General features: G+C 69.3%; 61 protein-coding genes and 1 pseudogene (2 of these 62 cut by a window edge). 34 read left to right on the top strand and 28 right to left on the bottom strand.

Annotated elements, in window-relative coordinates; genetic code table 11:
• Nucleotides 1-50, bottom strand: partial view of an MBL fold metallo-hydrolase gene (locus tag BM362_RS01715; RefSeq protein ID WP_067594890.1) — the start only. The gene continues 868 nt to the left of window position 1, outside the view; 50 of the gene's 918 nt are visible here — the first part of the coding sequence; the start codon lies at nucleotides 48-50; its stop codon lies off the left edge, out of view.
• A 283-nt stretch (nucleotides 51-333) separates the two neighbouring features.
• Here BM362_RS01715 and BM362_RS01710 point away from each other — a divergent pair, with 283 nt between their 5' ends.
• Nucleotides 334-1,188, top strand: a complete 855-nt coding sequence (locus BM362_RS01710) for a helix-turn-helix domain-containing protein (RefSeq protein WP_093571970.1) — start codon at nucleotides 334-336, stop codon at nucleotides 1,186-1,188.
• Here the strand turns inward: BM362_RS01710 and BM362_RS01705 are convergent.
• Nucleotides 1,148-2,302, bottom strand: coding sequence for a glycosyltransferase (locus tag BM362_RS01705; protein WP_167545179.1), 1,155 nt, complete (start codon nucleotides 2,300-2,302; stop codon nucleotides 1,148-1,150). The genes BM362_RS01710 and BM362_RS01705 overlap by 41 nt on opposite strands.
• 120 nt (nucleotides 2,303-2,422) lie before the next feature.
• Here BM362_RS01705 and BM362_RS01700 point away from each other — a divergent pair, with 120 nt between their 5' ends.
• Nucleotides 2,423-3,271 (top strand): SAM-dependent methyltransferase, encoded by an 849-nt coding sequence (locus BM362_RS01700; protein ID WP_067594885.1) that lies wholly within the window; start codon nucleotides 2,423-2,425, stop codon nucleotides 3,269-3,271.
• A 344-nt stretch (nucleotides 3,272-3,615) separates the two neighbouring features.
• Here BM362_RS01700 and BM362_RS01695 read toward each other — a convergent pair whose 3' ends face one another.
• Nucleotides 3,616-3,852, bottom strand: coding sequence for a hypothetical protein (locus tag BM362_RS01695; protein WP_067594882.1), 237 nt, complete (start codon nucleotides 3,850-3,852; stop codon nucleotides 3,616-3,618).
• 481 nt (nucleotides 3,853-4,333) lie between these two features.
• On the opposite strand from BM362_RS01695, the gene BM362_RS01690 reads away from it, so the two are divergent.
• Complete coding sequence (locus BM362_RS01690) at nucleotides 4,334-4,594, top strand: DUF397 domain-containing protein (RefSeq protein WP_037712143.1); 261 nt, start codon at nucleotides 4,334-4,336, stop codon at nucleotides 4,592-4,594.
• Between the two features lie 169 nt (nucleotides 4,595-4,763).
• Nucleotides 4,764-6,203 (top strand): amidase, encoded by a 1,440-nt coding sequence (locus BM362_RS01685; RefSeq protein ID WP_093571968.1) that lies wholly within the window; start codon nucleotides 4,764-4,766, stop codon nucleotides 6,201-6,203.
• Here the strand turns inward: BM362_RS01685 and BM362_RS01680 are convergent.
• Nucleotides 6,162-7,019 (bottom strand): alpha/beta fold hydrolase, encoded by an 858-nt coding sequence (locus tag BM362_RS01680; RefSeq protein WP_093571967.1) that lies wholly within the window; start codon nucleotides 7,017-7,019, stop codon nucleotides 6,162-6,164. The two genes, BM362_RS01685 and BM362_RS01680, sit on opposite strands and share 42 nt — an antisense overlap.
• A gap of 54 nt (nucleotides 7,020-7,073) precedes the next feature.
• On the opposite strand from BM362_RS01680, the gene BM362_RS01675 reads away from it, so the two are divergent.
• Nucleotides 7,074-7,610 carry a CGNR zinc finger domain-containing protein gene (locus BM362_RS01675; RefSeq protein ID WP_208865122.1) on the top strand — a complete coding sequence of 179 codons (537 nt, stop codon included), beginning with the start codon at nucleotides 7,074-7,076 and terminating at the stop codon, nucleotides 7,608-7,610.
• Here BM362_RS01675 and BM362_RS01670 read toward each other — a convergent pair.
• Genes BM362_RS01670 through BM362_RS01660 form a run of 3 tightly spaced genes read right to left on the bottom strand, consistent with a single transcriptional unit; the run spans nucleotide 7,586 to nucleotide 10,360 of the window.
• Nucleotides 7,586-8,455 (bottom strand): oxygenase MpaB family protein, encoded by an 870-nt coding sequence (locus tag BM362_RS01670; RefSeq protein ID WP_244287011.1) that lies wholly within the window; start codon nucleotides 8,453-8,455, stop codon nucleotides 7,586-7,588. The two genes, BM362_RS01675 and BM362_RS01670, sit on opposite strands and share 25 nt — an antisense overlap.
• Nucleotides 8,439-9,017 (bottom strand): TetR/AcrR family transcriptional regulator, encoded by a 579-nt coding sequence (locus tag BM362_RS01665; RefSeq protein WP_067594867.1) that lies wholly within the window; start codon nucleotides 9,015-9,017, stop codon nucleotides 8,439-8,441. The genes BM362_RS01670 and BM362_RS01665 overlap by 17 nt, the downstream gene beginning before the upstream one ends.
• Nucleotides 8,984-10,360: an amidase gene (locus BM362_RS01660; protein WP_093571965.1), complete on the bottom strand. Its 1,377-nt coding sequence runs from the start codon at nucleotides 10,358-10,360 to the stop codon at nucleotides 8,984-8,986. Before BM362_RS01660 ends, BM362_RS01665 begins: the two co-directional genes overlap by 34 nt.
• 78 nt (nucleotides 10,361-10,438) lie before the next feature.
• On the opposite strand from BM362_RS01660, the gene BM362_RS01655 reads away from it, so the two are divergent.
• Both BM362_RS01655 and BM362_RS01650 read left to right on the top strand, forming a co-directional pair.
• Nucleotides 10,439-11,044, top strand: coding sequence for a DinB family protein (locus tag BM362_RS01655; protein WP_167545177.1), 606 nt, complete (start codon nucleotides 10,439-10,441; stop codon nucleotides 11,042-11,044).
• A gap of 48 nt (nucleotides 11,045-11,092) precedes the next feature.
• On the top strand, nucleotides 11,093-12,121 hold the full coding sequence (locus tag BM362_RS01650) for a D-cysteine desulfhydrase family protein (RefSeq protein ID WP_067594861.1): 1,029 nt from the start codon (nucleotides 11,093-11,095) through the stop codon (nucleotides 12,119-12,121).
• Here BM362_RS01650 and BM362_RS01645 read toward each other — a convergent pair.
• Both BM362_RS01645 and BM362_RS01640 read right to left on the bottom strand, forming a co-directional pair.
• Entirely contained in the window at nucleotides 12,099-12,782 is a 684-nt protein-coding gene (locus BM362_RS01645; protein WP_067594858.1) for a DUF998 domain-containing protein, read from the bottom strand. The genes BM362_RS01650 and BM362_RS01645 overlap by 23 nt on opposite strands.
• Nucleotides 12,783-12,841: 59 nt before the next feature.
• A complete protein-coding gene (locus tag BM362_RS01640; protein ID WP_067594855.1) occupies nucleotides 12,842-13,606 on the bottom strand; it encodes a hypothetical protein in 765 nt (254 codons plus the stop codon).
• Nucleotides 13,607-14,016: 410 nt separating this feature from the next.
• Between BM362_RS01640 and BM362_RS01635 the strand changes: the two genes are divergently transcribed.
• Both BM362_RS01635 and BM362_RS01630 read left to right on the top strand, forming a co-directional pair.
• Complete coding sequence (locus BM362_RS01635) at nucleotides 14,017-14,226, top strand: hypothetical protein (protein WP_009071860.1); 210 nt, start codon at nucleotides 14,017-14,019, stop codon at nucleotides 14,224-14,226.
• Nucleotides 14,226-14,759 (top strand): Clp protease N-terminal domain-containing protein, encoded by a 534-nt coding sequence (locus BM362_RS01630; protein ID WP_067595433.1) that lies wholly within the window; start codon nucleotides 14,226-14,228, stop codon nucleotides 14,757-14,759. The genes BM362_RS01635 and BM362_RS01630 overlap by 1 nt, the downstream gene beginning before the upstream one ends.
• On the opposite strand, the gene yczE is transcribed toward BM362_RS01630, so the two are convergent.
• A complete protein-coding gene (gene yczE / locus BM362_RS01625; RefSeq protein ID WP_067595435.1) occupies nucleotides 14,756-15,397 on the bottom strand; it encodes a membrane protein YczE in 642 nt (213 codons plus the stop codon). The genes BM362_RS01630 and yczE overlap by 4 nt on opposite strands.
• 61 nt (nucleotides 15,398-15,458) lie before the next feature.
• Here yczE and yczR point away from each other — a divergent pair, with 61 nt between their 5' ends.
• Nucleotides 15,459-16,898, top strand: coding sequence for a MocR-like transcription factor YczR (gene yczR / locus BM362_RS01620; RefSeq protein ID WP_093571964.1), 1,440 nt, complete (start codon nucleotides 15,459-15,461; stop codon nucleotides 16,896-16,898).
• 449 nt (nucleotides 16,899-17,347) lie between these two features.
• On the opposite strand, the gene BM362_RS01615 is transcribed toward yczR, so the two are convergent.
• Nucleotides 17,348-18,853 (bottom strand): hypothetical protein, encoded by a 1,506-nt coding sequence (locus BM362_RS01615; protein WP_143132349.1) that lies wholly within the window; start codon nucleotides 18,851-18,853, stop codon nucleotides 17,348-17,350.
• A 315-nt stretch (nucleotides 18,854-19,168) separates the two neighbouring features.
• Nucleotides 19,169-20,335 carry a pyridoxal phosphate-dependent aminotransferase gene (locus BM362_RS01610; protein WP_093571962.1) on the bottom strand — a complete coding sequence of 389 codons (1,167 nt, stop codon included), beginning with the start codon at nucleotides 20,333-20,335 and terminating at the stop codon, nucleotides 19,169-19,171.
• 29 nt (nucleotides 20,336-20,364) lie between these two features.
• Between BM362_RS01610 and BM362_RS01605 the strand changes: the two genes are divergently transcribed.
• A complete protein-coding gene (locus BM362_RS01605) occupies nucleotides 20,365-21,663 on the top strand; it encodes a DUF445 domain-containing protein (RefSeq protein ID WP_067595442.1) in 1,299 nt (432 codons plus the stop codon).
• Between the two features lie 1,051 nt (nucleotides 21,664-22,714).
• Here the strand turns inward: BM362_RS01605 and BM362_RS01600 are convergent.
• Complete coding sequence (locus BM362_RS01600) at nucleotides 22,715-23,182, bottom strand: CGNR zinc finger domain-containing protein (RefSeq protein ID WP_093571961.1); 468 nt, start codon at nucleotides 23,180-23,182, stop codon at nucleotides 22,715-22,717.
• A gap of 94 nt (nucleotides 23,183-23,276) precedes the next feature.
• On the opposite strand from BM362_RS01600, the gene BM362_RS01595 reads away from it, so the two are divergent.
• From BM362_RS01595 to BM362_RS01585, 3 genes are read left to right on the top strand one after another with little or no spacing between them, the layout of a single operon-like run.
• Nucleotides 23,277-23,645, top strand: coding sequence for a VOC family protein (locus BM362_RS01595; protein ID WP_067595446.1), 369 nt, complete (start codon nucleotides 23,277-23,279; stop codon nucleotides 23,643-23,645).
• Between the two features lie 33 nt (nucleotides 23,646-23,678).
• Nucleotides 23,679-24,110, top strand: coding sequence for a TFIIB-type zinc ribbon-containing protein (locus BM362_RS01590; RefSeq protein ID WP_093571960.1), 432 nt, complete (start codon nucleotides 23,679-23,681; stop codon nucleotides 24,108-24,110).
• Nucleotide 24,111: 1 nt separating this feature from the next.
• Nucleotides 24,112-24,753 carry an AAA family ATPase gene (locus BM362_RS01585; protein ID WP_067595448.1) on the top strand — a complete coding sequence of 214 codons (642 nt, stop codon included), beginning with the start codon at nucleotides 24,112-24,114 and terminating at the stop codon, nucleotides 24,751-24,753.
• A gap of 34 nt (nucleotides 24,754-24,787) precedes the next feature.
• Here BM362_RS01585 and BM362_RS01580 read toward each other — a convergent pair whose 3' ends face one another.
• Entirely contained in the window at nucleotides 24,788-25,168 is a 381-nt protein-coding gene (locus tag BM362_RS01580; RefSeq protein WP_093571959.1) for a winged helix-turn-helix transcriptional regulator, read from the bottom strand.
• Between the two features lie 122 nt (nucleotides 25,169-25,290).
• Here BM362_RS01580 and BM362_RS01575 point away from each other — a divergent pair, with 122 nt between their 5' ends.
• A complete protein-coding gene (locus BM362_RS01575) occupies nucleotides 25,291-26,124 on the top strand; it encodes an enoyl-CoA hydratase/isomerase family protein (RefSeq protein ID WP_093571958.1) in 834 nt (277 codons plus the stop codon).
• Here BM362_RS01575 and BM362_RS01570 read toward each other — a convergent pair whose 3' ends face one another.
• Nucleotides 26,125-27,264 carry a methyltransferase domain-containing protein gene (locus BM362_RS01570; protein ID WP_093571957.1) on the bottom strand — a complete coding sequence of 380 codons (1,140 nt, stop codon included), beginning with the start codon at nucleotides 27,262-27,264 and terminating at the stop codon, nucleotides 26,125-26,127.
• Between the two features lie 140 nt (nucleotides 27,265-27,404).
• On the opposite strand from BM362_RS01570, the gene BM362_RS01565 reads away from it, so the two are divergent.
• The 5 genes from BM362_RS01565 (at nucleotide 27,405) to BM362_RS01545 (ending at nucleotide 31,650) form a co-directional block, all read left to right on the top strand.
• The gene (locus BM362_RS01565; protein WP_037807545.1) at nucleotides 27,405-27,800 is read left to right on the top strand and encodes a helix-turn-helix domain-containing protein; all 396 of its coding nucleotides are present in this window, start codon (nucleotides 27,405-27,407) and stop codon (nucleotides 27,798-27,800) included.
• Entirely contained in the window at nucleotides 27,797-28,480 is a 684-nt protein-coding gene (locus BM362_RS01560) for a hypothetical protein (protein WP_067595454.1), read from the top strand. The genes BM362_RS01565 and BM362_RS01560 overlap by 4 nt, the downstream gene beginning before the upstream one ends.
• Before the next feature lie 927 nt (nucleotides 28,481-29,407).
• A complete protein-coding gene (locus BM362_RS01555; protein WP_067595455.1) occupies nucleotides 29,408-29,701 on the top strand; it encodes a DUF2516 family protein in 294 nt (97 codons plus the stop codon).
• 31 nt (nucleotides 29,702-29,732) lie between these two features.
• The gene (locus tag BM362_RS01550) at nucleotides 29,733-30,278 is read left to right on the top strand and encodes a YbaK/EbsC family protein (RefSeq protein WP_067595457.1); all 546 of its coding nucleotides are present in this window, start codon (nucleotides 29,733-29,735) and stop codon (nucleotides 30,276-30,278) included.
• A gap of 10 nt (nucleotides 30,279-30,288) precedes the next feature.
• Nucleotides 30,289-31,650, top strand: a complete 1,362-nt coding sequence (locus BM362_RS01545; RefSeq protein ID WP_280142701.1) for an aromatic amino acid lyase — start codon at nucleotides 30,289-30,291, stop codon at nucleotides 31,648-31,650.
• Between the two features lie 16 nt (nucleotides 31,651-31,666).
• On the opposite strand, the gene BM362_RS01540 is transcribed toward BM362_RS01545, so the two are convergent.
• Nucleotides 31,667-32,380, bottom strand: a complete 714-nt coding sequence (locus BM362_RS01540; RefSeq protein ID WP_067595491.1) for an ABC transporter permease — start codon at nucleotides 32,378-32,380, stop codon at nucleotides 31,667-31,669.
• Nucleotides 32,377-33,069 carry an ABC transporter permease gene (locus tag BM362_RS01535; protein ID WP_093571956.1) on the bottom strand — a complete coding sequence of 231 codons (693 nt, stop codon included), beginning with the start codon at nucleotides 33,067-33,069 and terminating at the stop codon, nucleotides 32,377-32,379. The genes BM362_RS01540 and BM362_RS01535 overlap by 4 nt, the downstream gene beginning before the upstream one ends.
• Nucleotides 33,070-33,209: 140 nt before the next feature.
• On the opposite strand from BM362_RS01535, the gene BM362_RS01530 reads away from it, so the two are divergent.
• From BM362_RS01530 to BM362_RS01520, 3 genes are all read left to right on the top strand, one after another.
• Nucleotides 33,210-34,127, top strand: a complete 918-nt coding sequence (locus BM362_RS01530) for an ABC transporter substrate-binding protein (RefSeq protein ID WP_093571955.1) — start codon at nucleotides 33,210-33,212, stop codon at nucleotides 34,125-34,127.
• A gap of 96 nt (nucleotides 34,128-34,223) precedes the next feature.
• The gene (locus tag BM362_RS01525; RefSeq protein ID WP_067595465.1) at nucleotides 34,224-34,658 is read left to right on the top strand and encodes an SRPBCC family protein; all 435 of its coding nucleotides are present in this window, start codon (nucleotides 34,224-34,226) and stop codon (nucleotides 34,656-34,658) included.
• Between the two features lie 113 nt (nucleotides 34,659-34,771).
• Nucleotides 34,772-35,785, top strand: coding sequence for an NADP-dependent oxidoreductase (locus tag BM362_RS01520; RefSeq protein WP_093571954.1), 1,014 nt, complete (start codon nucleotides 34,772-34,774; stop codon nucleotides 35,783-35,785).
• On the opposite strand, the gene BM362_RS01515 is transcribed toward BM362_RS01520, so the two are convergent.
• The 3 genes from BM362_RS01515 to BM362_RS01505 are packed head-to-tail and all read right to left on the bottom strand — an operon-like array spanning nucleotide 35,775 to nucleotide 37,282.
• Nucleotides 35,775-36,434 carry a haloacid dehalogenase type II gene (locus BM362_RS01515; RefSeq protein WP_067595467.1) on the bottom strand — a complete coding sequence of 220 codons (660 nt, stop codon included), beginning with the start codon at nucleotides 36,432-36,434 and terminating at the stop codon, nucleotides 35,775-35,777. The genes BM362_RS01520 and BM362_RS01515 overlap by 11 nt on opposite strands.
• Before the next feature lie 54 nt (nucleotides 36,435-36,488).
• Entirely contained in the window at nucleotides 36,489-36,893 is a 405-nt protein-coding gene (locus BM362_RS01510; RefSeq protein ID WP_067595469.1) for an SRPBCC domain-containing protein, read from the bottom strand.
• Nucleotides 36,890-37,282 carry a RidA family protein gene (locus tag BM362_RS01505; protein ID WP_067595471.1) on the bottom strand — a complete coding sequence of 131 codons (393 nt, stop codon included), beginning with the start codon at nucleotides 37,280-37,282 and terminating at the stop codon, nucleotides 36,890-36,892. The genes BM362_RS01510 and BM362_RS01505 overlap by 4 nt, the downstream gene beginning before the upstream one ends.
• Nucleotides 37,283-37,344: 62 nt before the next feature.
• Here BM362_RS01505 and BM362_RS01500 point away from each other — a divergent pair, with 62 nt between their 5' ends.
• The gene (locus BM362_RS01500) at nucleotides 37,345-38,289 is read left to right on the top strand and encodes a helix-turn-helix transcriptional regulator (protein ID WP_093571953.1); all 945 of its coding nucleotides are present in this window, start codon (nucleotides 37,345-37,347) and stop codon (nucleotides 38,287-38,289) included.
• On the opposite strand, the gene BM362_RS01495 is transcribed toward BM362_RS01500, so the two are convergent.
• Complete coding sequence (locus tag BM362_RS01495) at nucleotides 38,270-38,887, bottom strand: TetR/AcrR family transcriptional regulator (protein ID WP_093571952.1); 618 nt, start codon at nucleotides 38,885-38,887, stop codon at nucleotides 38,270-38,272. The two genes, BM362_RS01500 and BM362_RS01495, sit on opposite strands and share 20 nt — an antisense overlap.
• A gap of 120 nt (nucleotides 38,888-39,007) precedes the next feature.
• On the opposite strand from BM362_RS01495, the gene BM362_RS01490 reads away from it, so the two are divergent.
• Nucleotides 39,008-40,057 carry an NAD(P)-dependent alcohol dehydrogenase gene (locus tag BM362_RS01490; protein ID WP_067595478.1) on the top strand — a complete coding sequence of 350 codons (1,050 nt, stop codon included), beginning with the start codon at nucleotides 39,008-39,010 and terminating at the stop codon, nucleotides 40,055-40,057.
• A gap of 51 nt (nucleotides 40,058-40,108) precedes the next feature.
• On the opposite strand, the gene purU is transcribed toward BM362_RS01490, so the two are convergent.
• The 5 genes and pseudogenes from purU to BM362_RS01465 all read right to left on the bottom strand — a co-directional run bounded on the left by purU (nucleotide 40,109) and on the right by BM362_RS01465 (nucleotide 43,660).
• A complete protein-coding gene (gene purU / locus BM362_RS01485; protein WP_067595480.1) occupies nucleotides 40,109-40,960 on the bottom strand; it encodes a formyltetrahydrofolate deformylase in 852 nt (283 codons plus the stop codon).
• Between the two features lie 45 nt (nucleotides 40,961-41,005).
• Nucleotides 41,006-41,617: pseudogene (locus BM362_RS01480) on the bottom strand (maleylpyruvate isomerase family mycothiol-dependent enzyme); the annotation flags it as partial.
• Nucleotides 41,514-42,311 (bottom strand): DedA family protein, encoded by a 798-nt coding sequence (locus tag BM362_RS01475; protein ID WP_244287009.1) that lies wholly within the window; start codon nucleotides 42,309-42,311, stop codon nucleotides 41,514-41,516. The gene BM362_RS01475 and the pseudogene BM362_RS01480, both read right to left, overlap by 104 nt.
• 69 nt (nucleotides 42,312-42,380) lie before the next feature.
• A complete protein-coding gene (locus tag BM362_RS01470; RefSeq protein WP_093571949.1) occupies nucleotides 42,381-43,181 on the bottom strand; it encodes an SAM-dependent methyltransferase in 801 nt (266 codons plus the stop codon).
• Complete coding sequence (locus BM362_RS01465; RefSeq protein WP_067595485.1) at nucleotides 43,160-43,660, bottom strand: DUF2505 domain-containing protein; 501 nt, start codon at nucleotides 43,658-43,660, stop codon at nucleotides 43,160-43,162. The genes BM362_RS01470 and BM362_RS01465 overlap by 22 nt, the downstream gene beginning before the upstream one ends.
• A gap of 655 nt (nucleotides 43,661-44,315) precedes the next feature.
• Between BM362_RS01465 and BM362_RS01460 the strand changes: the two genes are divergently transcribed.
• The 7 genes from BM362_RS01460 to BM362_RS01430 all read left to right on the top strand — a co-directional run bounded on the left by BM362_RS01460 (nucleotide 44,316) and on the right by BM362_RS01430 (nucleotide 51,467).
• Nucleotides 44,316-45,371: a UDP-N-acetylmuramate dehydrogenase gene (locus BM362_RS01460; protein ID WP_093571948.1), complete on the top strand. Its 1,056-nt coding sequence runs from the start codon at nucleotides 44,316-44,318 to the stop codon at nucleotides 45,369-45,371.
• Between the two features lie 175 nt (nucleotides 45,372-45,546).
• Nucleotides 45,547-46,734, top strand: a complete 1,188-nt coding sequence (locus BM362_RS01455; protein ID WP_067594849.1) for a L,D-transpeptidase — start codon at nucleotides 45,547-45,549, stop codon at nucleotides 46,732-46,734.
• A gap of 29 nt (nucleotides 46,735-46,763) precedes the next feature.
• Nucleotides 46,764-47,585 carry an alpha/beta fold hydrolase gene (locus BM362_RS01450; RefSeq protein WP_093571947.1) on the top strand — a complete coding sequence of 274 codons (822 nt, stop codon included), beginning with the start codon at nucleotides 46,764-46,766 and terminating at the stop codon, nucleotides 47,583-47,585.
• Between the two features lie 13 nt (nucleotides 47,586-47,598).
• A complete protein-coding gene (mshA, locus tag BM362_RS01445) occupies nucleotides 47,599-48,897 on the top strand; it encodes a D-inositol-3-phosphate glycosyltransferase (RefSeq protein ID WP_067594843.1) in 1,299 nt (432 codons plus the stop codon).
• Nucleotides 48,894-49,406, top strand: coding sequence for a type III secretion system chaperone family protein (locus BM362_RS01440; RefSeq protein WP_093571946.1), 513 nt, complete (start codon nucleotides 48,894-48,896; stop codon nucleotides 49,404-49,406). Before mshA ends, BM362_RS01440 begins: the two co-directional genes overlap by 4 nt.
• Before the next feature lie 66 nt (nucleotides 49,407-49,472).
• Nucleotides 49,473-50,297: a DUF4349 domain-containing protein gene (locus BM362_RS01435; protein WP_093571945.1), complete on the top strand. Its 825-nt coding sequence runs from the start codon at nucleotides 49,473-49,475 to the stop codon at nucleotides 50,295-50,297.
• A 420-nt stretch (nucleotides 50,298-50,717) separates the two neighbouring features.
• Complete coding sequence (locus BM362_RS01430; protein WP_067594834.1) at nucleotides 50,718-51,467, top strand: phosphoglyceromutase; 750 nt, start codon at nucleotides 50,718-50,720, stop codon at nucleotides 51,465-51,467.
• 268 nt (nucleotides 51,468-51,735) lie between these two features.
• On the opposite strand, the gene BM362_RS01425 is transcribed toward BM362_RS01430, so the two are convergent.
• Both BM362_RS01425 and BM362_RS01420 read right to left on the bottom strand, forming a co-directional pair.
• A complete protein-coding gene (locus tag BM362_RS01425; RefSeq protein WP_202505607.1) occupies nucleotides 51,736-52,641 on the bottom strand; it encodes a hypothetical protein in 906 nt (301 codons plus the stop codon).
• Nucleotides 52,638-53,264 carry a response regulator transcription factor gene (locus BM362_RS01420; RefSeq protein WP_093571944.1) on the bottom strand — a complete coding sequence of 209 codons (627 nt, stop codon included), beginning with the start codon at nucleotides 53,262-53,264 and terminating at the stop codon, nucleotides 52,638-52,640. The genes BM362_RS01425 and BM362_RS01420 overlap by 4 nt, the downstream gene beginning before the upstream one ends.
• 75 nt (nucleotides 53,265-53,339) lie before the next feature.
• On the opposite strand from BM362_RS01420, the gene BM362_RS01415 reads away from it, so the two are divergent.
• Nucleotides 53,340-54,218, top strand: coding sequence for an oxidoreductase (locus BM362_RS01415; RefSeq protein WP_093571943.1), 879 nt, complete (start codon nucleotides 53,340-53,342; stop codon nucleotides 54,216-54,218).
• A 150-nt stretch (nucleotides 54,219-54,368) separates the two neighbouring features.
• A protein-coding gene (locus tag BM362_RS01410) for a sensor histidine kinase (RefSeq protein WP_093571942.1) crosses the window boundary here: on the top strand, nucleotides 54,369-54,371 show its start. It continues 1,236 nt past the right edge of the window; the window shows 3 of its 1,239 coding nt (coding positions 1-3); its start codon is at nucleotides 54,369-54,371; its stop codon lies off the right edge, out of view.

The following is a 54,371-nucleotide window of genomic DNA, read 5'->3' as shown; positions in this document are numbered from 1 at the left end:
CCGTCTGCCAGCTGTTTGACGCTCGCCGCGCCGGGGGATCGATCGATCACGCCGACACTATGCCGCCAGGGCCGCCGATGTGGGGGACCTGCGGCTCAGCTGTGCCCGGAAGTCTCCGCTTGGTCCGAATGGAGTAGCCGAGATGTCCGGGGCGCCCGGAATCCACTGCTCCGGCAGGGTGACATGCCGGGTGACTGGCGTTCTCGCGCATTTCCTGAAACGCTGCCGGGTGTCATCATCGAACTCCGTTGGGTCGCAGTGGCCTGGGTGGTTCGTAGTTCGCGGTCCGGCGGAGAGCCCGTCGGCAGGAGTGGTCCAGGAGAGCAAGGGGAGATGGCGAGCACCGTCACCTCGCGCCGCAAGCAGCTCGGCAATGAGCTCAGGCATGCTCGAAACGCCGCGAAGATGACGCAGCAGCAAGTCGCCGAGGTACTCGGCTGCACCCAGGGCAAGGTCAACAAGATCGAGTCCGGTGCGGTGGGGGTCAAGCTCGGAGATGTGCGGACCATGCTGAACGCGTTCGGGATCAACGGCGAAGAAGCCGACACTCTGATGAACCTGGCCCGGGCCGCGGCCGGGCAGCGCGGCCATTGGTCGGGCTACCGGTCGGTGGTGCCGCACTGGTTCCGCACCTTCACCGACCTTGAGCCGGCCGCCGCGGAGATCCTTACCTGGCACGGCGAGCGCGTGCCGGGGCCGTTGCAGTCCGAGCACTACATGCTCAAGCAGTTCACCGAGGCGGGAGCCACCGACGTCACCTCGCTGGTGCGCAACCGGCTCGACCGCAAGGCGGTGTTCGACCAGCAGCAGCCGCCGTACTACCGGTTCATCATCAGCGAGGGCGCACTGCGCCGCGCACCCGGCGGGTTCGCGCCCGCGGTGATGCTGGACCAGGTGGAGCACCTGCTCGCGCTCGACCGGCACCCGCGCGTGTACGTGCATGTGCTGCCGTTCGGCGCGAAACTCGCCGCGGTGCCCAACGACTTCACGATCATGCGGTTCCCGGACCGCACCCGCGACTTCGTCTACATCGAACACTCCGCGGGCGGGCTGTACCTCGACGACGTGAAGGACTTCAACATCTTCGTGGACTCGTGGGACCGGCTGCGCGGCGCCGCCTTGGAGCGAGGCGAGACGCGCCAGTTCCTCAAGGAACTGGCGGAAAGCTACCGTTCGCAGATGATGTGACCAGTGCTTCGAGCACGGGCACGGTTTCCTCGGCGGCGGGCAGGGCGTTGATCTCGGCCTGCATGCGCCGCGCGGCCTCGCGATAGCGGGGATCGGCGAGCACGTGCGCGGCGGCTTGCCGGATTTCGTCCGCTGTGGACGTTTCCGGGTCGAGCGCGTAGCCGACGTTCAGCGCGGCGCAGCGCCGGGCGTTGCCGGGCTGGTCGGCTCCCATCGGGAAAAGCAGCGACGGCAGACCGTGCGAGAGCGCGCCGATCACGCTGCCGGACCCGGCGTGCGACACCATCAAGTCGGTGCGCGGCAACAGTTCGGCCTGCGGCACGAACCGTTCCACGCGGACGTGCGCCGGCTGCGGTCCGAACTCGGCGGGGTCGATCTGGGTGCCGACAGTGGCGGTCACGTCGGCGTCCAGCTGGCCCAGCCCGGCGAGGGTGCGCTCGATGAGGTCGCCGGACTCCAGGTTGAAGTTGGTGCCAAGGGTGAAGTACACGCCCGGCTTCTCGGCAGGTGTCCGGGGCGCGATCGGATTTCCCTGGCGGAACGAGAAAGTGCCGGGCGGCAGCGGCGAACTGGGGTCGCGAAAGGACGGCGGGAGCGGCGAAAGCACCTGGCCGCGGGTCAGTATTTCGAGCCGCGGATCGTCCGGCAGACCGTACGCGGCTCGGGCCTCGGCGAGCGGTTCGGCGAGGAGTTCCTTGCGCAGCAACGTTCCCGCGGCGAGCACCAGGACGGTGGCGCACGGCAGGCCCAGCACCTCGGCGGCGATCGCGGCGGAGAAGTCCACTTCGTCCCGGACGATCAGGTCCGGCCGCCATTCCCGGGCCAGCTCCAGCAGCACCGGCACGTGTTCGCGCGTCGCGCGGCGGGCGAACAGCTCCCGGATTTCCCAGTCGTCGCGCGCCGGATCGACCGGCGGCATCGGCTGCCGCGTCGCCTCGACTTCGCGTGGCTCGTTGACCGCGAAGGTCGTGAACCCGGCTTTGGCGAGCGCGGGCACGTGCGAACCACCGCCCGCGACGGCTACGGTGTGGCCGCGTGCGGCAAGCGCTCGCGCGACCGGTGCCATCGGATCGAAGTGGCCGCGACCGCCGACGAAGGAGAAAAGTACGCGCATCCACCGCAACCTAGTGGCCCGAACGTCCCAGCGTCGTGGCATTTTCGGGCGGTACCAGGGGGCGGCGGTGCGCGGCCGCGGCGAGTGGGCACACTGGTACCCGCACGGAAGGGGAAGCTGATGACTCAGGCACCGGATCCGGAAGCCCCGGAGGGCGTCGACCTCGATCGGCCGAACGCGGCGCGGATTTACGACTGGTTCCTCGGCGGCACCGCGAACTGGGCGATCGACCGCGAGTTCGGCGAACGGGCGGCCCAGACCTTTCCGATGATCAAGACCATTGCCAAGGCGGGCCGCGAGTTCCTCGGCCGCGGCGTGCGGTACATGGCCGAACAGGGCGTCGACCAGTTCCTGGACATCGGCTCCGGCGTGCCCACGGTCGGCAACGTGCACGAGATCGCCACGTCGGTGAACCCGAACGCGCGCTGTGTCTATGTCGACAACGAGCCGGTGGCCGTCGCGCATTCGCAGATCCTGCTGGAACGCGACGGCGTCGCCGACCGGCACGCGGTGCTGCAGGGCGACCTGCGCAACCCGGCCGACGTCTGGCCGCGCGCGCTCGATACCGGCGTACTCGACCCGAAGCGCCCGATCGGGCTGATCATGGTCGGAGTGCTGTACTTCATCGGCCGCGACGAGCCTGCGCTGGAGATCGTGCGGAAGTACCTGTCGCTGCTGCCATCCGGCTCGTACTTCCTGTCCTCGCACCTGACCGACGACGGCGTGCCGACGAACGACGGCGAACGCCGCGACGCGATCCACAAGCAGTACCAGCAGTCGAGCACGCCGTTCCACTTCCGTTCGCGGGCGGAGTTCGCGGAGTTCTTCTCCGGGCTGGAACTCGTGGAGCCGGGCATCTCGTGGGTGTCGGACTGGCACCCGGAGGCGGGTGAATCGAGCGCTGGGGACCGGATGTCGGACGACCCTTCGTTCAGCGGCGGGATTTGCGCTCTGGGCCGCAAGCCCTGACGCTGGTTTCGCGCGGTTAGCGGCCCGAGGGGTTTCCCAGTAGCGAGGTGCTCGTCAGGCTTCGCGGAGCACGCCGGTCGAGGAGAGGTGCCGGGCGGCTCTTTCTCCCTCAGCGTTGCGCTCCGGGCCGTCGGCGGGACGAAACCCCTGCGGGCGCAGTGGCGAGGTTGTCCCTGCCCGGCCGCGTACGTCAGCGGGAGCAGTTGAGGCACCAATGCGGGTCGCAGCCGGCCGGGGTGGTCTAGACCGGTAGTGGTCTAAACCTCTGAACAACCCCGGACGCGGACACGAAAACGCTCCCCGGGCAAGGGATTCCGGGGAGCGTGGACGATGCGGGTTTCGGCTCAGCCGAGCCCGTGGAGCAGCGGTACTCGTGTCTCGCGACGGCGGCGGGCGGAGTGGCCGGTGTCCGCTTGGCGCGGAGCCGGTACTTCGATCTCGGTGTCCACAATCATCGGGCTGCGCAGCGGGGCCTGGATCAGGCTGAACCCGAACCGGTTGCGCAATTCGTGATTGATCCCACGCCGGCCGCGAGTGTGTTCGTCCTCACGGCGGAAAAGCGTGGTGAGCCGGACGGCCATGGGATCACACCCCCAGTTCGGATAACGGGAACCGGCGCGGGTCGGCGCCGGCCGGATCGGGGTGGTTCGCGCTCGGCGGGTCAACGCCGGGCACCAGGGAAACCGCTCCGTTGCGGTGTCTCCGCAGGGTCGTCGCAGCACCTGGACCAGCGCCGACTCCGGCGAGGCGGGCGGATGGGCTCGCCGGTCCGAATAGGTCGGTTCGCATCCGCACTCCTCCCGTTGTCTCGCGGCTGTTCCGCCGCCCGGGCCGGGTGCCCGGGCCGGTGCTGCCGGTGTTGGGCTGAATGTCGCAAGCCATTCACCCACCACTGACGCCCCGATCGCTGCGATTAATCCTACTCCTGGAATAATCTTCATGTCGAGATCGGGTCGAGTTGATCACCCGCTTGGCCCTGCGGTTTGCTCCGTAGTGACGCAAAGAAGCCGGGGACGTGCAGCGGAACGCACGCCCTGCACAAGGCTCGGAGGTGGACGACCCATGGCGGATTATCCGTCGCCCCAGGATTACGACCCGGACACGGCAGAGTCGCTGTTCGCGGCCGCAGCCTGGGCGAAGTCGTTCGCGAGCGAGCCCAACGGCGGGAACTGTGTCGAGGTCAACCTCTCCCGTCCCGGCCTGATCGGCGTGCGCGACACGAAACTCGCCGCGAGCCCGGTGCTGGTGTTCGACCGTGGCGAGTGGGACGCCTTCCTCGTCGCGGTCAAGGCTGGCCAGTTCGACCTGCCGCCGAGTGAGTAGTCCACCACGACGAGGTCTCGACTGAGAGCGATTCGCAAACAGTCACTCGATCGGGTGGAGTTTGGATGGGCTCTCGTCACCGTGGGTGCCGGGTGGTGCGGGTCCAATGTCGGTTTGGCGAGGGTCGCCGGCCGAGTAGGTTGAGCGCCCCGATCTCGCGGAGCGCGCCATGACCCCACTCCACTACCTCCCCGCCGTCGAAGCACTGAGCCTCTTCCGGACCCGGCAGCTCTCGCCGGTGGAGTTGATGCGCGCGGTCGTGGAGCGGGCGGAGCGGGTCGAGCCGGACGTCAACGCGTTCGCCGAGCAGATGTTCGAGCAGGCGCTGCGAGCGGCGGCCGCCGCGGAGCGGGAGTATGCGCCCGGCGGTCGGCCGAGACCGCTCGAAGGACTGCCGGTCGCGGCGAAGGAGGAACAGCCCCTGGCCGGGCACCCCGTCACCGAAGGCACCCTCCTGCGCGCGCCCCATGCGGCGCGGGAGACCGCGATCGGGCTCAGCCGGATCCAGGCCGCCGGCGGGATTCTGCACGCTCGCACGACGACGTCCGAGTTCTGCTGCATGCCGCTGTCCCACACGCGGCGCTGGGGAGCCACGCGTAATCCGTGGAACCTCCAGACCGCGGCGGGCGGCTCGTCCGGCGGTTCGAGCGCGGCGCTGGCGGCCGGAACCGCCTTTCTCGCCACCGGATCGGACATCGGCGGTTCGCTCCGCGCGCCCGCGTCCTTCACCGGTGTCGTGGGGTTCAAGCCGCCGCACGGGCGCAACCCGGTCCTCCCGCCCGCCGGATTGGATACTTACTACCACCACGGCCCGATGGCCCGGACCGTCGCCGATTGCGCTCTGCTGCAGAACGTCATGGCGGGCGAAGACCCGCGCGACCCGCACTCGCGGCTTCCCGCGGCTCGTATCGAGCTGGGCGACGTGCGCGGACTCCGCGTCGCGTGCTGTCCAGTGCCTGGCGATTTTCCGGTGGCCTCGGAGGTCGCCGCCAACACCCGCGCCGTCGCGCACGCGCTGGCGGCTGCCGGTGCGGTGGTGACCGAGATCGAGATCGACTGGACGCTCGCCATGGTCAAACAGGCCCTGTGGGCGCACTTCGGAACCGGTTTGGCCGCCGAGGTCTTGGAACTGGACCGGCAGAACCCGGGCGTCATCACCCCGTACTGCCAGGCTTTCGCGCGCAAAGGCGTCGAGAACATTGTGGACACGGAAACCGGCCGCGCCGTCGAAGCGGCGATTCGCGAACGCCTCGACGCGGTGTTCGAGCGCTTTGCCGCACTCGTCGTGCCGACCCTCGGTGCCACCGCTTTCGCCGCTGGAGAGGATTACCTTTCTGCGCAGGTCATGGTCGATGGTGTTGCGCTGGAACACTTCTCGGACGCCTCGCTCACCCCGGCGTTCAACGTCGGCAGTGCGCATCCGGTGCTCGCCGTGCCGTCCGGTTGGGCGAGCACCGGCGTGCCGACGGGGGTCCAGGTGGTCGCGGGCAAGTACGACGACGGCACGGTGTTCCGAGTCGGTGCGGCGATCGAACAGACGGTGGGTGCCGGGTTCGCGCGGATTCCCTTAGCTGGCCAGGAATTCCCGCAGATGCGCCACGACCTGTGAGGGTTGTTCCTCGGGGAGGAAGTGCCCGCAGTCTTCGAGGCCGATGCCGGTCGCGTTGTCCGCGTAGTCGCGCCAGATGTCGAGCGTGGGCAGGCTGCCGAGCAGTCCGGCCTTGCCCCACATCGCCAGTACTGGCTGGGTGAGGCGCTTCCCGGCGGCGTAGTCAGTGTCGTCCAGTTCGGCGTCGTCCGGGAAGGAGGCGCGGTAGTCGTCGAAACCGGCACGGAGCGCGCCGGGTGCTTCAAACGCGCGCACATATTCGGCGACGTCCTCGGCGGGCAGCCCCTGGCGTTGGAAGGTCCAGCGCTCGAAGAAGTACCCGAGGTAGGCGGCGATGTTCTGCCCGGCCAGCAGTTCCGGCAGGTCTGGCTGAAGGTGGAAAAGCCAGTGCCAGTAAGCCTTCCCGAGGTCCCGGTCGAGGCGACGCCACATTTCCCGCGTCGGCGCGATGTCCAGCACGGCCAGCCGTTCGACCTGGTCCGGACGGTCGAGTGCCCATCGATGCGCAACTCGTCCGCCGCGATCGTGCCCGGCGACGGCGACCCGGTCGAACCCGAGCTGCTCGGCCAGCTTCGCGACGTCGGCGGCCATCGTCCGCTTGTCGTAGCCGGTGCGGGGTTTGTCGGTGCGCCCGTATCCGCGCAGGTCTGGAGCGATCACGGTGTACGTCTCGGCCAGCGGCCCGGCGACGCGATGCCAGCAGTGCGACGTCTGCGGCCAGCCGTGCAGGAGGACCAGCGGCGGGCCGTCGCCACCGCGAAGGTAGTGCATACGCAGGTCGCCTACTTGGGCCATGGCTTCTTCTAACCGGCTCATGGGGTTAGACGGTAGCGCGGGTTCTCACCGGTTTCAATGGTTAGAATGAGCGGCATGGATTGGGTGTTCGACGCTGGACGGCCGTGTCTGCACCTGGTGAACACGCTGCGCTCCCGGCACCTCGCCGAGGGCATCGAGCTGCTGACCGGCCCGGACGCGCTGACGGAATGGCTTGAGCTGGCCGGATTCGGCCGCCTGTCGACGACCGCCGCCCAGCTGGCTGCGGCAAAGGACTTACGCGAGGCGGTGAACCGGCTGCTGACCGCCAAACCGCTGGTCGCCGATGTCCGGCTGGTCAACGACGCGCTCGCGGCCGCCCCGAAACCGGACCGGCTGCTGGTGAAGGGCGGTGCGCTGCGGCGGGAAGTACCCGCTCCGGCAGACCCGGTGGCGACGGCGCTCGCCGTGCTGGCCGCCGACGCCGTCGACCTCGCTACCGGCGGGGCAGACATTCGCATCTGCTCGGCGGACGACTGTGGCTTGCGGTTCGTCGACGCGTCGCCTCGCCGGACGCGGCAGTGGTGCTCGATGTCCCGCTGCGGGAACCGGGCGAAGGCCAGGGCGCATTACGAGCGGACGAAGAACCGGTAGGCCCACGGGTGCGCGCGCAACCACACGTTCAGCTTGCCGATCGCTCTCATGAGGACAGTCCGCAGCGGCGGCGGAACCAAGGTGGCGAGCATTCTGGTCGCTCGGCACAGGCGGGAGAACCTGCGTGCGTCCTGTTCGGTCCATTGCAGACCGAGGCGGGCGCGCAGTTCGGACGGGATTGTCGCGCGGATCAGGAACATCTGCGCGCTTGAGTATCCTTTTTGGAGTCTCGACCACCGGCGGTCGGACATGCGGGAGAACGGTTTCCGCACCGTGTCGATGGTCTCGAACAGCGTGCTGATCGTCTCGTTCGGACCGAACCCGGCGATCGTCTCCCGGTAGTAGCGTTCGAACTCCGGCCAGGTCGGCGGCAGATCCCGCTCGCGCACGCCGAGGATCCGGCCGATGCCGCACATCTGCGCGTAGTACTCGTCAAGCTCCGAAGCGGACATTGGGCGACCGAAAAATCGTTGTGCGTCAACGGGAGCCATCACCAATGTCGCGTGCACCCACGCGTACGCGCCAGGATCGAGCGCGCTGTATCGACGACCATCGGCGGTGCCGGTGAACGAGCGGTGCAGTTTCCGCAACCGGTCGGCCTCGGCTTGCGCGCCCTTTGTTCCGCCGTAAACGTAGATCGACAGCGAAGCGACGGTGCGCGTCAACCGGGTCCACGGGTCCTCGCGGTAGTCCGAGTGATCCCGCACCCCGGCCGCGACGATCGGATGCGCGACCTGCAGCACGAGCACCTGCCCCGCGAGCAGCGCGTCGCGGAAGTCGCCGAAATAGCGCCAAGCCGCGGTACCGCGAACGACCGGCGGGGCCAGGTCAGCCTCGCGCACCATGCAACAGCATCATCAACGGCTCGGCAGCCGGAACGTCCGTGCCAGTCGCGAGGCGGCGCAACTGCAGCCCGGCGATCAGCGCGACCACCGGACCGGCGACCCGTTCCGGATCCGGCAGACCGAGGGCGGTGAGGATCGTGATGGCCAATTCGTCATACGCGGCAAAGCATTTCGCGGACGCCTCGTGCAGCCCGGGGTCGCGCGCGGCTTGCAGGTACAGCTCGTGCGGCGCGAGTTCGTCCGTGCCGAAGGGCAGCTGCTTGATCACGTGCTCGACGACGGTCGCCGCTTGTTCGAGGCTCAATCCCTGTTCGCGGTAGGCCTCGACAATTCCTGCTAGCTTCGCCGTTTCCTCCTCGGCGAATAGCAGCATCGCCTCGCGCAGCAGTTCGGTCTGGCTCGGGAAGTGATAGGTCAGCGTGCCGAGCGAAACCCCGGCCGCGGCGACGATGCGCCGGTTGGTGAGCCCGCCGACGCCCTGCTCGCCGACCACTTTCAGGGTGGCGCGAAGGATCGCGTCGCGCGTGGTCACCACCCCGGCTCGGGACGTCGGTCCGGCCATCGCAGCTCCTCTTCCAGTTGCGCGGCAACGGAAATCAGCCGCTCCTCGGAATGCGACGGGCCGAGCAGCTGGGCACCGAGCGGCAACCCGTCCGCGGTCAGTCCGGCAGGCACGTTCACCCCGGGCCAGCCCAGCACGTTCCACGGCCAAGCGTACGGGCACGCGGCGATCATCGACTGATCGGTCTGCCAGCCGGAAAGCCCGTCGAAGGATCCGATCGCGGGCGGTGGGGTCGCGGTGGTCGGGGTGAGCAGGACGTCGATGTCGCCGAACATCCCGCCGATCCGGCGGCGCAGCACCGGTTCGAGCGCACGGGCGGCTTTCAAGGCAGGCCCGGCGAGCAGACCGCCTTGCTGGGCGTTGCTGCGAGTGCGCGGGTCGAGCGCGGACGGCTCCGGCACACGGCGGGCCCAATCCCGCACGCCGGTGAGCGAGCGCGGCAGGAAGGTGAGGCCGATCAGGCCGTATCCGGGTTCGACCGGAACGATCTCGTGCCCCAGCCCGGCCAGCGTCTCGGCGGTTTTCCGCACCGCCGCCTCGACCACTGGGTCGAGCCTGGTTTTGGTGGCGGTGAAGGGAATCCGGGTGGAGAGGCCGATCCGCAGCCGTCCCGGTTCGCGTCGCGCGGCGGTGTGGAACGTGGTGCCGGTGCCTGCGGTGACGTCGAGCAGGGTGGCTGCGTCCGCGACGGTCCGGGCGAGCGGGCCGAGCACGGTGAGGCCGTGGAACAGTTCGCTGTCGGTCGGGATCCGTCCGCGCTGGGTCTTGATGCCGACCAGTCCGGTCCACGCCGCCGGGATGCGCACCGAACCCGCGCCGTCCGACCCGAGCGCGGCAGCCACGATCCCGGCCGCCACCGCCGCGGCGGATCCGCCGGACGACCCGCCCGGCGTGTGCGCGGGCTGCCACGGGTTGCGCGTCGCGCCGAAGGCGGTTCCCTCAGTGAACGGCCATTGGCCCAGCTCCGGCGTGTTGGTCTTGCCGATGATGACCGCGCCTGCCTGCTTGAGCTTCGCGACCGCGGGCGCGTCCGCCGTCGCCGCGGGGAACTCGCCCGGGCAGCCGAACGCGGTGGGCAGGCCGATGAGGTCCACGTCGTCCTTGATCGCGACCGGCACCCCGAGCAACGGCGCGCGGTCACCGCCGGCGCGGCGCTGATCAGCCTCGGCGGCCTCGGCGAGCGCGGCTTCGTCGCGCAGCACGCGAAACGCATTGAGCACGGGCTGGCTGGCGTGCGCTCGCTTGAGCGCGAGCCCGGTCAGCTCCACGGCGGTGACCTCGCCGGATTCGAGCGCGGCGGCCTGGGCGGCAAGGGTCGTGAACTCGGTCGTCGCGGAAGGCATCTGCGGCTCTCCGTTCTCTCGTTCGCTCGAACGAACGTATCACGGCGACGGCCGGGAAAGCACCCCGCGAGGTCGGGCATGCTCGTAGGCGTGATCGATGACTTCGCGAAGGAGTACCTGCACAGCGACCTGAAGGAGGTCCGGCAGGCGATGCTCCGGAAGCTCGACGGATTGTCCGAGTACGCGATTCGCCGCCCGCTGACGTCGACCGGAACCAACCTGCTCGGCCTGGTCAAGCACCTGGCGGTAGCCGAGGCCCGGTACTTCGGCGAGGTTTTCGGTCGTCCGTTTCCCGAGCCGGTCCCGCGGTGGGACGACCTCGCACAGCGCGGTCGCGACCTGTGGGCGACCGAGCACGAAACCCGCGAGGAAATCACCAGCCGCTACCAGCGCGTCTGCGAGCATTCCGACGCGACGATCGCGGCTCTCGCCATCGATTCGCGCGGCCACGTGCCGTGGTGGCCACGGCCGGACGTGCTGTTGTTCAACGTCCTTGTCCACCTGCTGACCGAGACCAGCCGGCACGCCGGGCACGCCGACATCCTGCGCGAGCAGCTGGACGGCACGGTCGAAATGGACATGGAAGCTATGGCCAAACGCGGCCGGGACGCGGCCTTCTGGCAGGCGCGGCGGGCCGAAATCGAGCGGGCGGCCAAAGCCGCGGACCCGGCCACGGCTCGATAGCGCCACCTAAACTGCACGTCACCAGCCCGGCCAGCGCACGGAGGATCGATGACGTTCGACTTCGCCCGGTTCCCCTCCTTCGACGGCTTTCCGCGCGCCGGTCTTCACCACGGGCCGACGCCGCTGGTCCCGGCACTGCGGCTCGGCGAAGCGCTCGGCGTCCCCCGGCTGCTGCTCAAGCGCGACGACGTCCATCCGCTCGGCGTCGGCGGCAACAAGCTGCGCAAACTCGACTTCCACCTCGGTGCGGCGCTCGCCGACGGCACCGACACCGTGATCACCTTCGGCGCGCTGCAGACCAACCATGGCCGCCAGACCGCCGCAGCGTGCGCCAGGCTTGGCTTGCGCTGCGAACTGGTGCTGATCACTGAGGTGCCGCGCTCCGGCGACGCGTACGAGCGGTCCGGCAATGTCCCGCTTGACCTGCTCTTCGGCGCCCAGGTGCACATCTGCGCGTCCGACGCGGAAGCGGCCGCGACGTACGAACGGCTGCTCGTCGAAGCCGCGGACGAGGGCCGGAACGTGAGGACGGTCCCAGTTGGTGGGTCCGACCCACTCGGCGTTCTTGGCTATGTGGATGCCGCTCGCGAGCTAGCCGTCCAACTGGTGGAGCAGGGCGTGGACCACGCCCGGATCGTCAGCCCGCACGCCAGCGGGGCCACGGCGGCCGGACTGGCGCTCGGTACCGAGTTGCTCGGTTCGCTGGACCTGGACATCGCCTGCGTCAGCCATCCGCTCAACGAGGCTGTGGACAACCTGTCCCAGCTCACCGCCGGGGCCGCGGAGTTGCTTGGGTTCGACCCACCGAAGCTGGCGCACGTGTGGCTGAACGACACGACAATCGGCGAGGGCTACGGAATTCCGGCGTCGGGGACCTGGGAAGCGATCCGGTTGTTCGGCCGCACGGAGGGCGTGGCGCTCGACCCGGTCTACACCGGAAAAGCCGCCGCCGCCCTCGTGGAATGGGCGGCGGCGGGACGGTACTCGCCCGAGGAGGCCGTCGTGTTCGTGCACACCGGCGGTCTTCCCGGATTGTTCGGCTACGCGCCCGAATTCATGGCCGAGGCGCGGAAGTAACGAGCACCGCGGCGCGAGCGGTTTCGGTCCGCGCCGCGATCCGGAGCAGGACCAGCAGCAGGGCGACGTTCGCGATCAGCGTGAGCCGCTGCGTCGCGCCCACCGGCAGCACTTCGGTGAGCACGTGGAAGGGCTGCACCCCGGCTTCGTCGAGCCGGACGAACAGGAAACTCAGCGCGAACAGCCCGACCGCGGCGAGCCCGAACTTCAGCCACCGCACCACGAACACGCGCTCCGCCGTGCCGCGCAACGGTTCCAGCATCGTGATCGCCGCGCCGGGCAGGCTCGCGAACGCGACCAGGCACGAGTACAGGTGGATGTCCCCGCTGAGCGGCCTCGGGCTTTGCGGGTAACTGGCCGGAAAAACCGCGGCGACCGCCAGCCCGAGCGCCCACAGCATGAGCAAAGCCTTGGTGCTGAACGTCATCGGCACGCCGCCGGCGATCAGCGCGCCGAGCACCGCGAGTGATCCAACGGCCACCGACAGCACGCTCGCCCCGAGCATGCCCTCCCCGCGGTCGGTGATCGTGTAGCTCGAAAGCGTGTCGTAGATCGGATCGTGCGAGCTGATGATGTGCAGCACTGTGATCGTGAACAGCCCCCAGGCGATCGCAGCGAGCGCGGTCAGGCGCCATCCCCGGACGCCTCGTGAGTTCCCCATGCAGCCAGATTGGCGGCTCCGCGGCGTTTCGTGATCAGGGAAAACCCCTGATTCCGCCCCTACCCCGCGAAGTCGGCGAGGACGAGCACCTGGTCGTCGTGCCGTTTGGCGCGCGGCCAGCGGACGGCGTGCGGGTCGTCGTTTTCCGCGGCGCGTACCGCGTCCAGTACTGCTTCGGGGCCCTTGTTTTTGGCTAGCTGCAGGACTTCTGGCCAGGCGAAGAGGCCGTATTCGTCGACTCCGATCGCGACACCGTCGGTGGCGATGAGGACGGCGTCGACGTCCGTGCGGGACCAGCTGCGGCGGACTGCTTTGTGGGCCGCGGACGGGTCGGCTTCGGCTACCCAGAAGCCGTCTTCGGCGTTGCGTTTCTGGCGGACGTCGGCGCCGGTTTGCAGGAGGCCGTTGTTGCGGAGAGAGAGCAGGCGGTCGTCGGAGACTACGTCGGCGCCGAACTGTCCAAACGCGACAATTGGGCTGTCGGCCAGGACCAGGGCTTCGATTTCGGAGTCGTTCCAGCGGAGGATGGAGACTGTGCTGGAGGGAGAGTTTCCCGGGGTTAAGCCGTTGTCTTTGGCTACTGCGGTGATTGCGGTTGCCAGGGCCTTGCCGAGGTCTTCTTGGGGGTTGGTGCGTAGTTCCTGGGCTAGCTGGTCACGGAGGAGGTGGGCGTACCAGCCGCCTGGGGGGAGGTCTGGGCTCGGCGAGGTGGCCCCGTCCAGGACCAGGACGGCTTGGTCCAGGAGGGCGATGTGGTCTTCGGTGGGGCGGGGGCGGCCGTCGGAACCGACTCCGGCTCGCTCGGCGGTCGAAATCTCGGGCACTGGTCGACTGTAGCTCGCGGGTGGGGGTGGGGTGGGGGGCTCGTCGCCTGGGGGCGACATTGGCCTGGTTGCTGGTGTGGGGCACCCCGAAGGTTGAGTGTGCTGACGGTCTGGGGTTGCTTGTCAAGGCGGGAAAGATGCCTTGACAAGCAACCCCAGTCCGCAGGGGGGCTTCGTATCGGGGTGCGGGGGAGGGGCTGGGTGCCTCGATGGTGGGTGCAGCGGTGGCGGTCTGCGGGCGGGGCGGTGAGGGGCTTCTTGAGGGAACCCGCGTTCGTGCAGGGGCCTCTCGCGGACCGGTCGTGGGTCGTGAGGGGAACCCTGCGGGAATCAGAGTCAATGAGGGTGGCCCTCACGGAGTGATGTCAACTCGGGTTGACAGTTCGGTGGCGTCAATCTAGGTTGACATTATGACGGAGGCGACGGATTTGGCCGCTCGCGCCGGTGACCGGGATCCGCGGGTGGGGCTTCGGGCGGTGGCGGCGCTGAGGCGGTTGCTTGAGCAGTTGGAGGCGGTTCAGGTGCGCAGTGCGCGGATGCACGGCTGGTCTTGGCAGGACATCGCGGCCGAGTTGGGGGTCAGCCGACAGGCCGTCCACAAGAAGTACGGGAGGCATTGATGTTCGAGAAGTTCACCCATGACGCCCGGAGAGCAGTCGTCGAAGCGCAGGCTGCGGCGCATGAGGCGGGGGCGCACGAGATTTCCGCGCAGGCGGTTTTCGCCGGGTTGGCGCGGATCGAGAACGGCGAGGCCGTGCGGTTGCTGCGGAACCTCGGCGTGTCGCGCGAGGACGTCTTCGCTGAGCTTGCCCGGGTGCGCCGGCGTGGCGGGATCAGTGACGCCGATGCCGAGGCGCTCACCGAGTTCGGCATCGACGTTGATCAGATTGTCGAGCGGATCGAGCAGACGCACGGGCCGGGTGCGCTTGCTCAGGCGAGCCGGCCCACGAAGCGCAATCACTTGCCGTTCACCGAGGACGCGAAGAGCGCGCTGCAGATGAGCGTGCGGGAGGCGCATGAACTCGGCGACAAGCATCTGGGGCAGGAGCATTTGCTGCTCGCCCTCGTGAAACAGCGCGGTCCGGTAGCCGACTTCCTCGCGGCGCGCGGGATCGACTATCCGGCGGTCCGCCACGCCGTCGGCAAGCGCTAATGCTGTTCTTGCTGGTGCGCCCCGGTGCGCCAAGTGACCAGCGGGAGCAGGGCCTGGGTCAGCGGGCCGATGCTGAGGGCGTACAGCACGGTTCCGACGCCGACCGCGCCGCCGAGCAGCCAGCCCGCGGCCAGGACGAGTACCTCGATGCCGGTCCGGACCAGGCGGACGGACCAGCCGGTTCGCGCGTGCAGGCCGGTCATCAAGCCGTCGCGGGGGCCGGGGCCCAGGCGGGTGCCGACGTACACCGCGGTCGCGACGGCGTTCAGGACCACGCCGCCGACCAGCATCAGGATCTGCCAGACGAGCACGTGCTGGTCGGGTAGCACGGCGCGCACCGCGTCGACCGCTACCGCGATCACCGCGATGTTCGCGACGGTGCCGATGCCGGGGCGCTGCCGCAGCGGGATCCACAGCAGCAGGACGAACACCGCCACGACGGCGCTGATCGTGCCGAACGTCAGCCCGGTGATCTTGGTCAGGCCATCGTTCAGCACGTCCCACGGGTCTAGGCCGAGGCGGGCGCGGGTGAGCATGGCCATGCTCGCGCCATAGAGCGCGAGGCCGGCGAGCAACTGGACACCCCGGCGCGCGGGAGCTCGGCGAAGGCTGAGGGGACTGAGGTCGGTAACTGCCACTTCTCCACTATTGGTGCCAACTGGCCTGGTATGCCATGGCCAATGCGCGATAATTGGCCTTATGGAACCTCTGGGTGGCCGGATTTCGGGACGGCGATTGGCCATATTACTGGGGGAATGGCGGCAGCGTGGCTCCCGGCAAGGTGCGTCTGACCTCGCCGCGGCGGTCGAGTTGCACGTGCTCGACGGGCAGTTGCCGATTGGCACGCGGCTGCCCGCCGAGCGCGAACTCGCCGACGCGCTCGGCGTCAGCCGCACGCTGATCGGGGCGGCGCTCGACCGGCTCCGCGCGGACGGTCTCGTCGCCAGCCGTCGCGGAGCTGGGTCGTGGGTGGCTGGTGTGGGCAACCGCGACGAGGCCGAGGCGGTTCGGGACGACCTCCTCGACCTCGCGCGGGCCGCACCGCCCGCGGTGCCCGGGCTGATGGCCGCGTTCGACACCGCGCGGCGTGATCTGGTCGAGTACGTCAGCGGAAATGGCTATCTCACCGGGGGACTGCCGCGGCTGCGGGAGCGGATTGCTGAGCGCTACACCGCGCGTGGCCTGCCGACGTCGCCGGACCAGGTGCTGGTGACCTCCGGTGCGTACTCCGCGTTCGTGCTCTGCCTGCGGATGCTGAGCGGGCCCGGTGACCGGGTCCTGCTTGAGCAGCCGACGTATCCGAACGCCATCGACGCCGTCCGCGCGACGCATGCGTTGCCGGTGCCGGTCGCGCTCGATCCGGTGCACGGCTGGGATTTGCCGGGAATCGAGGCCGCGCTGCGCCAGGCCGCGCCCCGGTTCGGCTATCTCGTGGTCGACTTCCAGAATCCGACCGGGTTGCGCCTCGACGCGGCGGGCCGGGAACGGCTCGGCGGGCTGCTCGCCCGGTCGCGGACGCCGGTCGTGGTCGACGAATCGTTGGTGGAACTGGATTACGAGGGCGATCCGGTGGCCGGTCCGCCGCCGCTGGCCGCGTTCGGCGGGGATCTGGTGCTGAGCGTCGGCTCGGCGGCGAAATCGCAGTGGGGCGGGTTGCGGCTGGGCTGGATCCGGGCGTCGACGGATTTGCTGGACCGGTTGCAGTCCTCGCGGTTCGCGGTCGATCTTGGCGCGCCGGTGTTCGACCAGCTCGTGCTGGCGGCGCTGCTCGAACCGGAGGGATACGACGTGCTCGCCCGGCGCCGGGCGGAATTCCGGGAGCAGCGGGACATCACGATCGCGGCACTGCGCAAGTACTGTCCAGAGTGGACATTCCAGGTGCCCTCCGGCGGACTGTCGCTGTGGTGCCGGTTGCCGGAACCGATGAGCACACGGCTGGCGGTGTCGGCGGCGAACCACGGAGTCCAGATCGCGCCAGGGTCGAGGTTCGGGGTGCACGGCGGGTTGGAACGCTGGCTGCGGCTGCCGTTCGGGCTGCCGCGCGAGCAGTTGCCGGAAGCGGTGCGACGGGTGAGCGCGGCGGCGGCCTCGGTGCGCGGCTGCGCGGATGTGCCCGCGGAACGGATTTCGGTGACCTAGCGGATCGTGAGTGGGGATGCCGGTTCTCACGACGTGAACAGCCGGTGCACCGGATGGGATCCAGCCACTCCAGGGAGGGTGGCGGTCACCTGTCCGGCGCACCGGCCGATCGTCCGAGGCGCTTCCCGGCACAGCCCCTCGAAGTGCCGGGAAGCGCCCTCGGTTCAGGCGGGCTTCGGTTGGCGCAGGCTTTCGCTCGGCGCGGTGAGTGAAAGCCTCCGGAGCACGCCCGTGGTGGGTCCCGGCGCCGCGGGGGCAGCGCGGCGCCGGGACCAGGACCCGATCCGGCCGGGCGCGGTCGGCCGGTCGGGAAGTGCGGTCATGGTTCAGCCCCTTGAGTGAAGTAGCACTAGTGCGAAGGGGTGAGTCCGGCGCAGCGAACGGGCGCGCGCGATCAAGAAGTTGATCTTGAGGTGGACGGAGCTCTCCCCGGGTAACCGGTCGGGAGGTCAGTCCGGGGAGGTGGTCGGCAGGGCGGCGTCCCTGCCCGCGCCGTCGACCTCGTGGTCGCGGCTGACGCCGATGAGCTTGAGCTGAGTGACGGTGTCGCCGTCGCCGGACAGCGCGAACAGCTGGCGCAGACCGCCGTGCCCGTCGTGTCCCGGTGAGACAGTCGACGCGGGCGCGGCAGGCGCGGCCGGAGCCGAGGGCAGGCCTTCGCCGCCACCACTGCTGCCGCCTGCCTGGCTGTGTTCCTTCACCGGCGGCGCGGGCTGGTTCTCCTGCTTGGCGGCGGGCTGCGCGGTGCGGACGTGGGCGGACGCGGCGTGGACGACGGGCGCCTGCTTGCTGACCTTCACGGCGACCGGCGCTTCCGGCTCTTTCGCCAGCTTGGCCGCCGGGACGGAGACGCTGACTGACCCGCTGGCGGACGGGGCCGGTTCGACCGTGGCGACCGGCGGCTCGACGACCCGGACCGGTGCGGTGTCGATCACGGTGTCGACCGAGGTGACGGTGGTGTGCAGGGTCGTGTCGACGGTGTGGTCGACGGTTCCGAGAATGCTGTCGAGGAGACCTGGCCGGCCGGTGCCGGGGCTGTCGAGGAGCCCGCCGAGAAGGCCAGGGCCGGAATCACGGCCGGTGCCGCCGAGAAGACCGCCGAGGAGACCTTGCCGCGGCTCGCCTTGCTCGGGTTCGCTGCTGGTGTTGCTGAGTAGGCCGGGCTGGGGCTCGGTGCTGGTGCTGCCGGGCGAATCTTGGCTGGGTTCGCTGCTGGTGTTGCTGGGCAGGCCGGGCTGGGGCTCGGTGCTGGTGCTGCCGGGCGAACCTTGGCTGGGCTCGCTGCTGGTGCTGCCGAGCAGGCCGGGCTGCGTGGTCGCTTCGGGCGCGGGGTCGCTCGCCGGTGCGTGGTGTTTCGCTTTGCCCGGGCTTTTCGCCTTGGCGGGCTTGGTGATCTTGGGACGGGTCGCCGCGGCGCTGGTCTGGTGCTCCGGGTCGTTCCCGGACACAGTGGCCGACCGGAAGCTCACGTCCGGCCGGTAGTCGTCGGCGGAGATCTGGAACCGGTGGAGGGAGGCGTGCTTCGCGCCGGTCGCCGCCCCGGGCATCGCCCAGGTGAGGGTGCCGGACGTGGCCGTTCCGGCGTACCGGTGCTCCGGTTCGGTGTCGTGCGCCGAAGCGGCGGGACGGTCGGCGTGGTCGTCCGTCGCGGCGTTCGCCTGCGACAACGCCGCGCCGAGCAGCCATCCGGCCAGGGTGAGCCCGCCCGCGACGGCGATCCGGGCGGCGGGCCGGGCGATCGGAGCCGCCCAGGCTCGTGGCCGCCGTTTCACGCCCGCGCGCGCGAAAGAGGAGTTCCGCTCGGCGCGGTTCGAAGCGCCGCCGGCCATTCCGAGGAGCGCGGACCCCGCGTTCCCGAGCGGACCGGAGCCGGACGCCACGGGATGTGCGAGGCCGCACGGATTCGCCATGCCGGTCACGCCACCACCACCGTCCGCGCCTGAAGCTCGTGCCACCGCACGAGACTGATCTTGCTGGGGCTGTCTTCCGGCCAGGTCGCAGGTCCCCCGGGGCTGCCCTCTTTCTAGCACCGGACGCGAGTGTTTCATCTCTCCCGCGCTCGATCCACCCCGTAAGGCGGAACGTCCGCACCGGCTCTGGTGTCCGATCCGCCCTAGTCGATCACCCTGCGTCGTCTCAACCGGGGCAGATGCGGCCATCCGGGCGGCCCGTCCGCAGCGCGAATTCGGGCGTTGACCCGATGTTTCCGCCACCGCGACACTCTCGGTATCTCCATTCCCCAGGGGCAAACCGGGACCGGACGGCAGTCGTCAGACGAGTTTCCGCAGGCGCTCTACGGCTTCGTCGATCACCTCGTTGCGCTTGCAGAACGCGAACCTCAGCAAATGTTTCCACTCGTCCGGGTGATCCGTGAACACCTTGACGGGTACCGCGGCGACTCCGGCGCGTTCCGGCAGCGTCCAAGCGAGTTCGGCGGCGTCCGCGAAACCGAGCGGACGCACGTCCGCCGTCACGAAGTACGTCCCCGCGCTCGGCCGGACTGCGAATCCCGCATCGGCAAGGCCAGCGGAAAGCCGATCCCGCTTCTCCTGGAGACTCGCGCGCAGGTTTTCGACCCACTCAAGCTCGTTGTCGAGCGCGTACGCGACGGCCGGCTGCAGCGGTCCGCCGGAGACGAACGTGATGAACTGCTTCGCCGCCTTCACCGCGGCCACCAGCTCCGGCGTCGAGCAGATCCAGCCGATCTTCCAGCCGGTGCAGTTGAAGGTCTTGCCCGCGCTCGAAATCGCGACGGTCCGCTCGCGCATCCCGGGGAACGATGCGAGCGGAAGGTGCTCGGCGCCGTCGAAGACGAGGTGTTCGTAGACCTCGTCGGTGACCGCGATGAGGTCGTGCTCGACGCACAGCCGCGCGACTTCCTCCAGCTGTGCGCGCGAAAACACCGTGCCCGTGGGGTTGTGCGGCGAATTCAGCAGCATCGCGCGGGTTTTCGGGGTGATCGCGTCGCGGAGGGCGTCGAGGTCGAGTTCGAGCTGTCCGTTCTCGGTTTCGACCAGCCCGATGACGCGTCGCTGCGCACCCGCCATCGCGACCGCGGCGGCGTACGAGTCGTAGTACGGCTCGACCACGAGCACCTCGTCGCCCGCCTCGGTCAGTGCGATCAGCGACGCCGCGATGGCCTCGGTCGCACCCGCGGTGACCAGGATCTCGGTGTCCGGGTCGTAGCTGGCTCCGTAGCGCTGGCGGTGCCTGCTGATCGCGGCGCGCAGCTCCGGACGGCCCGGCCCCGGCGGGTACTGGTTGTCGCCGCCGAACAGCGAGTTCTTCGCCGTTTCGAGCATTCCGGCCGGCCCGTCGGTGTCCGGGAAGCCCTGGCCGAGGTTGACCGCGTCGTGCCGGACGGCGAGCGCGGTCATCTCCGCGAAGACCGTCGAGGTGAACGGGCGAAGGCGGGGGACGAGAGCTGGTTCACGCACGAGAACGCATCCTCACGGACAATGGCGGTGTGGAGCAACTCACCCCTGCCAAGGTCACGCCCGCGGACCCGCCCGGCGGCACCGCCGGCGAAGAGGCGAAACGGCGCGGTCTGCGCAAGATGAAGCTGGTCGCGCTGTCCTTCCTGCTCGGCGCGACGATCGTGTTCCTGCTGACGAGCTGGGCGGAGTCGGCGGGCTGGGCAGGCTGGGTCGGCTACGTGCGCGCCGCGGCCGAGGCGGGCATGGTCGGCGCGCTCGCGGACTGGTTCGCGGTGACGGCGCTGTTCCGGCATCCGCTCGGCCTGCGGATCCCGCACACCGCGATCATTCCGAACAAAAAGGACGCGCTCGGCAACAGCCTCGGCGAGTTCGTCGGCTCGAACTTCCTGTCCCCGGACGTCATCCGCGACAAGCTCCGCCGCGTCGAGGTCGCGAGCAGGCTCGGCAGCTGGCTCTCGCAGCGCGACAACGCGGAACGCGTGACGTCGGAACTGGCCACCGTCGTGCGCGGCGCGGTGACGGTGCTCCGCGACGAGGACGTGCAGGCGATCATGGAGCAGGCCGTGGTCAAGCGCGTGATCGACAAGCCGTGGGGCCCACCGCTCGGCAAGATCCTGGCAGGCGTTTTCGAGGACGGCGCGCACCACAAGCTGGTGGATCTGATGTGCGACCGCGCCTACGAATGGGTCCGGGACAACCACCAGACGATGCTGCGCGTGGTCTCGGACCGCGCGCCGAGCTGGTCGCCGAAGTTCGTCGACGAAATGCTGGCGGACAAGGTGTACGGCGAGGTCCTGACGTTCACCTGGGCGGTCAAAACGGACGTCAACCACCCGATGCGCCTGGCGCTGGACAAGTTCCTCGGCGAGTTCGCGCAGGACCTGCAGACCGACCCGAAGACCATGGAGCGGGCCGAGCAGGTCAAGGGCCAGATCGTGAACCACGGCGAAGTGCAGAAGCTGATCGGCAACGCGTGGGCGACGGCCAAGGAGATGCTGCTGAACGCCGCGGAGGACCCGTCGAGCGAACTGCGCCAGCGAGTCCGCGGCGGCTTGGAGTCGCTGGGCAAACGCCTGGTGGACGACCCGTCGATGACCTCGAAGGTGGACGGCTGGGTCGAGGGCGCGGCGGTCTACCTGGTGACCCACTACTCCCGCGAGATCACGACGATCATCACGGACACGGTGGAGCGGTGGGACGCCGAGGAGACGTCGCGGAAGATCGAACTGCAGGTCGGGAGGGATCTGCAGTTCATCCGGATCAACGGGACCGTGGTGGGTGCGCTGGCCGGGCTGGTGATTTACGCGGTGGCGCAGTTGCTGTTCTGAGGGCTGGCCCGCCGCGAGAGCCGTGGCCGAGGGCGGCTGGGGTTTCGGGGTCGCTCGGCGGCGGGGATTCGCCTGCTAGCGGTTAGCGATCGCCGGTCAGTGGTTGGCTGTGCTGCGCCGGTCGGTGCGGTTCGGGCTGGTGCGTTGCTGTCCGGTGGCTGGGGCCTGGCCGGTGTGGCTCGGGATGGCGCGGTTGCCTGGCCGGTGTGTTTCGGGATGGGGCGGTTGCCTGGCCGGTGTGGTTCGGGATGGAGCGGTTGCCGGTCGGCGGCGGGAATTCGTCTGCTCGCGGCCAGCAGTTGCTGATCGGTGGTTGGGTGGCCTGGCCCTGCCCGGTGTGGTTCGGGATCGCGCGGGTGCCGGGCGGTGGTCGGGTGTGCGGGGCTGGTCGGTGTGGTTCGGGATTGCGAGATTGCCGGGCGACGGTTGGCTGCTGGGCCGGTCGGTGCGGTTCGGGAGGGCGCGGTTGCCGGTCGGTGGTTGGGTGGCCTGGTCTGCCCGGTGTGGTTCGGGATCGTGCGGGTGCCGGTCGGCGGTTGGCTGTGCTGGGCCGGTCGACGCGGTTCGGGATCGGGGTCGCCGGTCGGCGGTTGACTGTGCTGGTCCAGCCGGTTCGGGAGGGCGCGGTTGATGGTCGGGCGTGCTGACCTCTGGCCCAGCCGATGCGGGTCGCTGCCGGATCCAGGCTGGCGGCCGATGCGGGATTTCGTTGTGGTTGAGCGGAATTCGTCGCCGATCCAGCTCTCGTTTGCTTGCCCGGGACACCCGCGGATCGAGGTCGGCCCCGCGGGTATCCCGGGGGCTTCGGCTGCCATGCCGACCGCAGTTCTCCTCTGCTTCGACCGGGTGCGGCGGGTGGTCGGTCGTATACGCGCCGTCCTATACCACAGCCGCGGGCCGCTCAGACCAGTTGTCCACAGGAAGCTGAGTTATCCCCGGGGTTATCCACAGGAATTCACGGTGATGGCCTAATCGCTGTCCACAACTTGTGGGGATCCAGGGCATCTGCACGTGCACATGTGGTGTGTGTGGACAAGTTGTCCACAGGGGGTTAGTTGTGCACAGCCGCCGTGCGGGCGCGCCAGGAGCGGGCCTTTTCGCGGTTTCCGCAGACGCGCATCGAGCACCAGGTGCGGGAGCGGTTGCGGGATTCGTCGAAGAAGGCCCACAGGCAGTCGTCGGCGGGGCAGATCTTCAGGCGGACCCAGTCGCCCCGGATGGCGAGGCGGGTGGCCGCGGCCAGGGTCGCGGTGACGGCATCCGGGGTGAGCAGCGTCGGGCCGGTTTCGGTGAGGGCGAAGCGGAGCGGGACGTCCAGCGTGGTCGCGGGCAGCCGCGGATCGCCGACGGCGGCGCGCAGGCTGTCCCGCACGACGCGGGCTTCGGCGGGATCGTTCGGTGACACGTCGTGGTCCGCGGTCCACTGCCGCCAGAGCTCCGGATCGTCCAGCAGGTCGTCGCCCCGTTCGATGTCGACGGTGTTGAGAAAGGCGACCACCAGGGAAGCGTCGGTGTGCACCTGCCCAGTGTACGGGCGATATCGGTTGCGACCTGGCTCCCTAACCGACATACTCGCTTTACTGGTTACGCGACGAGGAGAGGATGGGCAAAACATGGGTGCGATTCCGACTTTCGGCGGCATTGCGTTCGACTGTCCGGACCCAGGGGTACTCGCCGGTTTCTATCGCTCCCTTCTTGAGTGGGACGAACCCGAGATCGCGCCGGACAACCACTGGGCCACGCTCGTCGACCCGCGCGGCGGCGTCCGGCTGGAATTCCAGCGGGTGGCCGATTACCGAGCGCCCGAATGGCCGTCGCAGGAGAAGCCGCAGCAGGCGCACCTCGACCTCGACGTCCCCGATCTCGAGGCCGCTCACCAGCGCATTCTCCGACTGGGCGCGAAGCTGCTCGACGATTCACCGGAGACCTTCCGCGTGTACGCCGATCCGGTCGGCCACCCGTTCTGCCTCTGCGCCTGCTGACGCGGCACGCCGAATCCGCGTAGGGTCGGCTGCGTGATTTGTCCGAAGTGTCAGAACATGATGCGCACGGTCGACAAGAACGGCGTCCACATCGAGCAGTGCGACGGCTGCCGCGGGATCTTCCTCGACCGCGGTGAGCTGGAGCAGATCGCCGGTGCGGAGAGCGCTTTCTACCGGCAGCAGCCGCCGCCGTACGGCCGTCCCGATTCGCCGCGCCCTTATCAAGGCGGGTACTCGGATTCGCCCCGGCCGTATCGGGGCGGGCATTCGGATTCGCCGCGTCCGTATCGGGGCGGGCATTCGGATTCGCCGCGTCCGTATCGGGGCGGGCATTCGGATTCGCCGCGTCCGTATCGGGGCGGGCACGCGGACTCGCCGCGGCCGCACCGCGGTGGCTACGGGGACTCGCCGCGACCGTACGGCGGACGCCGCAAGCGCGGTTTCCTCGAGAACCTCTTCGATTGAGTTGTCCACCGTCCCGGTAGCGCTTGACCTGCGGATCTGCCCGGCCTGTGGCGACCGTGCGAGTTGTCCACAGGTTGACGGGGACCTCGTGCGGTGCGCGGAGTGCGGACACCGGTGGCCGTTCCGGCGGCTGCCGTTATTCGCGTTGACGGGGCCGAGCGCGGGCGGCAAATCGACAGTCGGGCCGAAGCTGGCGCAGCGGTTGGCGGGCGAGGCCGTCGTGCTGGAGCAGGATGTGCTGTGGACCGGCGCGTTGCGCGACGACGTCCCGGGGAATCCGGCGTTTCGCGGGGCGTGGCTGCGGATGGCGGCGATGCTGCACCAGAACGGACGGCCGGTCGTGCTGTGCGGGACGGTCGCACCGCAGGAGCTGGAACCGTTGCCAGAGCGCGTTTTCTTCTCGGACGTGCACTATCTGGCGCTGGTCGCGGACAACGAGACCCTTCGGCGGCGGTTGCGTGCCCGGCCGGCGTGGCGGGAGTGGGACGAGGCGCGTATCGAGGAGATGCTCGAGTTCAACCTGTGGATACGTGGGCAGGTCGAGTCCATCGACACGACGGAGGCTCCGCTCGCCGACGTCGTGACCGCGGTGGAGAAGTGGGTCCGGGCCAGAATTAGGTCGGACCTAGGAATCGGTGCGTAAGCGGGATTGTGACTGGGTTCGACCTAGTGGCCCTTCACGATTCTTCCGCGCGGAGCCGTTCGTCGTAACGCTGCTGGGATTCGTGGATTTCGCCGGTGTGCGCGACGGTCCAGTCATACAGCCTGCCGAACGGCTCGCGCAGTGATTCACCAAGCGGCGTAAGGGAATACTCGACTCCGACCGGGGACGTCGGCAGTACCCGCCGCTCGATCATGCCGTTGCGTTCCAGCCGGCGCAGGGTTTGGGTCAGCACCCGCTGGGTCACGCCTTCCAGCCTGCGTTTGATGTCGTTGAACCGGCGCGGCTCCTCCAGGACCGCCATCGCCATCATCGACCACTTGTCGGCGATCTGGTCGAGGATCGGGCGGCTGGGACAGTCGGCCCGGTAGACAGTGTCGGTGTCGGGAGCGGCCATCTCGGTATCCTCCATGATCCTTGCGATGCCCAAAGTGCGTTATTGACGCCGGTCGAGCAACGTCCGAGCCTAGGTATACATCAGGAACCTAGCTGCCTGCCGGATACGTATCGGAGACCCGAATGCACCACGACGACTACTCGACCCTGCGCGTGCGCCGCGAGGCCGGCATCGTCCGCGTCACCATCGACAACCCGCCCGTCAACGTCCTCGACGTGGCTCTTATGGCGGACCTCAGGCGGCTGCTGATCGCGCTGCGAGACGATGATTCGGCGCGCGTGATCGTTTTCGACAGCGCCGATCCGGACTTCTTCATCGCGCACGTCGACATGTCACTGGTCGATACGCCGGACGCGTTCGACCAGTTCGCCCCCGAGGTGCCCGCGGGGCTCAACGTTTTCCAGGCGTTGGGCGAACTTCTGCGGCAGCAGCCGCAGGTGACGATCGTGCAGCTGGCCGGCCTGGCCCGAGGCGGCGGGGCGGAGTTCGTCGCCGCCGCTGACCTGGCCTTCGCCGCGATCGGCTCCGCCGGTCTCGGGCAGATCGAGGCGCTGATGGGGATTGTCCCGGGCGGCGGCGGAACGCAGTATCTGGCGAACCGGGTCGGCCGCAACCGGGCGTTGGAGATCGTGCTCGGCGCCGAGTTGTACGACGCGCGGACGGCCGAACGCTACGGCTGGGTCAACCGGGCCGTGCCCGCTGACGAACTGGAAGAAGTCGTCGATCGGCTGGCCCGCAACATCGCCGCGCTGCCGGAGGGAGTGATCGCCGCGGCGAAACAGGCTGTCGTTCCGGATGATCTGGCCAAGGGATTTCAGCGGGAACACGACGCTTGGGCGGGGCAGTTCACTCGTCCCGCGGCGGAAGCGCTGATTCGCGGAGGACTGGCGCACGGCGCGCAAACGCGCGCGGGCGAGCGTGATCTGGAGGGGCTGCTTCGCGGGCTGGCGGGGTGATCAGCCGCACGGCCACCGGTTCTCGGATTGCGGATCGTCCAGCCAGAAAGTCTGCTCGTCGCTGGTGACCGTGAGGCCGAAGCGCGACCGGCTGGGACGACCCAGTGATTCCCAGCGACGGTGCGCGTCCTCGGCGAGATCCCACAAGGCACGTGGACCTCCTTGCGCTACCTCGAAACCGGAATCCGTGCGGCGGGTGCGGGCCCAGGAACCGTCTGGATGGGACAGTGCGAAGCTGCCGTTCGGGTCGACGTGCACTGGGCGCACCTCCGGCAGCTCCAGTGACGCGAAGAACTCAAAATGGCGTTGCGGTTTGAGAACATCTGTCATCGACAATTCCGTGGGACGCCATTGCGCATCGGCAGTGGACGGCAGTTCCGCGAGTGGCGACAGGCGGTGCGCCCGCAGGGGCATGAAGCGGCCGTCGCGGGCTAGGACCTGGCCTTCGGCGGTCGCGCCTTCGCCTGCGGTGAGCCGGATCAGCCCGCCGCCGAGCGGGCGGTTGAGGGTGGTGACGATGTGCCCGCCGGGGAGTGTTTGCTCAAGCCAGGAAAGGGGAATCCGGGAGACCGACGCGGTGCACAGGACCCGGTCGAAGAGCACTCCGGCCGGGAAGCCGAGTGCGCCGTCGCCGGTGGCGCACGCGGGGGCGTAGCCGCAGGAGGCCAGACGTTCCCGCGCGGCGGCCGCGATGGCCGGGTCGATATCCACTGTGGACACTTGGCTGGAACCGCAGCGGTGGCACAGCAAACCCGCGTTGTAGCCGGTTCCGGTGCCGATCTCCAGTACCCGATCGCCGTCGCGGACCAGGAGTTCTTCCAGCATGATCGCCATGATCGCGGGCATGCTGGACGAACTGGTCGCCGTGCCCGGGACCGGTCCGTGTGCGCGGGCCCGGTCCCAGAGCGCCGGGTCGTCGTCGAGCTGGGTGACCAGGACGTCGCGCGAATAGACGCGGTCCAGCCAGTCCGGGTCGCTGCGGTCGACTGCGGCCCAGCCGTTGCCGGAGGGCACGAAAAACCGCGGCAGGAACGCGTGCCGCGGGACGGTCGCGAAGGCGTCCGTCCACGCCTCGTCGTGCAGCACGTCCTCTTCGACGAGGTGCCGGACCAGGCGTCGACGCAACCGTTGTGCCCGCATAAGCCCAGGGTAACGGGGTGAGCGGAACCACACCCGATGGTTGCAAGCAGGGTGCTTGCAATAGCTAGCACGCGAGCGTACTGTCGAGTAGGTCGCGAGGAGGTGACCGGATGACAGAACCCGGCGGAGCACAGCGCCCCATGGACAAGGTCGCGGACATTGCCTCCGACATCGGCGAGTACATCCGCCAGCAGCGCAGTTCCGCGAAGATTTCGCTGCGCCAGCTGTCGAAACTCGCCGGAGTGTCCAATCCGTACCTGAGCCAGATCGAGCGCGGGGTCCGCAAACCCAGCGCGGAGATCCTGCAGCAGATCGCCAAAGGGCTGCGGATCTCGGCCGAAGCGTTGTACGTGCAGGCCGGAATCCTCGACCTGCCGACCGGCGGCCCGGTCGGCGACGCGATCCGCGCCGACGCCGAGCTGACCGAACGGCAGAAGCAGGTCCTGCTCGACGTCTACGAGTCCTTCCGGCGCGAAAACGCCGCCGCGAACACCGCACCGAAGACCACCCAAGAGACCACTGAGGAGTCGGCATGACTACGCCCAAGACCGAGGACGTCCGCAAGGCCGTCAACACCGCGCTCGACCAGGTCCGCACCCCGCTGCTCGCCGCGCTCGGCGCCGGCAACCTGGCCAGCCAGGCCGTGACCGACGCGGTTTCCAAGGCCCGCGCCAACGTCACCAAGAACACCGAGGCCGCCCGCAAGGGCTTCGAGGAGCTGCCGACCGATGTCGAGAGCCTCCGCGAGAAGCTCGACCCGGCCGAACTGCGCAAGGCCATCGACGAGTACACCGAGGCCGCGCTGAAGCTGTACAACAAGCTGGCCGAGTCCGGTGAGCAGGCGTGGGACAAGATCGCCGCGCAGCCGCAGGTCAAGAAGGCTCTTGAGCAGCTGGACGACGCGCTGACCGCCGCGCAGGAGCGCGTCGACGGCCTGACCGAGGAGACCCGCGAGCGCGTCGACGGCGTGCTGGCGAAGGTCACCAAGCGCACCCGTTCCGCTGGCGAGAAGGCCGCCCGCAAGGTGACCGAGGTGGCCGGCGAGACCGCGGACGCGGTCGAGGAAATCGGCGAGAACGTCGCGCACGAGACCCGTTCGGCGGCCCGCAAGGCCGCGAACCGCACCGCGCCGAAGACCGCTGCCCCGGCCCGCCGCACGACCACCGCCACGACGGCGAACGCGAAGAAGCCGGCCGCGCCGAAGACGGAGAAGTGACGGAAAAGTCGCTGCCGCACTGACGGCGGTTCGGGCGCTTCGGTGCCCGAACCGTTGGGGCGGGACGGTTTGCGCCGGGTCGCCGAGGGCGAGAATTGAAGATCGAGGGGTCGCACGGCGGCCGGGCCGAGGGTTGGTCCGGCCGCCGTGCGCTGCGTTGGGGATGTTCGGGGCACTGTGCCGTTGCGGTGTCGCGGTGTTGGGGACGGTGCACGCTCCGCGTGCGAGAGGTGCCGTGCCGCTGCATGGCGGACTGTGCCCCGTGTCGCTGAATCGGGCGACGTGCCGGGGTGCTGCGGGATGTGGGTGCTGTGGGATGGGGTGGCGGGGTGTTGGTGAGGTTGCTGCTGAATCGGACGACGTGCCGGGGTGGTGTGGAGATGTAGTGGCGGGGTGTTGGTGAGATTGCTGCTGAATCGGGGGACGTGCCGGGGCACCCCTGTGGCGGGGTTGCGGTGGCGGGGGCGTTGGTGAGGTTGCAGCCGCGCCGGTGAATCGGGGGACGGTGCCGCCGTTCTCCTGTGCGGGGTGTTTCGGCGGCCGCGTTGGGTGGATTGGTCCGGCCGCCGTGTGCTGCGGCGAAGTGTTTCGGTGAGGCCGGTGTTGGGTCGGACCCAACTCGGGCGAGCGTCGTTAGGTCCGACCTAGGCTCGTGGCGGCGAGCTGGGTCCGACCTAGGCTCGTGGCGGCGAGCTGGGTTCGACCTAGGTTCGCGGCGGCGGACTGGGTTCGACCTAGGTTCGCGGCGGCGGACTGGGTTCGACCCAAGCAGGGACATCCGCCCGGAGTGACCGTTGTCACCCCAGACTTGCTCGCTGCGGCTAACCGCGGGCCGAACCCGGCCGTCCGAGTCTGACCAGCAGTCACGTCGCGGCGCCGGGTTTTGGGGGAGCGGGCGGCGTGGGCGGTTTGCCGTAAGCTGGCGGCGTGCTGGTTGCCGAATGGATCCTCAGGGTCATCCACTGGGGCAGCGCCTTGGTCGGGCTCTTCGCCTTCGTTCACGCGCTGCTCCAGCGAGCTGACGCGTACTCGGCGGCCGATCGCAAGACCAAGCCGATCTGGATGCTGATCACCGGCGGGGCCACGCTTGCCCTGGTGCTTTTCCAGATCCAGGGGCCCGGGTTCATCTTCTGGGTGCCCGCGATGGCGGCGGCGCTCGTCTACATCGTCGACGTGCGGCCGAAGCTCATCGAGGTTCAGCGAGGCCACCGCAACTGGTGACCGGAGCGGCGGGCGGATTACATTCGGGCCCGTGACCACCTGGACTATCGCCGGAAGCCTCACCGTCGTTCCCGCGCCGACCCGTACCGACCTGCTTGCCGAACCCGTCGCCAAGGCGCTTGCCGCGATGCCCGCGCCGGACGAACTCGGCGTCACCGAGATCGATCCGGAACTCGCCGACACCGCCGCGTTCTGCGAGGCGTACGGCTCGCCGTTGACAGCCTCCGCGAACTGCGTCGTTGTCGCTGGCAAGCGGGCTGGCGAGGTCCGGTTCGCCGCGGCGCTCGTGCTCGCGACGACCCGCGCCGACGTCAACGGCGTCATCAAGCGCCGCCTCGACGTGCGCAAGGCGTCGTTCGCGCCGATGGACGAGGCCGTTTCCCTCACCGGCATGGAGTACGGCGGCATCACGCCCGTCGGGCTGCCCGCGGACTGGCCGATCCTCCTCGACCAAGCCGTCGCGGACGCGCCGGAGCTGGTGATCGGCAGCGGGATCCGCGGCAGCAAGCTCCTGATCTCCGGTACGGCGCTCGCGGGGCTGCCGAACGCCGAGGTCATCGACGGGCTCGCGCGCTGAACTGTCCATAGTGGACGAACCAGTCGAGATCAGCCCGGCCGCGCTCGAAGCGCTCAAGCGGCAGCGCGAGGCGATGCTGGCCGCGCTGGACAAGGACAGCCCGGTCTACGGCGTCAACACCGGCATGGGACGGCTCGCCGGAACCCGGCTCACCGCCGAGCAGCAGGCCGGCCATCAGCGCAATCTGCTGGTCGGCCGCGCGGTCGGCGGGAAGCCGTGGTTGTCGCCGGAGCTGACCCGGGCGTTGCTGCGCATGCGGCTGCGCGGGTTTCTTCGCGGCGACGCGGCGGTCAGTCCCGAGCTGGTCACCTTCCTCGTGGACCGGCTCAACGACGGGTTCCTCCCCGCCGTCCCGCGCGACAGTCTCGGCAGCGCGGGCGAGATCATCCCGCTGGCGCACGCGTTCCAGACCTTCATCGGGCTCGGCACGGTCATCGAGGACGGCGCCGAAGTTCCGGCGGCGGAAGCGCTGGAACGGCGCGGGGTACGGCCGTTCGTGCTGGGGCCGAAGGAAGGGGCGAGCCTGATTCAAGGTTCGCCGCTGGCCGAGGCGTACGCGTGGGTTTGCGGCAAGAGGCTGCGTCGGCTGGTCGATTGGCAGACGGTCTGCGCGGCGATCACCGTGGACGTTCTTGGTGCGCCGCAAGCGATCTACCGCGGCACCAGCATCGAGAACCTCATCGAGGGGGCCGCCGCGAAAAAGGGAGTCGTGCAGGCTCCGATCTCGGTGCGAGTCGGCCCGAAGGTGCTCGAATACGTCAGCCGGACTGACGGGGAACTACGGGAAGCCTTGCAGGAGTCCTGGGAAACTCCAGCGGACTCACCGGCCTTTGTCAACGGCGAGTTCGTCCCGACAACCGGCTATCACGCCACAGCGCTCGGGCTGAGGATGGACGCGGTCAAGGCAGCCCTCGTCCACGCGGCGGAAATCTCGGTACAGCGCTTGCACCGCCTCCTCGATCCGCAGTTCAGCGGTTTGCCGCCGCAGCTTGCGGTGGATCCGGGGCCGCAGGCCGGGCTTGCGCCGTTGCACAAACGCGCGGCCGGCGAGCTGCACGCGATGCGAGGGCTGGCCGCACCGGCGACGCTGGGGTCGTTGGACACTTCCGCTGGTCAGGAGGATGTGCAAGCGTTTGCCAGCAAGGCCGGAGCCGAGCTGGAGACAGTTATCGAACGCTTCTTCGCCATCACCGCGTGCGAGCTGATCGCCGGGCGGCAGGCGCGGTATCTGCTCGAAACCCCGGGGGCACCGAGGCTGGGCGACACCTACGCCTGGCTCGCGGCGAGGGTCGAGCCGGTGGTGGTTGATCGGTCGCTGGGGGCGGAGGTTGATCGGCTGGCCGCGGTGTGTCGTGAGTGTTTATCCCGGTGAGAACCGGCATAAACACTCACGAGTCCCGACGGGCCTGCTGGAGCGCCAACCCGCGAGGCGTGGCCAGTTTGGTCAGCAGCGCGAACACCCCCTCGCACACCAGCGCCAGCACCACCACCGCCACCCCGCCGCCGAAGATTTCGCCGTGGCCCTGCTCGCCGAGGGCGAAACCGTCCACGATGTAGCGGCCCAGACCGCCGCCGTCGTTGACGATCGCGCCGATCGCGACCGTCGCGATCAGTTGCAGGAACGCCACTCGCGCGGCGGCCACGATCACCGGCGACGACAGCGGCAGTTCCACACGCAGCATGATCTGCCATTCGCGGTACCCGGTGCCGCGCGCCGCGTCGACGACGTCCTGTTCCACCTGCACCACGCCCGCGTAGGTGTTGGTGAACAGCGGCGGCAGCGCCAGCGCGACGAGCGCGAGCAGCAGCGGCCAGAAGTCCGTGTTCGCGCCCCACCTGCTGGCCAGGAACCAGAACAGGATGATCAGCCCGAAACTCGGGATCGCGCGGCCGATGTTCACCGCGCTGCTCGCCAGGAACTGGCCGCGCCGGTAGTGCCCGAGCCACAGCGCGAGCGGCACCGTCAGGATGATCGAGATCGCCAGTGCCAGCGCGGAAAACCACAGATGCTGCACAGTCCGGAACGGAATCCCGGCCGGATCGGTCCAGCTCCAGCGGTTCGGGTCGGCGAGCCAGTGGCTCAGCTGCTCGAAAAAGCTCATCGAACGGCCCTCCGCGCCCACGGGGCCAGCGCGCGTTCGCTCAGCCACAGCAGCAAATCGACGAGTACGGCCAGCGCGATCGACAGCACGACGCCGACGATGATCGGGCTCGGATTCGGGATCGTCGTCTGGATGCCGGCCCGGATGAAGTAGCCGAGCCCGCCCATGCCGAGCAGCGACGTGACGGTGACCAGGCCGATCGTCGTCACCGCGGCCACCCGCAGCCCGGCGATCACCACCGGCAGCGCGAGCGGCAGCTCCACCTGCCACAACAACCGCCGCGGCGTGAAGCCCATCCCGATCGCCGCTTCGCGCACTTCGGTCGGTACCTGCTGCACGCCGGTCACGATGTTGCGGATCAGGATCAGCAGCGTGTACGTCGCCAGCGGGATGACCGAGGTGGCGAAGGAGAACCCGAGCAGCGGGACCAGCAGCGCGAACGCGCCGAGGCTCGGGATCACGTAGAGCGCGCCCGCCGTGCCGACCACGAACGGATAGAACCAGCGGTAGCGCAGGCACAGCGTGGCCAGCGCGAGCGAGAGCACGAGGCCGACGCCGAGCGCGGTCGCGGTGAGGGCGATGTGCTCGCCGAGCCGCTGCAGAATCGCGTCGGCGTTGCGTTCGACCCACCGCCATTCGAAGAGGGGACGGCTGCTGTCGGCCAGCAGCGGGGTCACGGACGCGTGCACGGCGCGACCTTACCCCGATCGAGCGACAATATTCCGGCTCGTGAGATTCCCCGGGCAGGATTCCTCACCAGTGGTTTCTGTCGGGGGTCGCGGTTAGGGTCCATTCCCACTAACGAGTGAACTGAGGAGTGTGGGGACACGTGCGCTGGACCCGGAACATCCGAGCGGCCGCGCTGCTGGCGACGGCCGCGCTCGGCTTGACCGCGTGCGGTGGGGGAAGCGACCAGCCGGCCGCGCCGAGCAAGGGCGGCGCTCCGATCGTCGTCGCCTCGTTCAACTTCACCGACAGCCAGATCCTGGCCGAGATCTACGCGAGCGCGCTGGAGGCGAAGGGCTATCCGGTCACCCGGAAGCTGAACCTCGGCTCGCGGGAGCTGGTCTACCCGTCGCTCAAATCCGGCGAGCTGCAGTTCCTGCCGGAGTACCAGGGCGCGGCGATCACGACCGGCTTCGGCAAGGAGGCCACCAAGGACGCCAAGGCCGAGCACGAACAGCTGGCGAAGTTTTTCGCTCCAGAGGGCGTCGGGCTGCTGAACTACGCCGCGGCCGAGGACAAGAACACCTACATCGTGAAGGCCGACCTCGCGAAGTCGAAGGGCATCGCGTCGATCAGCGACCTGAAGAAGCTCGACAAGGTCGTCATGGCCGGTCCGCCGGAGTGCGAGAAGCGGCTGCCGTGCTTCCAGGGCTTCAAGGACGTCTACAAGCTGACGAACGCCACCTTCCAGACCGTGCAGGAGGCCGGGCCGCGCGTGCAGCAGCTCAACTCCGGCGCGGTCACGGTGATCCCGGTCGACTCGGTCAGCCCGCTGGTCGGCGACTCGCAGTACGTCGCGCTCAAGGACGACCTCACCATCGTGCCCACCGAGAACGTGGTGCCCGCGGTGAACAAGAAGGTGCTCGACGAGCGCGGTGCGGACTTCGCGACTGCCGTCAACGCCGTCAGCGCGAAGCTCACCACGGACGGCATGCGCGAGCTGAACAAGCGGGTCGACGCGGACGGCGAACCCGCGGCGGACGTGGCCAAGGACTGGCTGAAGCAGCAGGGGCTGAGTTGAGCGGTCGTGAGTGGCGATCCCGGTTCTCACCGGGATCGCCACTCACGACACCCATGTGCAAGGGTTGCGGTGGCGGAACCCTGAGGAGGAAACGACATGGGCAAGGTCACGGCCACCGCGGAGCGCACGATCGACGCGCCGGTGGAACGCGTGCGTGAGCTGGTCGCGGACTACGCCGAGACTCGGCCGAAGCTGCTCACCGAGCACTACCGCGACTACGAGGTCAGCGAAGGCGGCGTCGGCGCCGGCACGAAGGCCAGCTGGAAGCTGCAGGCCACGTCCAAGCGCGTGCGCGATGTCGCGGCCACGGTGACCGAGCCGTCGCCGGGTACCTTCGTCGAGACCGACGCGAACTCCAGCATGGTCACCACCTGGACCGTCACCTCCTCCGGAGAGCGTTCGCTCGTCCGCATCCAGACCAGCTGGGACGGCGCGGGCGGCATCGGCGGCTTCTTCGAGAAGACCTTCGCGCCGGGCGGGTTGAAGAAGATCTACGACGGCGTGCTCGGCAAGCTCGCGGAGATCGTGTAGCGCTTGCCACAACCCCGGGGACAATCGGAATGCGCGCCCCGGTTTCTCCGTTGGCCGGATAGCCGGGGCGCGCGCCCCGCTTCAATCCAGCTTGAACGAAACGGAGTTCGACGGTGAACGCACCCACAGCGACTGAGATCCGGCTCGCGGCCCGTCCGCACGGCGTCCCGACCATGGACACTTTCGACATCGTCGAGACCGAGGTGCCGAAGCCGGGTCCCGGGCAGATCCTGGTGCGCAACGTGGTGATGAGCGTCGATCCGGCGATGCGCGGCCGGATGAACGACGTGAAGTCCTACTCGCCGCCGTTCGCGGTCGGCGAGGCCATGCAGGGCGGCGCGGTCGGCGAGGTCATCGAGTCCACTGTGGACGACTTCGCGGTCGGCGAGCACGTACTGCACCAGGCCGGCTGGCGCACGCACGCGGTACTCGACGCCAAGCGAGCGGTCAAAGTGGACGATTCCGTCGCGCCGCTCTCGACCTACCTCGGCGTGCTCGGAATGCCGGGCCTCACCGCGTACGCCGGGCTGCTGGTGAGCGCGGAATTCAAGCCGGGCGACACGGTTTTCGTCTCCGGCGCGGCCGGTGCGGTCGGCTCGCTCGTCGGTCAGCTGGCGCGGCTCAAGGGCGCCAAGCGCGTGATCGGCAGCGCGGGTTCGGCGGAGAAGGTCCGCTATCTCACCGAAGAACTCGGCTTCGACGCCGCCTTCAACTACAAGGACGGACCGGTCGCCGAGCAGCTCGCCGCGGCCGCGCCCGAGGGCATCGACGTCTACTTCGACAACGTCGGCGGCGAGCATCTGGAAGCCGCGATCGCGTCGATGAACCTGCACGGCCGGATCGCCATCTGCGGCATGATCTCGCAGTACAACGCGACCGAGCCGACCCCGGCTCCGCGCAACCTGGTGCAGCTCATCGCGAAGCGGATCACCATGCGCGGCCTGCTCGTGCTGGATCACTGGCACCTGATGCAGGAGTTCGTGGCCGAGGTCGCGCCGCTCGTCGCGTCCGGGGAGATCAAGTACTCGGAGACCTTTGTGGACGGTATCCGCAACGCGCCGGACGCCTTCCTCGGCCTGCTCAGCGGGGCCAACACCGGAAAGATGCTGGTGCGCCTCAGCTCCTGACGATCGCGTCCGCCAGTTCGGGCATCGTCGCCGCGGTGTAGGTCGCGGCCGGCAGGCCGGGCAGCGGGTGGACTCCGGGACGCGCGAGCAGCGCGGTCCGGAGTCCTGCTGCTTGCGCCCCGGCGATGTCCCAGCCGTGCGCGGCGATCATCACCGCTTGGCCGGGTTCGACGCCGAAGGCACGCAGCACCTGGAGGTACGGCTCCGGTGCGGGCTTGAGCCTGCTGACCTGCTGCGCGGAGAAGATCCGCTCGAATTTCGTGGCCAGGCCAGCGTTCTGCAACTGCGCCTCGGCGGTCGCGAGCGGCGAATTCGTGAGGGCGACGACCTGGTGCCCGGCTTGGCGCAAGCGGTCCAGGCCGGGCACGACGTCGGCGTGCGCGGGCAAAGTGCGCAGACCGTCGCCGACCTTCACCAGTTCGGCGTCGGTCAGTTCATGGCCGTGCCGCGCGCACACGGCGGCAGCGGCTTCCCCGGCGATCTGCGCGAAATCGCGGTACTGGCCGGCCGCGGTCACCGTGAGCACGGTGTGGATCGCGAGCGTGAACCATTCCTGGCGCGCTTCCGGATCACCGGTGAGCTGGGTGAACAGCGGGTCGAGCACCGTCAGATCGAGCAGTGTCTCGTTGACGTCGAACACGCAGAGCATCGCGCCTCCTGCCGGTGAACCGCTTGCGTTCCAGGGTCCTCTGTCAGTCGCGGGCTAGGCAAGCGCGGTGATCAGTTCGGCGAGAACTCCCTGCCAATGGCGGCGCTGCCGCTCCCGTTCGGCGGCATCGGCCAGCCGTTCCTGGTGAATGCGCAGCATTGCTTTTTCCGGGCCGCTGGCGCGCACGGCCAGTTGCAGGGTCGTCGCGTGCGACCAGCCGGCCGGTTGCCAGGTGAGCCGGATCCGGTCCATTTCGCGGAAGCTGCGCGTCTCGCCGCGGATTCCGTCGGCGGTCTCGTAGCCGACGCCGGGTTCGGGCTGGACCGTGACGCCCTCGCCGAGCCAGATCGCCACGCCTTCCGCGGACGTGATGAAGTCCCAGACATCCTCGGCGGAGCGGCCGATCGTCTTCGAGACGCCGATCTGCCAGCCCGCGTCCTTGGTCTGCCCGACGCTCACCGGGCCACCGCCGCGATCGCGCTGACCTCGACGAGCGCGCCCGGTACCGCCAGCCCGGCCACGCGCTGGACGGTGACCGGCGGCGTCGCGCCCGCCAGCGCCGCGGCGGCGGCCGGATAAGCCCCGGCGAGATCGACGTCCGCGACCAGCAGGATGTTCAGCATCACCACATCCTGGACGGTCGCGCCCCCGGCGGCCAGTGCCGTTTCCAGGTTGGCCATCACCCGCTCGACCTGCGCGGCGACGTCGGTTCCGCCGACGAGCGCGCCGTTCGCGTCGACCGCGTTCTGGCCGCCGACGTAGATCGTCGTCGCGCCCGGCGGGACCACGGCGACCTGGGCGAAGGCGGGGGACTGGACGAGCCCTTCGGGGCGGAGCAGCTGAGTCATAAAACGAGTATGACCAGATACCCGGTCGGATACTGTCCTAGTTTTGCGCGAGAATCGGGACCATGACCACGACGAGCCGTCGCCTGGAGACACTGGCGTTGCTGCAGGCGCGCCCTGGCATCTCCGCCACCGACCTCGCGGCCCGGCTCGGCGTCACCGAGCGCACGACGCGGCGCGACATCGCTCAGCTGCGCGAACTCGGCTATCGCATCGACGGTGAACCGGGCCGGGCCGGCGGCTATCGGCTGGCGCACGGCACTGCGATGCCGCCGCTGCTGCTGGACGCCGACGAGGTCGCCGCGGTCTCGCTCGGCCTGCAAACGGCAGTGACGGTCGACGGGCTGGAAACCGCCACAGTGACCGCGCTGGCCAAGCTGACCCAGGTGGTGCCGACGCGCTGGCAGACCCGGCTAGCCGCGCTCGCGGAGGTGGAATCGTTACCGGGCAAGCCTTTCCGGCAGGCGGCACGGGACATTCTGGTGCCGCTCGCGTTGGCTTGCCGGGCTGGCGAAGCGGTCCGGATCCGGCATCGAGCCGTGGCCGCTCCGTCCGCGAAACCCGTTGATGTGCAGCCTTATCGGCTCATCACGGTCCGGCGGCAGTGGTATCTCGTCGCTTGCCCGCGCGGGACCAGCGAATGGAAAACCTTTGCGGTAGAAAGAATCGAGGCGGTCCAGCCGCTCGGGATCAAGCTGCCCGCGCCGGAACCACCGTCCACTGTGGCCGATCTGATCACGAACGCGGGCTGGCGGCATCGCGTCCGGGTCCAGATGCGCACGTCCGCAGATCTGGTGCGGGAACTTGTCGACCCGGGCGTCGCCACCGTGGTCGAGGACGGCGACGAGTGCGAACTCCGGTTCGGCACCGACGATCTCGACTGGGCCGCGCGCTGGCTGGCTTACCTGGACGTGGATTTCGACGTGCTGGAACCGCCCGCGCTCACCGATCGTTTGCACGCCTTCGGCGCTTGGCTGGCTGACCGCTACGTCACCACTCCGCCGGACTGATCGCCGGAGTCTCCGCGCGATAAGCCTCGATCACGATCCGCGCCGCCCGCCGGGACTTGGCGACGACCTGCTCCGTCGGATAGCCAAGCCATTGGTGGACGCCGTTGAGGTAGAAATCGCCGTAGCCGTAGGCCTGGGTGTGGAGCTGCTCCATCAGTTCCAGCGCGATAGCCGGATCCGGCGCGATCGCGAGGCAGCGCAGCAGCGACGCGTCGATCAGTTCACGGCGGGCCTCGTGCAGTTCGGCGTATTGCGCGCCAGTCAGCTCGGCGGCGAAGAAGACGTGCAGCCCGATCCGGGTGTCGATGAGGAACTTGGTGTGCGCGGCGGCGACGGCGGCCAGCGCGGCACCGTCGTCGGTCTCGGCGGCGGCTGCTTCGTCGGCGAGTTCGCGAAGCCGGCGCGCCGCGACCGTGCCGACTGCGGCCAGCAACGCGGCGCGGTCCGGGAAATGCCGGTATGGCGCGGCGGCGGAGACTTTCGCCCGGCGCGCGGCTTCGGCGACCGAGAACCCGGTGATCCCGTTTTCCGCGATGAGGTCGAAAGCCACGCGCACGAGTTCGGCGCGCAGATTGCGGTGGTGGTACTGCGCCGCCATGCCGTGTGTCACACCCGATCGTGGTCGCGTCGAGGAATAAGCCGAGGTCCACGCTAGTCTATGTAAGAGGGTTCTTACATCGACTTTGTCCCGGCCGGACGGGACACCCAGGAGGGCTTCATGACCACGACCACCTCCGCCATCGCCGCCCCGGCGCCGGGCGGACCGCTCGCGCCGACGACGATCGAGCGCCGCGACCTGCGGCCCGGCGACGTGCTCATCGACATCGCCTACGCCGGCATCTGCCACAGCGACCTGCACCAGGTCAACCAGGACTGGGGGACCGCGATCTTCCCGATGGTGCCGGGCCACGAGATCGCCGGCGTGGTCGCCGCGGTCGGCTCGGACGTCACGAAGTACCAGGTCGGCGACCGGGTCGGGGTCGGCTGCATGGTCGATTCGTGCGGCGAATGCGAGTACTGCCGCGCCGGATCCGAGCAGTTCTGCGTCAAGGGCAACGTGCAGACGTACAACGGGGTCGGCTTCGACGGCGAGAACACCTACGGCGGATACAGCCGCCAGATCGTGGTGAAGGACGCGTTCGTCTGCCGGATCCCGGAAGGCATTTCCCTCGACGTGGCCGCGCCGCTGCTGTGTGCGGGCATCACCACGTACTCGCCGCTGCGCCGATGGGGTGCGGGACCGGGCAAGAAGGTCGCCGTCGTCGGGCTCGGCGGGCTCGGGCACATGGCGGTCAAGCTGGCCGTCGCGATGGGCGCGGACGTCACCGTGCTCAGCCAGAGCCTGAAGAAGCAGGAAGACGGGCTTCGGCTCGGCGCGAAGGACTACTACGCGACCGGCGACGAGTCGACCTTCGAGACGCTCACCGGCCGGTTCGACGTCATCCTCAACACCGTGTCGGCGAAGCTGCCGGTCGACGCCTACCTCAGCCTGCTGCGCGTCGGCGGCGCGATGGTGAACGTCGGCGCCCCGGGGGAACCGTTGGAGTACAACGTCTTCTCCCTGATCGGTGGCAACCGCGTGCTGGCCGGTTCGATGATCGGCGGCATCGCGGAAACCCAGGAGATGCTGGACTTCTGTGCCGAGCACGGCGTCGGCGCGGAGATCGAGACGATCAGCGCGGACCAGGTGAACGAGGCGTACGCGCGGGTCGAGAACAGCGACGTACGGTACCGCTTCGTGATCGACGCCGCGACGATCGGCGCGTAGCGGCTCGTGAGTGTTTGTCGCGGTTCTGACCGCGGCAAACACTCACGAGTGTCACATCACCATGGTCCGATTACCGTGCACCAGAACTCGCCCTTCGAGGTGCCAGCGCAGGCCGCGCGCGAGCGTCACCTTTTCGATGTCCCGGCCCTTGCGCACCAGGTCCTGCACCGAATCGCCGTGGTCGACGCGGATGACGTCCTGTTCGATGATCGGCCCGGCGTCCAGATCCGCGGTGACGTAGTGGCAGGTCGCGCCGACGAGCTTCACTCCGCGCGTGTGCGCCTGGTGATACGGCTTCGCGCCGATGAACGACGGCAGGAAGCTGTGGTGGATGTTCAGCGCGCGTCCGGTCCACGCCGCGCACAGTTCCGCGGGCAGGACCTGCATGAACCGCGCCAGCACGATCGCGTGCGGGTCGTGTGCGTCGACCAGTTCGCGGACCTTGGCGAACGCGGCCGCCTTGCCGTCCGGGTCGCCTGCCGGGAACGGCACGTGGTGGAAGGGGATCCCGTGCGCGCGCGTGATGTCCGCGAGCGAATCGTGGTTGCCGATCACCGCGGCGATGTCCACGTCCAGCTCACCGGAGGCGACCCGGCCGAGCAGGTCGTAGAGGCAGTGCCCGGCCTTCGACACCAGCACCACGGCGCGCGGGCGCTCGCCGGTGTCGCGCACCTGCCAGCTCGACTCGGCGGACAGTTCGTTCGCGACCTCGCTGAACCGCTCGCGCAACCCCTGGGCGTCGAACGGCAGCGAATCGGCGCGGACGACCTGGCGGGTGAAGAACCAGCCCGAGTCGGGATCGGTGTGATACGCCGCCTCGACGATCATTCCGCCGTGGTCGGCGAGGAAGCCCGAGATGCGGGCGATGATGCCGGTGCGGTCGGGGCAGCCGAACGTGAGCACGTAACGCTGGGGATCTGACACCCACCCATTCTCGTCGCCTGCTGGTCAGGGTGCGGCGAGGGGCTCCAGAAGGGTGGCGTCGCCGACGTTCTCGGCGTGGTTCGGCCGGCCCCACAGCGCGCGGTAGACGTCGTCGGCCGGTCCGGTGAGCGTGAGATCCGGGACGCCTTCGCCCAGCGCGGGCGGCTGGCCGGCGTGCAGCAGAACGGTCCAGGTCCGGGTGTCGGTGCTGACCTGGACGATCCCGTCGCGGCAGCTTGGCCGGCCGCGGCGCGGGCTCAGGAAGGCGAGGAACTCGTCGATGCCGTCCTCGGCGAATTCCGTGCGGTACCGGGTGACCGGCGGCGACGGCAGGGCGCTTTCCGCATCGAGCCGGTGGATGGCGAACTCGTGCGCGAGCCGGCGCGTCCAATCGCCGACGGTGATCGGACCACCGTGCGGGAAAGGCGAGCGCAGCGGGGTTTCCGCCGGACGGCGCAGGGCTTCGCGGACGGCCATCCGTTCGCCGTCCCAGCGGCCGAGCGTGTCTTCCCAGGTGCTTGCGCGCGGTGACTCAGCATTCCGGTCGGTGAACGCAGCGACCGCGTACGAGAGCACCGTCGTCAGGTGCGTCACCAGGTCCCGCACTGTCCACTCCGGACAGTTCAGGACCGGCGCGGCCGGACCCGCGGCGAGCGTCGCGGCCTTGATCCGGTCGGCGTGGATGTCGATCGCTTCCAGCAGCCGTGGCGCGTCCATGCACTGACCGTAGCCTGCGCACCCGCGCTCGCCGGCCGAATTCGATGAGCACGACCAGCAGCAGCCCGAGCAGGAACGACAGCAGCAGGCCGTACACCGGACGGTCGGCGAACGCGGCCCCGCCGGCGAGCCCGACCAGCGCGCTGTACACCGACCACAGCGTCGCGCCCGCGGCGTCGAGCGGCACGAACCGGCGCAGCGGATAGCCGAGGCTTCCGTTGGCCAGCGCGCTCGCGACGCGTCCGCCGGGCAGGTAGCGCGCGGCGACGATCAGCAGCGGCGCTTGTCTGCGCACCTGGTCGCGGGCCCATTCGTAGCGTTGCCGTCCGGAAGGCCCGCGCTGCAGCCAGGCGACGGCACGCGGCCCGGCGGCGCGGCCGACGGCGTAGCCGAGACAGTCGCCCGCCCACGCCCCGGCGGCGGACACGACGACCAGCAGCGCGAGCCTGCCCGGGTCCGGTCCGATCAGAACGGCGACGGTCACCACGGTCGTTTCGCTCGGCATGAACGGGAGCAGCGCGTCCAGTCCGGCGATCGCGAACACGAGCACCCACAGCCAGGGCGAGCCGAGCGTGCCCCGGATCAGCTCGGTGACGTGTTCCAGCAGTTCCACCCGCTCATCGTCAGCACTGAAGGTCACCAAGGGATGACCCAGCGGGGTGCGGGTGGTGAACAGGTGGGTTCAGCGCGGCGCGACGCTCTCCCAGGCCACGGTCAGCTCGCCGAGCCTGCGCCGGTCCGGATTGCCGATAACCGGCCAGCCGCGGTCGGCGAGCATGGCGACGGTGGTCGTCCAGCGGGCGCGCACGCCGAAGGACCGGTGCGGCGCGGCGGCCGCCCAGCATTCGTCCAAAGTAGACATCAAGGCGTGCACGCGTTCGCCGGGAACGTTGCGGTGGATGAGGATCTTCGGCAACCGTTCGGCCACTGTGGACGGACGGTCGAGTTCGGCGAGGCGAAGCGACAGGGTCAGCGTGCGCGGACCGCCTGCCCCGACCACGACCCACGTGACCAGCCTGCCGATCTCGTCGCAGGTGCCTTCGACCAGCAGGCCCTCCGGCGGCATCGCGTCGAGCATCAGCTGCCACGCGCCCGGGACCTCGGCCGCGGCGTATTGGCGGAGCACGTTGAACGCGCGCACCAGGACCGGTCGCGTCCCGGCCAGCTCGAAGCCGCCGCGCCGGAAGTCGAGCCGGGGCGGATCAGCGGCGGGCAGAGCGGCGGCGACACGCTCCGGGTCGAGTTCGAGCCCGAGCACCCGGACGTCCGGCCGCACGCGTGCCAGCCAGCGGGCCAGTTCGACGGTCGTGACCGGCGACGCTCCGTAGCCGAGATCGACGACAAGGGGACTCTCGCCGCGCCGCAGCAGCCGCGTGACGCCCGGGTCGCTCGCGAGCCAGCGGTCGACCCGGCGCAACCGGTTGGGATTGGTGGTGCCCCTGGTCGGGGCTCCCACCGGGGTCAGGCGTGCTCGGCCAGCCACTGCGCGGTGAACTCGTCCTCGCGCCGCAGCAGGTTGACCACCTGCTCGGAGACGAACTCCTCGATCCGGCCGCCGAAGAGGGGGATGCGCACCACGACCTCGCCGGTGGTGCGGAGGAGGACCTTGCCGTCCTTGGGGGAGAGGTAGGTCGAAGCGCCGATCTCGCCGGGGACGCCGCCTACGCCGACGTCGGACCGGCCGGTGTACTCGTCGCCGGACCGCTTCCAGGTCTGGGTGCGGTTGACGATGATGTCGCCTTTGTGCAGGGCGCGGACGGCTTGGGGGAGTTTGGCCGCCTTGATGCCGTGCTGGAGTTCGTAACGGACGGAGTCGCCTTCGGCGGTGTAGGCGAGGAGTTTGGCGTCGTCGCCGCCTAGCGCTTCCAGGCGTGCTTGGAGTGCTTCCTCGCCTGCTACTGCGGTGAAGACGTTTTCGAGCGAGCCGGTGAATTCGCCGCGGTGCTCGATCCGGGATCCCATGAAACGGACAGTACCGGGTGGGGGTGGGGGTGGGGGCTCGTCGCCTGGGGGCGACATTGGCCTGGTTGCTGGTGTGGGGCACCCCGAAGGTTGATTGTGCTGACGGGCGGCGGGTGCTTGTCAAGGCGGGAAAGATGCCTTGACAAGCACCCGCCGCCCGCAGGGGGGCTTCGGATCGGGGTGCGGGGGAGGGCTGGGTGTCTCGATGGTCGGGTGCGTCGGCTGCGGGGAGGGCTGGGTGTCTCGGTGGTGGGTGCGTCGGCTGCGGGGAGGGGCTGGGTGCCTCGACCGTGGGTGCAGCGGTGGCGGGGAGGGGCTGGGTGCCTCGACCGTGGGTGGGAAGGGGCGGGGTGCCTCGACCGTGGGTGCATCGGCTGCGGGGGAGGGGCCGGGTGCCTCGATCGTGGGGTGCGGCGGTTCGGGCAGGTGATGGGTGCGCGCGGATGGGGGCTGGTGGTTGCGGGGGTTCGCGGGGCGCATCCGGGCGGCGGTGGTCTGTGAAGGGCTCCTTGAGGGAACCCGCGTTCGTGAAGGGGCCTCTCGCGGGCCGGTGGAGGGTCGTGAGGGGAACCCTGCGGGAGTCAGAGTCAATGAGGGTGGCCCTCACGGACGGTCCGAGGGGGCGGGGCGGGGGCGGGCAGTACCGTCAGTATCCGTGGACATCGCTGAAACGCCTGGTCCGGCTCGCCTCGCCGACTTCACTACTCTCCGCGTCGGCGGACCGGTGCGTCGGCTCGTGATCGCGACCACCGCCGCGGAACTCGTCGCCGCCGTGCGCGATGCCGACGACGCGGGTGAGCCCGTTCTGTTGCTCGGCGGCGGATCGAATCTCGTCGTCGGCGACGAAGGCTTCGCAGGCACTCTCGTGCGGATCGCCAACACCGGCTGGACTCGCGACGCCGACATCGTCGAGGTCGCGGCTGGGCAGGAGTGGGACGCGTTTGTCTCCGCGCTGGTCGACAACGGCCTCGGCGGGCTTGAGTGTCTTTCCGGGATTCCGGGCTCGGTGGGGGCGACGCCGATCCAGAACGTCGGCGCGTACGGCGGCGAGGTGGCTGAGTCGATCGTCTCCGTCGAGTTGTACGACCGGGCCGCGAAGGAGGTACGGACGGTCAAGGCTGACGAACTCGGCTTCGCTTACCGCACCAGCGTGCTCAAGGGCACAGACCGTGGCGTTGTGCTGAGTGTGCGGTTCCGGATCGACCCGAGCGGGCAGTCCGCGCCTATCCGGTACGCCGAGTTGGCGCGCACGCTGGGTGTCGAGATCGACGCGAAAGTCCCCGCCGCGCAGGTCCGGGAAGCGGTGCTTGGGCTGCGCAGGGGCAAGGGCATGGTGCTCGACCCGGCGGATCACGACACCTGGAGCGCGGGCTCGTTCTTCACCAACCCGATCGTCCCCGGGGAAGAAGCGGCGGCGGTGCTGAGCCGGATCGCGGAGTCGGCTGAGGGGAAGATCCCGCAGTACCCGGCCAAGGGCGGGGTGAAGCTGTCCGCCGCGTGGCTGATCGAGCGGGCTGGGTTCGGCAAGGGGTACCCGGGGCCGGGCGGCCGGGTTTCGCTGTCTGCCAAGCACACTCTCGCGCTCACCAACCGCGGCGAGGCCAGCACCGAAGACCTGCTGACGCTGGCGCGCGAGGTCCGTGACGGCGTCGAGGCCCGGTTCGGTGTGCGGCTCCATCCCGAACCGCTGCTGATCAACTGTTCGCTCTGAGGCGCACGGGGTAACCCGAGTGAGCCAACGGACAGGAAACCGGCAGCAACCGGACACCGGGTGAAACGTCTTGCGGGATGGAGAGGAATTTCCGGTTCGCAGGTAACGTCGAATCGCTCACCGGCGCTGATGTGCGTGGGAGAAGCCGGTGCGGGGGACAAGTGGAGGTAAGACCGTGATCGAGCGCCGTACGGTGTTCAAGGTCGTCGCCGCGGCGAGTGCGGCTGCGCTGGCCGCCGCGTGCTCGGGCGGCAGCAACGACGGCACCGCGGTGCCGCAGGGCGGAAGCGGCGACAACGGCGGCAAGCCGGTCGCCCCGGTGGCGAAGCTCACCGCGACCCCGGCCGCCGGAGCCAAGGACGCGAGCGTGCGCGAGCCAGTGGTGGTGAAGGTCACCGAAGGCAAGCTCACCGAGGTCAAGCTGACCAACGAGGGCGGCGACGAGATCAAGGGCGAGATCGCGCCCGACGGCCTGTCCTGGACCAGTTCCGAACCGCTCGGCTACGGCAAGACCTACAACTACGCGGCCAAGGCGACCGGCAGCGACCAGCGCCCCGCTGAGCTGAAGGGGTCGTTCGCCACGGTCAGCCCGGCCAAGACGGTGCGCGCCACGCTGAACCCCGGCGACGACGCCGAGGTCGGCGTCGCGATGCCGATCAGCGTGAAGTTCAACGGGGCCGCTCCGAAGGACCGGGTCGCCGTCGAGAAGGCGCTCAAGGTCAAGACCAGCAAGGACGTCGAGGGCTCGTGGGCCTGGCTGTCGGCGAACCAGGTGGACTGGCGGCCCAAGGAGTACTGGCCGGCCAACACGACCGTCGAGGTCGAGGCCAACCTGTACGGCGTTGACCTCGGCGGGGGCGTCTACGTGAAATCGGACGTCAGCACCAAGTTCAAGATCGGCCGCAACCAGGTGGTCAAGATCCACACCCCGGACCATGTGATGAAGGTCTACCGCGGCGGTGCGGAGAGCGCGAGCTACCCGTGCTCCAACGGGCTGGACTCGGTCGTCGACCGCAACACCCCGAACGGCACCTTCATCATCATGTCCAAGGAGCCGCACGCGGTGTTCGACAACGCCCGCTACGGCTACACCAACGTCAACAAGAAGTGGGCCTGCCGGTTCTCCAACCACGGCGAGTTCATCCACGAGAACCAGGACAACGCGGCCGCGATCGGCAAGACGAACAACTCGCACGGCTGCGTCAACCTGCTTGAGGCGGACGCCAAGGCCTACTTCGACACGGCGATGATCGGCGACCCGGTCGAGGTCACCGGTTCGAAGCTGGGCAGCCCGACCAACTCCGACGTCAAGGACTGGTTCTACGACTGGCCGACCTGGAAGTCGCTCTCGGCCGCGAAGTGAGGCAAGGGCCGTCTGCTACGAAGTAGGGCGTGAACACTGAGGTAACCGGGGCCGGCGGCGTGCGGATCGCACTGCGCGTCGAGGGCCCGGAGAACGCGCGTCCGATCGTTTTCGTGCACGGCTGGGCCCAGTCCGCCGCGGCCTGGTCCGCTCAGCTGGCCGACCCGGCGCTGAGCGGGCAGTTCCGGCTCGTCGCGATGGACCTGCGCGGACACGGCGGCTCCGACGTCCCCTCGGACGGTTACGACGATCCCGCGCAGTGGGCGGGAGACCTCGCCGCGGTGCTCGACTTCGCCGGTCCGGACGCGATCGTCGTCGGCTGGTCCTACGGCGGACTGGTGATCGCGGACTACCTGCGCGAGCACGGCACCGCACGGCTCGGCGGCATTGTGCTGGTGGGCGCGATCACCGAGATCGGCCGCAAGCGCGAAGGCGGCGCGACCGGGCCGATCATGCGGGCCGCGCTGCCCGCGGCGCTCTCGGCCGACGCTGCGACGGCGATCCCCGCGCTGGTCGAGTTCGCCCGCTCCCAGACCAGTCCGAAGGTGCCTGGTGCGTACGCGCAGGCGATGCTCGGCAGTTCGCTTTCGGTGCCGCCCGCGGTGCGCGGCGCGCTGTTCCGGCGGGACATCGGCAGTGGTGAGGTGCTTTCCGCGGTCGACAAACCGACGCTGGTGGTGCACGGCTCGGCCGACGGCGTGGTGGATCCTTCGGCGGCAGAGTATTCGGCCGGGAAGATTCCGGGGGCGGTCCTGCGTTGGTTCGTTGAGGCCGGGCATCTGCCGTTCATCGAGGAGCCGGAGGACTTCAACTCCGCGCTGCGGCGGTTCGCCGGGGACGCAGCCGAGTAGCAGGAGTGACCAGGTGACCCTCAAGGGATTCATCGCTGAGCCGCGCCGGATCGCGGTCTTGTCCGTGCACACCTCCCCGCTCGAGCAACCGGGCACCGGCGACGCCGGCGGGATGAACGTGTACGTCAGCCAGACCGCGCAGGAGATGGCGCGACGCGGCATCGAGGTCGAGGTCTTCACGAGGGCGACCTCGTCGGAGCAGCCGCCGCTGGCCGAACTGGCTCCCGGCGTCACGGTGCGGCATGTGCCCGCCGGGCCGTTCGAGCCGCTGGCGCGCGACGAACTGCCCGCGCAGCTGTGCGCGTTCACCTCGGGCGTGCTGCGCGCGGAAGCGTTTCACGAGCCGGGCTACTACGACCTGATCCACTCGCACTACTGGCTGTCCGGTCAAGTCGGCTGGCTGGCCCGGGACCGGTGGGGAGTGCCGCTCGTGCACACCGCGCACACGCTGGCCAAGGTCAAGAACGCGCTGCTCGCCGAGGGTGACAAACCCGAGCCGCGCACGCGCGTGATGGGCGAGGAGCAGGTGGTCGCCGAAGCGGACTGTCTTGTCGCGAACACGCAGGTGGAGGCGAGGCAGCTGGTCGATCTCTACGGAGCTGCCACGCACGCTGTGCATGCCGTGCCGCCGGGTGTCGACCTCGAACGGTTCACGCCTGGCTCGCAGCTGGACGCGCGTCGCGAGCTGAACCTGTCGCCGGACGCTGTCGTGCTCGCTTTTGCCGGACGGATTCAGCCGCTCAAGGCTCCGGACGTGCTGTTGCACGCCGCGGCGGAAATGCTGCGACGGCGGCCGGAATTGGCGTCGCGGCTGGTGGTTCTGGTGGTCGGCGGACCGTCTGGCACCGGGTTGGAGCAGCCGCAGGCATTGCGCGAACTGGCGGTGTCGCTGGGCATTGCCGAGCAGGTGCGGTTCCTGCCGCCGCAGACCGGGTTGAAGCTGCGCACGGTGTTCCGCGCGGCCGACGTCGTCGCGGTGCCGAGCTACAACGAATCGTTCGGTTTGGTCGCGCTCGAAGCACAGGCGTGCGGTACGCCGGTGGTGGCGGCGGAGGTCGGCGGGCTGCCGGTCGCGGTGCCGCACGGGGTTTCCGGGCTGCTGGTTCCGTCGCACGGCGCTCCGGAATGGGCCGACGCGCTCGCCGCGGTCGCGCTGCGGCCGGACCGGCGAGCCGAACTGGCGGCCAACGCGACGCGGCACGCGCAGCGGTTTTCCTGGCGGCGCACCACGGATTCGCTGCTGGAGATCTATGCTCAAGCGACCAGAGCGTTCCGGCAGGCGCTGGAACTGCGGGCGGAGGTGGCAGTGTGAGCCTTGACGCGACTATCAAGTCCACTTTGGACTCAAGTGGGCTCGCCTACGACCGTCGCGGCGCAGGCCGCTATTTCGTGACGTTGCCGGGAACCAAGAAGCTGCAGACCAACTGCTGGCTCGTGGACGGCGACCACGCGTTCTCGGTGGAGGCGTTCGTCTGCCGCCGTCCGGACGAACGGCACGAGGACGTGTACCGGTTCCTGTTGCAGCGCAACGCCCGGCTTTACGGTGTGCACTACACAGTGGACAGTCTCGGCGACATCTACCTGGTCGGCCGCTTCGGCAAGGAGACGGTGACCGAGTCCGAACTGGACAAGATCCTCGGCCAGGTGCTCGAAGCCGCCGACGGCGATTTCAACATCCTGCTGGAAATCGGATTCGCCACGTCGATCAAGCGCGAATGGGACTGGCGCGTCTCGCGCGGCGAATCGCTGGCGAACCTCCAGGCGTTCAAACACCTCGCCGAACCCGCCGGAGGGCACGAACCGGGGTTGACCGAGTCGTAACCGATTCCGTGCAACGGGTCCGCACCGTCGCTTCGTCTCACCGCCAACGACTGGAGGGAGACGGGAATGCGGACCCGATGGAGATACGTGCTCGCGGGTGCCGCGGTGTTGCTGCTGGCTGGATGCAGCGGCAACACCGCGGACTCGGCGAGGTCGGCTGTCGCGCCCGCGCAGCAGCAGGAGCAGGGGGCAGCGCCGAGGCAGGGCAACGCGCAGGCGTACGTGCCCGAGCCCGGCGCGACTGACCGCAAACTGGCACGCAGCGCTCGGCTGGAACTGACCACCCCGAAGACTGGCGACGTCGTGTCCCGCGCCAAGGCGATCGCGACCGCTGCGGGCGGCTACCCCGGGCAGGAGAGCGCGACGGACGATTCCGCGTCGCTGACCTTGTCCGTGCCGGCGGAGAAACTCGACGGCGTGCTGGACCAGCTCGGCGGGCTCGGCCAGGTGAGGCGGCGGGAAATCAGCGCACAGGACGTGACCTCGCAGGTGGTCGACGTGGACGCGCGGCTGGCGACCCAGCGGGCGAGCGTCGACCGGATGCGCGCGCTGCTGGCGAAGGCGCAGTCGGTGTCCGAGATCGCGTCTGTCGAGAGCGAGCTGACGAGCAGGCAGGCCACGCTGGAGTCGCTGGAGCGGCAGCAGGCGTCACTGGCCGGGAAGGTCGCGATGGCGACCGTGTCGCTGTCGGTGACGAAGCAGGCGGCCGCGACGGCGGAGACTGGCGGCTTCCTCGCCGGGCTGTCCGGCGGCTGGGACGCATTCGTCGCCTTCTGCGGCGGGCTGGTGCGTGTGCTCGGCGTGCTGCTGCCGTTTGTGACCGCGTTCGGGATCCCGGCGGGCGCGGTGTTCTGGTGGTTGCGGCGGCGTAAGGCCAGGCCCGCGCAGTGAGGGGGCTGGCGGAACGGCTCGAGGGAGGGGGAGTCGCGATCTCGAGCCGTCCCGCTGCAGGTCCCGCCTGCTGGACCCGGTGACGAGGGGGATGCCAACGGGGCCGGCGGGCCGCGGCTCGGCAGGGGGGAGACGAGCCGCGGTCACTGCCCGTGATCAGCCGGGAGTGCGTGGAATCCGGCTGAGCGGGACATGCCCAACCTGTCAGATATCGACCAGTAATCACAAGACTACTGGTTACTCCGTTCGAGTGAAATTTGCTGACGGGGATAACAGTGCGCAGCGCCTTGCACTCTTTCGCCCGCTCGTCGGCAACCCGGCTGCGGGTCGGGTGAAAGTGTTACTCCCGGGTAACGCACTCTGGGTAGAGGGGTGGACGCACTACTGGCGGCGCGCACGCGTTCTGGCAGGCTGATGGCCATGGCCGAACTTGGGACCCTGGTGCTGCTGCGGCACGGACAGAGCACGTGGAACGCGGAAAACCTGTTCACCGGCTGGGTGGACGTGCCCCTTTCGGAGACCGGCGAGCGCGAAGCCCGCCAGGGCGGGCAGCTGCTCGCCGAGGCGGGGCTGCTGCCGGACGTGGTGCACACGTCGCTGCTGCGCCGGGCGATCAGCACGGCGAACGTCGCCCTCGACGCCGCCGACCGGCACTGGATCCCGGTCAAGCGCGACTGGCGGCTCAACGAGCGGCACTACGGCGCGCTGCAGGGCAAGAACAAGAAGCAGACGCTGGACGAGTTCGGCGAGGAGCAGTTCATGCTCTGGCGCCGCTCGTACGACACGCCGCCGCCGGCCATCGACCCGAAGGACGAGTTCAGCCAGGCGGGCGACGCGCGGTACGCCGACCTCGGCGACCGGGCCCCGCTGACCGAATGCCTGAAGGACGTCGTGGCCCGGCTGCTGCCGTACTGGGAGTCGGCGATCGTCCCCGACCTCCAGGCGGGCCGCACCGTGCTGGTGGCCGCGCACGGCAACTCGCTGCGCGCGCTGGTCAAGCACCTCGACGGAATCTCCGACGACGCTATCGCCGCGCTGAACATCCCGACCGGCATCCCGCTGCGCTACGACCTGACCGCGGACCTCAAGCCGGTCAAGGCGGGTGGCGAGTACCTCGACCCGGAGGCGGCGAAGGAAGCCGCTGCCGCAGTGGCGAACCAGGGCCGCTGAGCCTTTCGCGCGCTCGTGAGTGGCGGGGCCGGTTCTCACCGGCAACGCCACTCATGTGCGGCGGGGCGGCGAGGCGTGCGGCGGGGCGGCGGTGCGGCGGGGCGGCGGTGCGTGCGGCGGTGCGGCGGGGCGCGGCAGTTTGCGCGGGGGTGCCGGGATCGCGTCGTGAGTGTTCGTCGCGGTTAGAACCGGGATTGCCTCACGAGCAGGGCTGGCGGCGAGCGGTGGCGTCGTGAGTGCTGGTCGCGGTTAGAACCGGGATTGCCGCTCACGACCCTGCGCTGGAGAACGCCCGGATCCCGGACACCTTCCACTCGGTGCCCTGCCGGACGAGGTCGAGGTGGACCGGCAGCCGGTTTTCCCCCGGGTTCTGGCCGCCGCTCGTCGTCACCAATGCCGACAGCACCGCCGCCGCCTTGGTGCCGTCCGGGCTGAGTTCGGTCAGCGCGGCGGTCGAATCCGCGCCGAAGGCCGCCTTCTTCCCGGTCTTGCGGATGCTGTCCTCGGTCTCCTGGCGGCTCATCCGGAACTGCGAGAGAAGCGGTTCGGCGGCCACCTCTTCCCACTTCGCGTAGCTGCCGTCGATGTTCTTCGGGTCGATGGTCATCAGGATCCCGCCGTCCTGGACAGCCGCGTTGACGGCGGCGTCCCGGGTCGCGGCGAGGCCGTCCGCTGGGCTGGGGGCTGCGGTGAGCTTTCCGCGCGGGTCGAAGTTCAAATCCTGCAGCTGCCAGTGCCCGTTCGCCTTGCCCGCGGTGACCAGGATGAGCGCGACGCTCTGGTTCTTGGCTCCGTCGGGGCGTTTGCTGTGCTGCGCGGCCACCACCAGCATCCGCGCGTGCTCCGGGGTCAGCTCGGCCAGACCGGTTTCGATCACCTGTGTCTGCGTGGTCACCGGCTCAGTGCGGACCTCGGCGAAGGTCTTGTCGAACTGCGCGCGAGCCCCGCCGGTCAGGTACTCCTGCTCGGTTTTCGCGACCTCTTCCGGCTTCGTGGAGTCGTAGCTGAACGCCGTCTCCACGGCCTTTTTGACGCCGGACACCGCGTCGCTGGTCGCCTTGGTGTCCACATAGGCCACATTCGCCGGTGCGGGAGCAGGCGCGGGCGGCGCGGGTTGCTCGGACGCGGCGCATCCCGCGGTGAGCAACGCCGCGGCGAGAACGGCGCGCCTCACAGCAGGCCCGCCTCCCTCGCGAGAGCACCCGCTTGGAACCGCGACGTCGCACCCAGTACATCCATCAATTCCGCCACCCGCCGACGGTACGTCCGCAGCCCGACGCCCATCGCCCGGGCCGCCTTCTCGTCCGTGGAACCGGAAGACAGCAGGTCCAGCAGCTGTGGCGTGTACTGCCGCAACTCGGCGAACCGCGTCTCGTACGCCTCCATCGCGGTCGACGAGCGCCAGGCGGCCTCGAACAGCGACGAGATGCCGCGCACCAGATCCGGGGCGGTCACGACGTTGTAGCCGGGACCGGCGGCGAGGATGGCGACGCGGCCGTCGAGCAGGATCGTCTCGTTGATCTCGTGGTCGCTGACCCGGACTTCCGCGCCGAGCCGGTGCAGTGTCCGCAGGTGTTCCGCGCCCGCCGGGTCGAGCAGGACGCGCGACAGGTAGACCTTGCGGATCCGCAGCTTCCGCTCTTTCGGCAGCTCCTGGGCGAATTTCTGCATCGCGGACCAGGTGTGCAGGTCGTTCGCGGCGCAGGCGAACTCGTCGGCTCCGGCGAGCAGGTGTCCGGCGCGTTCGACCAGTTCTCGCTCGTCGCGGATGTTCGCGACTTCCTCGGCTCGGGGCACGTCGTCCAGTGTTCCCGCGTTGGCAGCTTGCTGCCAAACCCACCGCGACGACCGGCCGCGAAGCACGCTGGAGACATGACCGAAACGACACTTCCCGCCGCTGCCGCGGGCACCTGGCAGCTCGGCTCCCGCACCGTCAACCGGCTCGGCTTCGGCTCGATGCGGCTCGGCGGCTCGCTCGACCCGGCCGCGCCGATCGACGCCGGTCGCGCGATTTCGGTGCTGCGCCGAGCCGTGGAACTGGGCGTGAACCACATCGACACCGCGGCGTTCTACTTCGGTGCCACCTGGTCGGCCAACGCCTTGATCAAGGCCGCGCTCGCTCCGTACGGCGACGACCTCGTGCTGACCACCAAGGTCGGCCCGTCGCGCGACGAATCCGGCCAGTTCCGGCCGTTCGCCCGTCCCGACGAACTGCGCGGCCAGGTCGAGCAGAACCTGCGCGAACTCGGCCGCGATCGCATCGACGTCGTCAACCTGCGCATCGGCACCGGCCTGGACCGCGGCTCCGGCTCGCTCGCCGAGCACTTCGGCGCGCTGGCCGAACTGCGCACCGAGGGGCTGATCGGCGAGCTGGGCATTTCCAACGTCAGCGCCGAACACCTCGCCGAGGCCCAAGCGATCGCGCCGGTGGTGTGCGTGCAGAACCAGTACGGCCTGTCCGTCCGCCGCGAGGACGACGAACTGCTGCGGCTGTGCGGCGAACAGGGTGTGGCTTTCGTGCCGTTCTTCGCGGTCGCGAGTGGACAGTCCGACGAAGACGAACGAGTCGCCGAGGTCGCGCGGCGGCATGACGCGACGAGCGCTCAGGTGCGGCTGGCGTGGACGCTCGCGCAGGGTCCGCACGTGCTGGCGATCCCCGGTACGAGTGACCCCGCGCACCTGGACCAGAACGTCGCCGCGGCGGCGCTGAAGCTATCCGACGAGGACCTCAAGACCCTCGACGCGCGCTGAACGCTAAGCGTGCCGATTGTGCCGGAACATCTCGATCGGGTGAACAGGGCCTGACCCCGAGGCGAATATGTCCCCCTCAGGTGTCACTCGCCTCACGACCGGGCTTCCAGGACTAGGCCGGAAGGCTACCGGGATGCTTACGATTCCCCCGTG

It is taken from the genome of Amycolatopsis rubida, from assembly GCF_900115345.1.
Lineage (GTDB): Bacteria > Actinomycetota > Actinomycetes > Mycobacteriales > Pseudonocardiaceae > Amycolatopsis > Amycolatopsis rubida.
Note: the sequence above shows the minus strand (reverse complement) of the source record. Positions and strands in the feature narration are given on the sequence as shown.

Coding starts and splice junctions, on each gene's coding strand:
- BM362_RS01710 (WP_093571970.1), top strand. CDS start 334: ATGGCGAGCACCGTCACCTCGCGCCGCAAGCAGCTCGGCAATGAGCTC.
- BM362_RS01705 (WP_167545179.1), bottom strand. CDS start 2,302: ATGCGCGTACTTTTCTCCTTCGTCGGCGGTCGCGGCCACTTCGATCCG.
- BM362_RS01700 (WP_067594885.1), top strand. CDS start 2,423: ATGACTCAGGCACCGGATCCGGAAGCCCCGGAGGGCGTCGACCTCGAT.
- BM362_RS01695 (WP_067594882.1), bottom strand. CDS start 3,852: ATGGCCGTCCGGCTCACCACGCTTTTCCGCCGTGAGGACGAACACACT.
- BM362_RS01690 (WP_037712143.1), top strand. CDS start 4,334: ATGGCGGATTATCCGTCGCCCCAGGATTACGACCCGGACACGGCAGAG.
- BM362_RS01685 (WP_093571968.1), top strand. CDS start 4,764: ATGACCCCACTCCACTACCTCCCCGCCGTCGAAGCACTGAGCCTCTTC.
- BM362_RS01680 (WP_093571967.1), bottom strand. CDS start 7,019: ATGAGCCGGTTAGAAGAAGCCATGGCCCAAGTAGGCGACCTGCGTATG.
- BM362_RS01675 (WP_208865122.1), top strand. CDS start 7,074: ATGGATTGGGTGTTCGACGCTGGACGGCCGTGTCTGCACCTGGTGAAC.
- BM362_RS01670 (WP_244287011.1), bottom strand. CDS start 8,455: ATGGTGCGCGAGGCTGACCTGGCCCCGCCGGTCGTTCGCGGTACCGCG.
- BM362_RS01665 (WP_067594867.1), bottom strand. CDS start 9,017: ATGGCCGGACCGACGTCCCGAGCCGGGGTGGTGACCACGCGCGACGCG.
- BM362_RS01660 (WP_093571965.1), bottom strand. CDS start 10,360: ATGCCTTCCGCGACGACCGAGTTCACGACCCTTGCCGCCCAGGCCGCC.
- BM362_RS01655 (WP_167545177.1), top strand. CDS start 10,439: ATGCTCGTAGGCGTGATCGATGACTTCGCGAAGGAGTACCTGCACAGC.
- BM362_RS01650 (WP_067594861.1), top strand. CDS start 11,093: ATGACGTTCGACTTCGCCCGGTTCCCCTCCTTCGACGGCTTTCCGCGC.
- BM362_RS01645 (WP_067594858.1), bottom strand. CDS start 12,782: ATGGGGAACTCACGAGGCGTCCGGGGATGGCGCCTGACCGCGCTCGCT.
- BM362_RS01635 (WP_009071860.1), top strand. CDS start 14,017: ATGACGGAGGCGACGGATTTGGCCGCTCGCGCCGGTGACCGGGATCCG.
- BM362_RS01630 (WP_067595433.1), top strand. CDS start 14,226: ATGTTCGAGAAGTTCACCCATGACGCCCGGAGAGCAGTCGTCGAAGCG.
- yczR (WP_093571964.1), top strand. CDS start 15,459: ATGGAACCTCTGGGTGGCCGGATTTCGGGACGGCGATTGGCCATATTA.
- BM362_RS01595 (WP_067595446.1), top strand. CDS start 23,277: ATGGGTGCGATTCCGACTTTCGGCGGCATTGCGTTCGACTGTCCGGAC.
- BM362_RS01580 (WP_093571959.1), bottom strand. CDS start 25,168: ATGGCCGCTCCCGACACCGACACTGTCTACCGGGCCGACTGTCCCAGC.
- BM362_RS01575 (WP_093571958.1), top strand. CDS start 25,291: ATGCACCACGACGACTACTCGACCCTGCGCGTGCGCCGCGAGGCCGGC.
- BM362_RS01570 (WP_093571957.1), bottom strand. CDS start 27,264: ATGCGGGCACAACGGTTGCGTCGACGCCTGGTCCGGCACCTCGTCGAA.
- BM362_RS01565 (WP_037807545.1), top strand. CDS start 27,405: ATGGACAAGGTCGCGGACATTGCCTCCGACATCGGCGAGTACATCCGC.
- BM362_RS01560 (WP_067595454.1), top strand. CDS start 27,797: ATGACTACGCCCAAGACCGAGGACGTCCGCAAGGCCGTCAACACCGCG.
- BM362_RS01540 (WP_067595491.1), bottom strand. CDS start 32,380: ATGAGCTTTTTCGAGCAGCTGAGCCACTGGCTCGCCGACCCGAACCGC.
- BM362_RS01525 (WP_067595465.1), top strand. CDS start 34,224: ATGGGCAAGGTCACGGCCACCGCGGAGCGCACGATCGACGCGCCGGTG.
- BM362_RS01515 (WP_067595467.1), bottom strand. CDS start 36,434: ATGCTCTGCGTGTTCGACGTCAACGAGACACTGCTCGATCTGACGGTG.
- BM362_RS01505 (WP_067595471.1), bottom strand. CDS start 37,282: ATGACTCAGCTGCTCCGCCCCGAAGGGCTCGTCCAGTCCCCCGCCTTC.
- BM362_RS01500 (WP_093571953.1), top strand. CDS start 37,345: ATGACCACGACGAGCCGTCGCCTGGAGACACTGGCGTTGCTGCAGGCG.
- BM362_RS01495 (WP_093571952.1), bottom strand. CDS start 38,887: ATGGCGGCGCAGTACCACCACCGCAATCTGCGCGCCGAACTCGTGCGC.
- BM362_RS01490 (WP_067595478.1), top strand. CDS start 39,008: ATGACCACGACCACCTCCGCCATCGCCGCCCCGGCGCCGGGCGGACCG.
- BM362_RS01465 (WP_067595485.1), bottom strand. CDS start 43,660: ATGGGATCCCGGATCGAGCACCGCGGCGAATTCACCGGCTCGCTCGAA.
- BM362_RS01435 (WP_093571945.1), top strand. CDS start 49,473: ATGCGGACCCGATGGAGATACGTGCTCGCGGGTGCCGCGGTGTTGCTG.
- BM362_RS01430 (WP_067594834.1), top strand. CDS start 50,718: ATGGCCGAACTTGGGACCCTGGTGCTGCTGCGGCACGGACAGAGCACG.
- BM362_RS01415 (WP_093571943.1), top strand. CDS start 53,340: ATGACCGAAACGACACTTCCCGCCGCTGCCGCGGGCACCTGGCAGCTC.